General features: G+C 42.8%; 50 protein-coding genes (2 of these 50 only partly in view). 30 read left to right on the forward strand and 20 right to left on the reverse strand.

Annotated elements, in window-relative coordinates; all coding sequences use genetic code 11:
• The 5 genes from ACQG2Q_RS19860 to ACQG2Q_RS19880 form a co-directional block, all read right to left on the reverse strand.
• Positions 1-1,241: the 5' portion of an Ig-like domain-containing protein gene (locus ACQG2Q_RS19860; RefSeq protein ID WP_000694551.1), read on the reverse strand. 1,150 nt of this gene lie to the left of the window's left edge; only the first 1,241 of its 2,391 coding nucleotides appear in the window; the start codon lies at positions 1,239-1,241; the stop codon falls past the left edge of the window.
• 402 nt (positions 1,242-1,643) lie between these two features.
• Positions 1,644-1,895 (reverse strand): hypothetical protein, encoded by a 252-nt coding sequence (locus ACQG2Q_RS19865; protein ID WP_000115760.1) that lies wholly within the window; start codon positions 1,893-1,895, stop codon positions 1,644-1,646.
• A 32-nt stretch (positions 1,896-1,927) separates the two neighbouring features.
• A complete protein-coding gene (locus ACQG2Q_RS19870) occupies positions 1,928-2,116 on the reverse strand; it encodes a hypothetical protein (RefSeq protein WP_001107529.1) in 189 nt (62 codons plus the stop codon).
• 236 nt (positions 2,117-2,352) lie between these two features.
• Positions 2,353-2,784, reverse strand: a complete 432-nt coding sequence (locus ACQG2Q_RS19875; protein WP_001251242.1) for a hypothetical protein — start codon at positions 2,782-2,784, stop codon at positions 2,353-2,355.
• A 103-nt stretch (positions 2,785-2,887) separates the two neighbouring features.
• Positions 2,888-3,403, reverse strand: a complete 516-nt coding sequence (locus tag ACQG2Q_RS19880; protein ID WP_012695482.1) for a hypothetical protein — start codon at positions 3,401-3,403, stop codon at positions 2,888-2,890.
• Between the two features lie 331 nt (positions 3,404-3,734).
• Here ACQG2Q_RS19880 and ACQG2Q_RS19885 point away from each other — a divergent pair, with 331 nt between their 5' ends.
• The 5 genes from ACQG2Q_RS19885 to ACQG2Q_RS19905 all read left to right on the forward strand — a co-directional run bounded on the left by ACQG2Q_RS19885 (position 3,735) and on the right by ACQG2Q_RS19905 (position 9,214).
• Positions 3,735-4,499 (forward strand): hypothetical protein, encoded by a 765-nt coding sequence (locus ACQG2Q_RS19885; RefSeq protein WP_000277498.1) that lies wholly within the window; start codon positions 3,735-3,737, stop codon positions 4,497-4,499.
• Between the two features lie 80 nt (positions 4,500-4,579).
• Positions 4,580-5,341: a methyltransferase gene (locus ACQG2Q_RS19890; RefSeq protein WP_001167418.1), complete on the forward strand. Its 762-nt coding sequence runs from the start codon at positions 4,580-4,582 to the stop codon at positions 5,339-5,341.
• Between the two features lie 93 nt (positions 5,342-5,434).
• Positions 5,435-5,698 carry a hypothetical protein gene (locus ACQG2Q_RS19895; protein WP_000149862.1) on the forward strand — a complete coding sequence of 88 codons (264 nt, stop codon included), beginning with the start codon at positions 5,435-5,437 and terminating at the stop codon, positions 5,696-5,698.
• A 43-nt stretch (positions 5,699-5,741) separates the two neighbouring features.
• Complete coding sequence (locus ACQG2Q_RS19900) at positions 5,742-6,329, forward strand: hypothetical protein (protein WP_000491820.1); 588 nt, start codon at positions 5,742-5,744, stop codon at positions 6,327-6,329.
• Between the two features lie 464 nt (positions 6,330-6,793).
• Positions 6,794-9,214: an Ig-like domain-containing protein gene (locus tag ACQG2Q_RS19905; protein ID WP_000681217.1), complete on the forward strand. Its 2,421-nt coding sequence runs from the start codon at positions 6,794-6,796 to the stop codon at positions 9,212-9,214.
• A gap of 2,077 nt (positions 9,215-11,291) precedes the next feature.
• Here the strand turns inward: ACQG2Q_RS19905 and repHI2 are convergent.
• Both repHI2 and ACQG2Q_RS19915 read right to left on the reverse strand, forming a co-directional pair.
• Entirely contained in the window at positions 11,292-12,380 is a 1,089-nt protein-coding gene (repHI2, locus tag ACQG2Q_RS19910) for an IncHI-type plasmid replication initiator protein RepHI2 (protein ID WP_000159528.1), read from the reverse strand.
• Positions 12,381-13,487: 1,107 nt separating this feature from the next.
• Positions 13,488-15,944: an Ig-like domain-containing protein gene (locus ACQG2Q_RS19915; RefSeq protein ID WP_001232713.1), complete on the reverse strand. Its 2,457-nt coding sequence runs from the start codon at positions 15,942-15,944 to the stop codon at positions 13,488-13,490.
• A 372-nt stretch (positions 15,945-16,316) separates the two neighbouring features.
• On the opposite strand from ACQG2Q_RS19915, the gene ACQG2Q_RS19920 reads away from it, so the two are divergent.
• Positions 16,317-16,943, forward strand: coding sequence for a hypothetical protein (locus ACQG2Q_RS19920; RefSeq protein ID WP_000966518.1), 627 nt, complete (start codon positions 16,317-16,319; stop codon positions 16,941-16,943).
• Positions 16,944-17,000: 57 nt separating this feature from the next.
• Here the strand turns inward: ACQG2Q_RS19920 and ACQG2Q_RS19925 are convergent, their stop codons facing one another.
• The 5 genes from ACQG2Q_RS19925 to ACQG2Q_RS19945 form a co-directional block, all read right to left on the reverse strand.
• Positions 17,001-17,282 (reverse strand): hypothetical protein, encoded by a 282-nt coding sequence (locus tag ACQG2Q_RS19925; RefSeq protein ID WP_000535423.1) that lies wholly within the window; start codon positions 17,280-17,282, stop codon positions 17,001-17,003.
• Complete coding sequence (locus tag ACQG2Q_RS19930) at positions 17,269-17,712, reverse strand: hypothetical protein (RefSeq protein ID WP_001805248.1); 444 nt, start codon at positions 17,710-17,712, stop codon at positions 17,269-17,271. Before ACQG2Q_RS19930 ends, ACQG2Q_RS19925 begins: the two co-directional genes overlap by 14 nt.
• Positions 17,713-17,772: 60 nt before the next feature.
• Positions 17,773-17,949, reverse strand: coding sequence for a hypothetical protein (locus ACQG2Q_RS19935; protein WP_000070862.1), 177 nt, complete (start codon positions 17,947-17,949; stop codon positions 17,773-17,775).
• Positions 17,946-19,637, reverse strand: a complete 1,692-nt coding sequence (locus tag ACQG2Q_RS19940) for a DUF4942 domain-containing protein (protein WP_000096325.1) — start codon at positions 19,635-19,637, stop codon at positions 17,946-17,948. Before ACQG2Q_RS19940 ends, ACQG2Q_RS19935 begins: the two co-directional genes overlap by 4 nt.
• A gap of 247 nt (positions 19,638-19,884) precedes the next feature.
• Complete coding sequence (locus ACQG2Q_RS19945) at positions 19,885-21,048, reverse strand: hypothetical protein (protein ID WP_000114860.1); 1,164 nt, start codon at positions 21,046-21,048, stop codon at positions 19,885-19,887.
• Between the two features lie 369 nt (positions 21,049-21,417).
• Between ACQG2Q_RS19945 and ACQG2Q_RS19950 the strand changes: the two genes are divergently transcribed.
• Positions 21,418-22,230, forward strand: coding sequence for a DNA adenine methylase (locus ACQG2Q_RS19950; protein ID WP_001121574.1), 813 nt, complete (start codon positions 21,418-21,420; stop codon positions 22,228-22,230).
• An 8-nt stretch (positions 22,231-22,238) separates the two neighbouring features.
• Here the strand turns inward: ACQG2Q_RS19950 and ACQG2Q_RS19955 are convergent, their stop codons facing one another.
• The 4 genes from ACQG2Q_RS19955 to ACQG2Q_RS19970 form a co-directional block, all read right to left on the reverse strand.
• Positions 22,239-23,093: a hypothetical protein gene (locus ACQG2Q_RS19955; RefSeq protein ID WP_000970401.1), complete on the reverse strand. Its 855-nt coding sequence runs from the start codon at positions 23,091-23,093 to the stop codon at positions 22,239-22,241.
• A 234-nt stretch (positions 23,094-23,327) separates the two neighbouring features.
• Positions 23,328-24,044 (reverse strand): zinc finger-like domain-containing protein, encoded by a 717-nt coding sequence (locus ACQG2Q_RS19960; protein ID WP_000838219.1) that lies wholly within the window; start codon positions 24,042-24,044, stop codon positions 23,328-23,330.
• On the reverse strand, positions 24,041-24,241 hold the full coding sequence (locus ACQG2Q_RS19965) for a hypothetical protein (RefSeq protein ID WP_000594930.1): 201 nt from the start codon (positions 24,239-24,241) through the stop codon (positions 24,041-24,043). The genes ACQG2Q_RS19960 and ACQG2Q_RS19965 overlap by 4 nt, the downstream gene beginning before the upstream one ends.
• A gap of 19 nt (positions 24,242-24,260) precedes the next feature.
• Complete coding sequence (locus ACQG2Q_RS19970) at positions 24,261-25,313, reverse strand: hypothetical protein (protein WP_001065778.1); 1,053 nt, start codon at positions 25,311-25,313, stop codon at positions 24,261-24,263.
• Positions 25,314-25,789: 476 nt separating this feature from the next.
• On the opposite strand from ACQG2Q_RS19970, the gene ACQG2Q_RS19975 reads away from it, so the two are divergent.
• From ACQG2Q_RS19975 to ACQG2Q_RS20040, 14 genes are all read left to right on the forward strand, one after another.
• A complete protein-coding gene (locus ACQG2Q_RS19975; RefSeq protein ID WP_000594611.1) occupies positions 25,790-26,665 on the forward strand; it encodes a RepB family plasmid replication initiator protein in 876 nt (291 codons plus the stop codon).
• Between the two features lie 1,148 nt (positions 26,666-27,813).
• Positions 27,814-28,167, forward strand: a complete 354-nt coding sequence (locus ACQG2Q_RS19980; protein ID WP_000423602.1) for a hypothetical protein — start codon at positions 27,814-27,816, stop codon at positions 28,165-28,167.
• Positions 28,168-28,184: 17 nt separating this feature from the next.
• Positions 28,185-28,535 (forward strand): type IV conjugative transfer system protein TraL, encoded by a 351-nt coding sequence (locus tag ACQG2Q_RS19985; protein ID WP_001447770.1) that lies wholly within the window; start codon positions 28,185-28,187, stop codon positions 28,533-28,535.
• 11 nt (positions 28,536-28,546) lie between these two features.
• A complete protein-coding gene (locus ACQG2Q_RS19990; RefSeq protein ID WP_000783153.1) occupies positions 28,547-29,335 on the forward strand; it encodes a TraE/TraK family type IV conjugative transfer system protein in 789 nt (262 codons plus the stop codon).
• Entirely contained in the window at positions 29,335-30,606 is a 1,272-nt protein-coding gene (locus ACQG2Q_RS19995; RefSeq protein ID WP_000592092.1) for a TraK domain-containing protein, read from the forward strand. Before ACQG2Q_RS19990 ends, ACQG2Q_RS19995 begins: the two co-directional genes overlap by 1 nt.
• 1 nt (position 30,607) lies before the next feature.
• Complete coding sequence (htdO, locus tag ACQG2Q_RS20000; RefSeq protein WP_000521242.1) at positions 30,608-31,069, forward strand: plasmid transfer protein HtdO; 462 nt, start codon at positions 30,608-30,610, stop codon at positions 31,067-31,069.
• Positions 31,059-32,414, forward strand: coding sequence for an IncHI-type conjugal transfer protein TrhB (gene trhB, locus ACQG2Q_RS20005; RefSeq protein ID WP_000351841.1), 1,356 nt, complete (start codon positions 31,059-31,061; stop codon positions 32,412-32,414). Before htdO ends, trhB begins: the two co-directional genes overlap by 11 nt.
• Before the next feature lie 7 nt (positions 32,415-32,421).
• Positions 32,422-32,904, forward strand: a complete 483-nt coding sequence (locus tag ACQG2Q_RS20010; RefSeq protein WP_000377632.1) for a hypothetical protein — start codon at positions 32,422-32,424, stop codon at positions 32,902-32,904.
• Positions 32,905-33,022: 118 nt separating this feature from the next.
• Positions 33,023-33,775 carry a protein-disulfide isomerase HtdT gene (htdT, locus tag ACQG2Q_RS20015; protein WP_182911723.1) on the forward strand — a complete coding sequence of 251 codons (753 nt, stop codon included), beginning with the start codon at positions 33,023-33,025 and terminating at the stop codon, positions 33,773-33,775.
• 9 nt (positions 33,776-33,784) lie between these two features.
• Positions 33,785-34,735, forward strand: coding sequence for an IncHI-type conjugal transfer lipoprotein TrhV (trhV, locus tag ACQG2Q_RS20020; RefSeq protein ID WP_001022588.1), 951 nt, complete (start codon positions 33,785-33,787; stop codon positions 34,733-34,735).
• Between the two features lie 8 nt (positions 34,736-34,743).
• Positions 34,744-37,425 carry a TraC family protein gene (locus ACQG2Q_RS20025; protein ID WP_000387412.1) on the forward strand — a complete coding sequence of 894 codons (2,682 nt, stop codon included), beginning with the start codon at positions 34,744-34,746 and terminating at the stop codon, positions 37,423-37,425.
• Positions 37,426-39,973: 2,548 nt separating this feature from the next.
• Entirely contained in the window at positions 39,974-40,135 is a 162-nt protein-coding gene (locus ACQG2Q_RS20030) for a hypothetical protein (RefSeq protein WP_001371949.1), read from the forward strand.
• A gap of 1,128 nt (positions 40,136-41,263) precedes the next feature.
• Positions 41,264-42,517 carry a ParA family protein gene (locus ACQG2Q_RS20035; protein ID WP_001050364.1) on the forward strand — a complete coding sequence of 418 codons (1,254 nt, stop codon included), beginning with the start codon at positions 41,264-41,266 and terminating at the stop codon, positions 42,515-42,517.
• Complete coding sequence (locus ACQG2Q_RS20040) at positions 42,514-43,518, forward strand: ParB family protein (RefSeq protein WP_031942295.1); 1,005 nt, start codon at positions 42,514-42,516, stop codon at positions 43,516-43,518. The genes ACQG2Q_RS20035 and ACQG2Q_RS20040 overlap by 4 nt, the downstream gene beginning before the upstream one ends.
• Positions 43,519-43,579: 61 nt before the next feature.
• Here ACQG2Q_RS20040 and ACQG2Q_RS20045 read toward each other — a convergent pair whose 3' ends face one another.
• From ACQG2Q_RS20045 to ACQG2Q_RS20060, 4 genes are read right to left on the reverse strand one after another with little or no spacing between them, the layout of a single operon-like run.
• Positions 43,580-43,969 (reverse strand): hypothetical protein, encoded by a 390-nt coding sequence (locus ACQG2Q_RS20045; RefSeq protein WP_000815011.1) that lies wholly within the window; start codon positions 43,967-43,969, stop codon positions 43,580-43,582.
• A complete protein-coding gene (locus tag ACQG2Q_RS20050; protein ID WP_000598517.1) occupies positions 43,966-44,487 on the reverse strand; it encodes a hypothetical protein in 522 nt (173 codons plus the stop codon). Before ACQG2Q_RS20050 ends, ACQG2Q_RS20045 begins: the two co-directional genes overlap by 4 nt.
• Positions 44,480-45,316 (reverse strand): hypothetical protein, encoded by an 837-nt coding sequence (locus ACQG2Q_RS20055; protein WP_000700976.1) that lies wholly within the window; start codon positions 45,314-45,316, stop codon positions 44,480-44,482. Before ACQG2Q_RS20055 ends, ACQG2Q_RS20050 begins: the two co-directional genes overlap by 8 nt.
• Positions 45,313-46,260 (reverse strand): metallophosphoesterase, encoded by a 948-nt coding sequence (locus ACQG2Q_RS20060; RefSeq protein ID WP_000718595.1) that lies wholly within the window; start codon positions 46,258-46,260, stop codon positions 45,313-45,315. Before ACQG2Q_RS20060 ends, ACQG2Q_RS20055 begins: the two co-directional genes overlap by 4 nt.
• 363 nt (positions 46,261-46,623) lie before the next feature.
• On the opposite strand from ACQG2Q_RS20060, the gene parM reads away from it, so the two are divergent.
• The 9 genes from parM to ACQG2Q_RS20105 form a co-directional block, all read left to right on the forward strand.
• Positions 46,624-47,661 carry a plasmid segregation protein ParM domain-containing protein gene (gene parM / locus ACQG2Q_RS20065; protein ID WP_000818954.1) on the forward strand — a complete coding sequence of 346 codons (1,038 nt, stop codon included), beginning with the start codon at positions 46,624-46,626 and terminating at the stop codon, positions 47,659-47,661.
• An 11-nt stretch (positions 47,662-47,672) separates the two neighbouring features.
• Complete coding sequence (locus ACQG2Q_RS20070; protein ID WP_031942296.1) at positions 47,673-48,185, forward strand: hypothetical protein; 513 nt, start codon at positions 47,673-47,675, stop codon at positions 48,183-48,185.
• 21 nt (positions 48,186-48,206) lie between these two features.
• Positions 48,207-49,175: an IS5-like element IS903B family transposase gene (locus ACQG2Q_RS20075; RefSeq protein WP_031942297.1), complete on the forward strand. Its 969-nt coding sequence runs from the start codon at positions 48,207-48,209 to the stop codon at positions 49,173-49,175.
• Between the two features lie 604 nt (positions 49,176-49,779).
• Complete coding sequence (gene hdtA, locus ACQG2Q_RS20080; protein ID WP_000952689.1) at positions 49,780-50,232, forward strand: H transfer determinant A; 453 nt, start codon at positions 49,780-49,782, stop codon at positions 50,230-50,232.
• Entirely contained in the window at positions 50,222-50,647 is a 426-nt protein-coding gene (locus ACQG2Q_RS20085; RefSeq protein ID WP_000836981.1) for a hypothetical protein, read from the forward strand. The genes hdtA and ACQG2Q_RS20085 overlap by 11 nt, the downstream gene beginning before the upstream one ends.
• Before the next feature lie 8 nt (positions 50,648-50,655).
• Positions 50,656-51,210, forward strand: a complete 555-nt coding sequence (locus ACQG2Q_RS20090) for a plasmid transfer protein (RefSeq protein ID WP_000235773.1) — start codon at positions 50,656-50,658, stop codon at positions 51,208-51,210.
• Positions 51,211-51,329: 119 nt separating this feature from the next.
• Positions 51,330-55,634, forward strand: coding sequence for an IncHI-type conjugal transfer protein RSP (gene rsp, locus ACQG2Q_RS20095; RefSeq protein WP_001232109.1), 4,305 nt, complete (start codon positions 51,330-51,332; stop codon positions 55,632-55,634).
• 277 nt (positions 55,635-55,911) lie between these two features.
• Complete coding sequence (gene trhF / locus ACQG2Q_RS20100) at positions 55,912-56,424, forward strand: IncHI-type conjugal transfer protein TrhF (protein ID WP_001286760.1); 513 nt, start codon at positions 55,912-55,914, stop codon at positions 56,422-56,424.
• On the forward strand, positions 56,411-57,671 hold the 5' portion of the coding sequence (locus ACQG2Q_RS20105) for a TrbC family F-type conjugative pilus assembly protein (RefSeq protein WP_001256132.1). 251 nt of this gene lie beyond the right edge of the window; only the first 1,261 of its 1,512 coding nucleotides appear in the window; its start codon is at positions 56,411-56,413; its stop codon lies off the right edge, out of view. The genes trhF and ACQG2Q_RS20105 overlap by 14 nt, the downstream gene beginning before the upstream one ends.

A 57,671-nucleotide genomic window follows, 5' to 3' on the forward strand; every position in this document is an offset into this window, starting at 1 on the left:
GTTCTGAACTTTTGCACGTATGGTCGGGGTTCTGCGGTTACCTTTATGCGGCTAATGGTGGCGGTTTTAACGCTGATTGAGGCCTGAGTTAACCACTCACTGGTATCACTCCGGTACATCTCTTTAGCCACTATCTTCGGGGCTATTTCCATCGCCGGGGCTGGAGTGAAGTTGAGGGAGTTATGATGAATTCGTCTTACTCCTCCCGCCAGAGTCTGAAATTCATGATAAGTATCCCCCACATTTGGATATATGTATTTGAAAGTATAGATATTATAAGTGCTATCGGACGTCTGGAAATTCGAGTCCGCCCAGCCATATTTGGAACCGTTAACAGCAGTAAAGTCACTTTTCTTCCTTAATACCCGTACGGAAATAGGGTTCTGGAAGACGGTCATGCCAGACTGATAGGAGACCCATGATCCGGTAGTGGCGTCCTGCACCTGGATGATATCGTCAGGCTTAACCCGATCAATTACGCTTCGGCGGCTTAGTTCGCTCCTGTTTCCCGCTTTGTCATAAAGGTAGATCCCCACTTTATATTCAGAGCGGTTTTCCGGTGCCAGGGCATTGCTGCTTGCGTCGGCGACTTGAACGGTTACGCTACCTTCCACTGTATTAATTTCCGCTGGCTTTTTACGCTCCACTCCAGCGGCATCGGTTATGAAATATTCAGCATTAGCAAGCCCGGAACCTTTATCACTCAGTCCATTAAAGACCAGTGCCTGGACGCTGGCGTACTGCATACCGGCTGGTACTGAAGTGAAGATCGCTTCGCTGCCAAAGTTCCACCCATTTCTCGTATAACTTATGGTACCCGTTGCCGGAGGCGTTCGGTCAATTGCAAGCGGGTAATCCTGCCGGGAGACCTCCTTCCCTTGCAAGTCGGTAATCACCTCTCTGAGGGTGAAGCTATCTTCTCCCATCGCTGGTACGGTCAGAGTCTTGCCGTAATAATCAAAGCCTGTCGAAGATGTGGTACGGTCATCAACGGTAACCAGGCTGCTTTTCGTGCTCCAGATGAGGCTCCCGTCACTTTTCAGCAGACTGAGCGTAATATAACGGTCCAGACCGGAAATAACGGCAACGTCAAAGCTCGTTACCGGATTAATCCATACGGATGCAGGCGATACGGTCTTTTTAACGTTCAGGGTATCTTTAAAGCTGAATTCTGCGATTTCAGCGGAAGCTCCTGCGCTGAAACCTGCAAATGCAATAAGCAGGGCTAGTTTGATTTTCATGGGTTGTCTCCTGATCAGGTTCCCCATGATACTTTTTCAGTGTTCGTGATCTTTTCGGGAAAATAGCTATTTTTGATGTTTTTCTTTTCTGCCCGGCGGGACTTTTTTTGTTTACGTGAATGCAACAAAACCAGAAAAGTTACTTTTTGATAGGGTAAAATTAGGTTTCCCTAATTTCCAGAAGCAAGCGAAAGCAGAACTAGCTTAATAGCCATTAAGAACGCCATACCTATTGATAAATAACGCTCCTTACATTTAATGATTTGAGCATTTAAAAATGAATTAGCGAAAGAATTTTGGTTTGCTTTTTATTGCATGAGTAAAACAGTATTAATAATCCGGAGCCATTAGAACGTACTCTAAAGACTCCGGTATACAGATATCTTGCCAGTAAAAATGGCCTTACTCCTCATCATCCCCCAGCGCTTTTTTGATGGCGCGGCGGCGGGCTGCATCACCTACACGATATCCGACTGAATATACGTCATTCAACCGGCGCAGAATAAGATTTATTTCCTCATCCTGAATGTAGGCAGGTAAACACAGAACCACGTCGCCATCTTCATCATAGACTCGAACAACTTCCTTCTGCCCATCTCGCTCGCGAATAATCTGGACATGCTGAACCCTGGTGTATTCTGGGTTTACGCTCATTTTAAGTATCTCTCTGTAATTGTTGTTACCAGTTAGCTATAAGCCGGATAATTCTGGTATTCAGTGTTCTGCACAGCAATCGCCTGCTCGTGGATCATTGACACTGCCAGGCGGGCTTTAACTCGCTTGCTGGTGAGAAAACGCTTCACTTCTTTAAGTTCGCTGCCAGCCGACAGCATATTGAAGACATGCTGTTTGAGACTGTTGTTATTTTTGGCCACTTGTTTCTCCATCATCTTTGTACATGGTTATTTCAGGCTGGCCTGCCAGATCACACACGTTATCCATATGCTTTTGGACCCAGTCTGTTAGACCCAGACCTTCGGCCTTTGCCTGATTGACGTAACGCAGTTTACGTTCAGGGGTAACCCGCATCTGTAGTTGTGCCGTCGCTGGAACCGCCTCTTTCAGGGCGTTAAGGCCCCTCTGATCACGGGCCTGAATTGATGGTTTACCGCTAGGCATCTGATGTATCGCTCTCCCGGCGAGCGGTGGACAGCTCTATTTCTTTTGCGATAGCTTTATCTATGGCATCCAGCTGCATGGCAAACTTGATTTCAAGCGAACAGCGTAATGCCTTCAGGGCGCGTTCTTTGGTGCTGTATTGTGGTATGCCGTTCTGGCTACCATTCATGCCTCGCATGCGGCGGGAGGTTGCATCGACAACCTCTCCCTCTTCCCGTGTGCCGTGAACCGTAGTTCCGCTCCATGTCGGATAAACAGTGCCAGTGGCGGTGTTGAAGCTCCAGCCGTTTTGGTATTCCCCCGAGACCTCTGGTACGGGCATATCGCGTTCAACGCCATAGTCAGACCAGCGTAAAGCGCGGTTTATTCTGGCCTGTGCCACCAGCTCATCATACGCGGCTTGTTCTTTTTTATTCATCGCCATTTAGGGCAATCTCCTTAGAGGGGAATTAGGTGTTATATCGGTACGTAAGTGCTTTTCAGGCCTAATCTCTGACAAGGCCTGATGTGCCAGACTGCCGTTGCATTCACCGTTTTATGGCGGTTGACAGAGCCTCATTAAGAGCCGCAATTAGCTCAGGCGAAGTCGGCTCCAGATTTTTGGAAGCGTTCAGCAGCTCCTGAAGTGAAGAGATTTCCTTTGGCTCCACCTGGTTTGTTTCAGGTGCCGTTTTTTGCACTTCATCCAGTGTACGCTGTGCACCGTTATCCAGCACCAGCACCCCCCCGGCACGAATTTCTGAAATGGTGCGCAACGTATACATCAATTTATCCCAGACACGGCTACCAACCTCGAACCCGGAATCAGCTACTTTTTCTTCATTATGCTTTTGAAAAATTTCTTCTAACCAAGTGGTGAAGCGCTTTCCAAAAGTATTGGCGGCTAAAGAAGTGCAGGAATAAACCTGTTCGACCTGTTTTGTTCCATTTTTATCAGTGAATGTAATGAGACCGATTCGGCCACTGTTAACAGTGTAAAAGCGAGGTTGAAAGCCAGCTTTGAGAAGGTTTTCAATAGCTGAAAAAAAATCTTTTTTGAGCATCGGTTTCAAAATGGTTTTCCTTTTATGCCCGGTGCCGCCGGGGCGGTGGCGTTAAATATACGCCATGTAAGTAAATTAATTTATACCCATTTGATTGTCAATACAAACAAAAAAACAAACCATGTTTATTATTTTATCAACGATGCTATTTTAAAGTCCGTCTAAAATAAAAAACCAAAAAGTTAAATTTGAAGCCGTCCTTCCTAAATTCATTTCTTGCGCATATTAGCACCCTGCTTTAAGTAAATAATTTTTGAAAAAGTTGTCTGGAGGTTATTAGCTCGTGCATCTGGATTGGTAATATAAAGCCAACACAGAAAAGGAAAACAAAATGTATAAATTAGTATCTCCTCGTGAACTGACTGAGATTATTACCGGTTTACTGCTTAAACCTGAACTCCTTGGTGAGCTGGACTCACCAGAAAAGCATCGGATGTTTATGGCAGATTTAGGCCGCGTGGTGGCCGAACATTGTGGAGGTCTGGTAAACAGCGTCGTCTTGCCAGGAACAGAAGTTACAGTGTCGGATGGGTTACCGCTTAATGGCCAGCCGGTACGTTATCTCGGAATCAAAGAGAACATCCCTCACCTCCTTGTAGAGCCTGATGCTTCCTTACCTTCGCTCGCTAAAAACGTCTGGATGTATGCAGATCCTGAAGGCTGGAAAGAACATTTTGGAGCTGAGGAAGACTGCCTTACTCCTGAAATGATGCAGCTGTTCCGTAAAGGTATCCAGGCTCTTCAGAAAGAGCATGACACCCCTGAAATTAGCCTCACACTTCAGGACTGGCGCCTGGAGGAGGAAACACTGCCAGAAGAGGACAGTCAGGCCTATCAGGTCAGCGTTACCGGCCAACATAACATCCACTGTGAAGTTGTTAACAAGGAAGGTAACCCCTGTTTTGGTGTCATGTTCGAAATCGATCAGGGTGTGCCTGCCTTACACATCAACACCGGCGGGGATATGTTGCTCCACATTCATTGCGCCCATAACGGACTCGTTCTGACCCCTGATGCAAGCGGTCAGCGATTTGATAAGGCTCCCGTTGACCGCTTCTCTTATAACAGCCCATCCCTGCTGTTGTCTGCCGACTAACCAAGGCCAAATCTGAATTGTCCCGTTTAAGTAACCAACCCGCTGCCGCCAGGCGGGTAAATCCTCTTAATGGAGTTTTAATGCAAATCTCAACTGAAGTTCTGAACGTCTTATCTCGCTGCCGTGCTGAAGGGAACTTTCTTTTCCTGGCCGACCAGCTCGACCGCAGCATTTATGTTAAGACAAACAAAGTGCTCGAAGCCGCCGGTGGCAAATGGAACCGAAAAGAGCAGGCACATATTTTTACGGCGGATGCAGCTGAGCGTATCGAGCAAATCATTCTGACAGGTTCGGTTGACATCCCACGAGATCTGTTCAATTTCTTCCCTACACCTGAGAATTTAGTCACAGATATGGTTCTACGCGCTGAACCAGCTGCCGGGGAGCGTGTACTGGAGCCAGAGTTTGGTGATGGCCGCATTCTGAAAGCCTTAAAACTGGCGGCTCCGGATGCATTGATTACCGGGATCGAATTGAACGATGAGCGATTCCTTGCAGTGAAGAACGATAGTGTCCTTAGCACAGGAGTCGAGCTGGTGCATACCGACTTTCTTGGGTACCAGCCCGATGAAACTTTTGATGTTATCGTTATGAATCCACCATTCCTTAAACGCTCTGACGTTAAACAAGTCATGCATGCCATCGCAATGCTCGCTAAGCGAGGTCGCTTACAGGCCATTCTGTCAGCTGGGGTATTGTTCCGGGAAGACACACTGACAAAAGCGCTCAGGGAGCGAGTCAAACAACTTGGCGGACAAATTTCGCCTCTTCCGGATGATACATTTAGGGAGTCCGGAACAAAGGTCAAAACAGCCCGCCTTGAAATTGATCTTCGCCGCTAACTGACAAGCAACCGGAAAGAAATCTTAATACGAGTAGCCGGTTAAAGTTACCTGACCGGCTTAACTGACTAAATCAATAAAGAGTGAACAGAAATGACGCATACTGCCGTTTCTCAGGCTAATAGTGCTTTGCAGCTACCCACGGTGGAGCATGTCTACGCTCTTCTGAAAGCAAATTGTAAACCTGACCGCTTTGACGGGCGTGACGGACCCGTGTGGGGCCAGGAATACTCGTGGAATCTGGCAAAAGATCGCTTACAGGATCTGGAGAAATACGGTAAGGCATATGTCTCCCGTCATGAAGACCGTATGGGGGAAGGATTTAGTTTTGGTCCTGACCTGTTAATTATTCGCTAACGCTCCTAATGCCTGATGATATGGTAAGCACAACTGGAAAAATATGTTTTCAAAGCCTATGACCACTTTCACACCAGAACGTATTGAACAAATTTTGGAATTTGCCGAGGGTAGTAACCCAAGCGAAGCAATGAGTCTCAGAGCTGACGAAGTTGCTGTACTGGCACGTATTGGAAAGGCAGTTATGTCGATTGCGCCTGTTTATCAGTGCGAGTTTTGCCACCATGACGCAACCGGGCAACTTCAGTGGCACTGGGAAGATGTGAACAAAGCTTTTTATGATAAATACGATCCAGACAGACGCGGAAGACGTCGAATCCTCTATACCGCCCCGCCGATGCCTTTAGTTTCGGCTGACCTGCTTAACATGGCTTCATCTGCTATTGAAGACTTGCTCACTAACAAAGACAGAAGTGGTGCGGGAATGTGGAATGACATTCCAGAACAGCTACGACGCGCAGCAGAACTGGTAATGGATAATAGCCGGGCCGCTGAAACAGAAGCGATGCTGATGCGTCTTTATGTAGAATGTGACACAGGTGAGCGCAGGGGCAACGGCACTCAATCTGGCGTAGCAATGCCTTCTTGGCAAACCGTTGAAGAGGCACGTGTGTTGCTAGGGGTGAAATGATGCAGTTCTCGCCAGGGCAGTTTGTAATTCACAACAAGAAGCGCCTTGCGGAACGAAGGTAGACGTACTGACTGAGGTTCACTCCCCTCTCGACTGGTGGCGTAATGCCGCCAGGTTTTGATTCATATATGCCGTCCGTTAACGCATTTATATCTGACATACCTAATTTATCCTGATTCTTTTTTACACAAAGTAAAAGCATCACTTAATGCGATATGTGGATGCCGATAGTTTCAGGCTAATGTTATAAGTTTTGCAATCGTTGCCAGTTTGGACACCACAGAAATGTCAGATGTAATTCCAAAAAGAAAGATTTCCGTCCTGAACGCACAATAAGGTTTGTCGAAAGGCAAATTATAGATTTGTAATTTCGAGCACCATATGGAGAAGTTTTTTATACTTTTACGAACATAGTGACCTTTAGGAAAAGCTTAAAATAACACCAAACCTAAAGGGGAATAAGAATGAAACATCTCGCTTTTATTACTGCTGTAGCCGGACTCGGTATGTCTGTTCAGGCCCCAGCTCAGATATATGAATCGGCCTTTAAAGACACGAACGGTATTGAGATCCACGCCCCGTCTTCTCGTCTTATGCTTAATCCGGCATCACCGGTAACTTTGACACTTATTTCAGGTCTTGATCGTTTCGTTAATGTCAAAGTCACGAAAGACACTGGAACTGTCATTCTTAATACTACGACTACACGGACGGGTGTATCAGACCGACTAACAGCTGCTGACGGTAGTGAGTTCTACGGCAAAAAAGTAACTTTGCCTGCTTTGGGTGAAGGCAAATTTGTCGTTCAGATAAACGTGTTAGATCTCAATCAGAAGCCTGTAGCGACCTATAACTATAACTGGCTAATTGATGTCACCCCTCCAGCGGCAAATGCTCTTACCGCTAATACTGGTTCTGGCTCTACCGCTGGTGACGTGTGGAAGCTTGGATTAGAGGCAACGGGGCAGTATGACTTCACCTCTTCGGGCGTAAGTGATGCAAATGGTATTGATAAGGGCCTAATATATATTTACAGGCAGGACGGTAGCCTCTACAGCACTACACAGATGCAGTATGACGTATCCGGCCAAAAGATGTACCACACTTACTCTAAGAATTCAGTTAAGGGAACCGGAATACCAGACAGCAACCTGGATGAAGACTTTACTGCAAAAGTTGTTATCTTCGATAACGCAGGTAATAGCCGAACGCTGCCAACTCAAAAATTTCGCTACGACAACACGCTGGGTGAGATGACACTGTGGGCCGTTCATGATCCAAATACGTCTTCCAGCGTCGTACCCGGGGTTTCTAATTATCCGGCTTACAAAGCCGGTATGGTCGTTAACGAAAACCCTATTCGATTAGTCTACCGGATCCCAAAATCTAACTACCGTGCTTATTCAGAAGGTGGGCTTCAGTTCATCAATCAATATTCCGCCCCCAAAGAGATAGCTGTAGACAGCACTTATGCTTATGTTGAAATGACTCTTCCCTATGGCTCAATTAATGGGGATATGGCTCGTATGGCGAACTTTGGCCAGTGGGGAGGGTATTATCCGTCATACAGCCTCGTTCTAAACCCATCTGCAAACCAAACGCCTGCATTTGCGGGTACCTGGGTAGATTTCCTCGATGATAAGGGGAACTGGGTTAAGTGGAAGGATTTTGAGAGTGTGGCTTCATCACGACTGCCAATTAAAATTTCCCGACTTCGTTTTAACGTTGAAGCCCGGCCCTTTGCACAAGAGATCGGCGGTAAGGCGACCTGCACCATTCCGGCAGGAAAAACCTCGTGTGAAGCGCCTGAGACGTTTGATATGGCCTTGGGTACCCAGGGCTACAATAGGATCCTTTACTTCGTTCGCAGCATCAGCAATCCCATTTTGCGGTCTGAGCAATGGATTATGACACGCTGGAACAATAAACAACTGCCGGTAATAAACTCGATATCATATGACGAGACTAACAAGCAGCTGGATGTACTGGCGTCACTTGAAGGCGATGGTAACTGGTTCGACTCGGTCTCATTGAGGGAATTTTATCTTTCCGATAAGAACACCGGTACCCGGATGTCACCCACAGGCGTAATCAAATCTCGTATCTCAGGTAACTACACGATTGCTTATGATTTATCCCGTCAGTCTGAAGGAAAATACAACGTTGAGGTCAACATCAGGGACTTCTTCCAGAACCAGACCAATAAAACTTTCGGAGAAATTGCTCTGGATAACACTCCTCCGACAGTGGCCATAACATTCGACGGAAAGCCGGTAAAAGACGATACGGTAGTGTACGGCCTGGAGAACCTCAGGATCGCTCTGGCAGATAATCTGACAACCCCGAGGATAACCCGTCTTCAGCTCGTAGGTGGCCCCACAGCTGATAACGTTGAGCTTACGTGGTCACCGGCAGGCAAAGATACATACATGCCTGAGTATCCGAGGCTGTTCCCAAATTTCGAACCATCTGAAAATTATTCAATTAGCGTAACAGTTGCCGATAGTCAGTCGAATACCAAAACCTATACTCAGAAGTTCAGTTATCTACCGAATAACCTTGTGCAGTTACATAATCTACGCACATTATCGGTCAGTTCGCCTCTCAAAACGACAGATGGCGTACCCCTTGCGTACCTGTCCACTAACGTTCTGCGTAAGACAAATGGAGAAATTGCTAAAGGGGTCCAGAACGCAACGCTGACTGTGCGGAAGGATGCAGCCTTCGGTATTAAATTTAACGGGGCACAGGCGGCTCCAGGTGAGTCAGTTGAGGTGCAAATAGATATGGGCCAGGGGGATAATCTTCTGTTACCCGTTTATCCTTCCGAAAATGGGAAAGTTGGCACCTCAGAATTCATGATTCAGATCGACGAGTTGAAGTAACTACCCGGAGCCGACAGTAAAACTGACGGCTTCAATTTTACTGCCCTCCTTGACTCCGATCAGCCAGTACGTCTTCAGAGATTCGCAAGGAAGAACCGAAAGAAAAGTTACTTTAATCGTACGTTTCCAGCGATGCTTTTAAAAGACAATGCACACTCGTTGATTACGACAATGGGAGTGAGTGTCGAAACCCTTGAGTAAGGATACCCGGTAAATATACAGCCCCGGGGATCCTCTTCCTTCAACCGGGGATGACAACGGTAGTGAGTCCGGCAACTCACTCCCGTTGTCACTTCTCTGACATATCGTCATACGAGCTTACTCAAGTGCATCCACAAAGATGGGATCGTTTTGAATCTAAACTGGTACTGGTTAGCCAGTCACTTGCATCTATTCCCCCGTCGATACTTAAGTGACAATTGTAGTGATCTGCAATACTGGTGTCTCAGAAACACTGACGACGGTAGAGACTCAATACCCTAACCCCTGACAACAGGAGTGAGCTTAGAGGTGTTACGCTGCTGTCACTTAATGCTTGGGAATTGCCTGACTCACAACCATTGTCATCCGGAGCTACTGATTAACGTTGAACCGCTGGACTTTAATGACAGTGGTAGTGATGGATAGGCTCATTTCCATTGTCGTCATTTTATCGGACAAGCCTCTTCGTCCTACAGGTTTAAGCTGACAATGGTAGTGATTGGATGATCTCACTACTGTTGTCACTCAGTTCTTTGAGCGGACCCTTCCCTCGGTTGGTCGGCATTAACAACGGTAGTGACTCGATTGGCTCACTGCCATTGTCATCGTGTAAATGACGTACCTTATCAGCTCAGCTGAAAGCAATGACAACGGAAGTGACTCTAATTGCTCACTGCCATTGTCGTCGTGTCTATTGAGAGCCTTATCAGTGCACCTGAAAAGCAATGACAACGGTAGTGATTCTAATGGCTCACTACCGTTGTCACCGTGTGTATTGAGAGGATGGTCCACTTAACTGGACGTCTATGACAATGGTAGTGACTTTAATAGCTCACTACCATTGTCGGCGTGTGAATTGAGAGGATGATCAGCTCAGCTGTACGGCCATGACAATAGTAATGACTTAATGAGCTCACTACCGTTGTCACCCTGTTAATTAAGAGGCTCATCTGCTCTTCTGGAAGGCTATGACAACGGAAGTGACTTGCTGGGCTCAGTGCCATTGTCGCCGTATGAATTGAGAGGATCATCCGCTCTTCTGGATGGCAATGACAACGGTAATGACTTAATAGGCTCACTACCGTTGTCATCCTGTAAGTTAAGAGGTTGATCTGCTCAACGGGACGACTATGACAACGGTAGTGACTTGCTGGGCTCACTACCATTGTCACCCTGTGAATTGAGAGGTAGATCCGCTTAACCAGACGTCCATGACAACGGTAGTGACTTTCTGGGCTCAATACCGTTGTCACCCTGTGATTTAAGAGGTTGACCCGCTCTACTGGACGGCCATGACAACGGTAGTCACTTTCTGGGCTCACTACCGTTGTCGCCACATAGAATGAGAGGAGCATCAGCTCAGCTGAACGGCAATGACTACAGTAATGAGCTGGATGAAGCATAACCATTGACATCTGGCCCAACCGGAAGCCGTATTCGCCAATCCAATCGAGATTCACAATGGCCGTGACTCGCCGCATTAAGTTCCGGTGTCCTCCCAAAGCTGAACGCACACTCGGAGGACAATGACAATGCCAGTAAGGTACACATCATTACCATTGTCACTATAGCTACCAGAGAAGCCGGGATTTGAATGTCGATGGTAGTGAGTGGGTCAACTCACTGCCATTGTCACCCCGTTACGATATTTTCCGTTGGATGTACTGGCCAATGAAGTAAAGCGTAGAAACCGGGTGTTAACAGGTGACTCAGGAGAAAGCGTTGAATTCGCAATCTCGATCTACATAGGGTGGTAGAGAACAATGACAACGGTAATGACTTTTGACTCATTACCGTTGACGTGAAAGAGCGGGCTGGGACTAACGAAAATCGAAGAAGTAATTTAGCACCCGGAGCCTGAACCGCCGGGTTAACTTTAGCTGGCGTTGCTGTTCTTTTTCTGGCTTCGAAGACTACGAATATAGCGCAGTTCTTCAGCGGTTAAATCATGGACGGTAAGAACATCATCGCCGTCTATCGGGTCAGCTGGTGGGCATAACTCACCTTCTAAAACAGAAGACCCTGAGTTCTCTTCTTCATCTTCAACCACTTCTAAAGGAGGCTGAGTATTGTTCAAATTCAGATCGGGATCCCGCTTATGAATCTGGAAGTATACTTTTCCGTCTTTCTTAATTTCGGTGTACTGGAGGTATCCTATCGATGCCAACTCTTCAAGAGCCTTTCTCACGGTAGCATTCTGACTATTTGCTCGTGTTTTGAGGTTCAGACGATTTTTCAGCCGAGTAAGGGATATCGGTATAGGATTTGGCGGTAATGACTCTATGAACGTATAGAGAGCCTGGGCGCTTTCCTTCTTGGCCAACTCCTTAATTGCCTTCAGCTGCATCAAAACCTTATGATCGTATTGATAGAGCTCGAAAATCTTAGGATCAACCTGAAGGACAACCTGATCTGATTCCGGGTCTAACAGGGCAGACTGTACCAGATGCGTTGTATAGACTTTGGACGAGTTATTACTGGTGAACGACAAGGTAACGGATGCTAACCTGCGTAAGGAGGCGTCTATACGTTTTCTGGACGCTGTAGATGAGCGATAATTTTCAGGCGTACATAGCTTGAGGAATTCAGTGAATTTTAAGCTTATCGTGTCATTGTTAATCGGATGATTGGCATAGGTTCGAATGATGCCCATCCACGTCTTAAAATCTACTGACATATCAAGACGCTCACCGACAATTGAAATATTGGTGAACCCCTCGCTCTCCATTAAAGAGAGCGTCTGTAACTCTTTCGTTGCGTCAAAGCCAACCGTTTTATATTCCCGATTTTGACGCCCCACACTCTTTGGTGATGGGACGAACAGCCCGAGCCGCATCAAAGCAATAGACTGCACCGTACGGTTGCTGTTAGGACGCAAAATGATGTCTTTACCTGATTCTTTCTCTCTAACAGAGAAAGCCCTGGTGACCAGGTCCTGCTGCTCAGTATCTTTCTCTTTAGTCATAATAAGTTATCACTGAATGTGTAAACAGATTGGTGAATAGTAAGCCCCAGCGAACTCTATGTCACTGGATGGATCATTGTGATGATCCATATCTGTGCATAAGTTCTACCTAAAAAAACGACTCCACTCATTAAAACTTGGCAAAAACTCTTTGCATACAATGACCTGCAACTCTTATCAACAACGGATCAGATCAAGTTAAAAAGATCTAATGAAAAGTCACTACTATTGTCGCTCTGATCACTACTGATGTCAAAAAACTCATTACCAACGTTATAATAATCACTACCAATGTCAAAATAATCACTACTGTTGTCACTGATCACGTCTCAGGCCTTGTGCCGTCTGGCCTGGAGGCAGCGGGGATCTCTTTTGATCTATCAGGAACACTAAGGTACTAATTATTGGAACTACCTTGTGGAAAATGGGGATAAATAAATGCTTAGTTCTTATACAGGTCTCAACTTGCCTCCCTGATAAAAACTGTCGTCAAAGCTAAATCACAGCCACAGGCATTTTCGGTGGATAAATTTTTGAGAAATAGAAGCATACATGCAGACTCGTGTCGCAAGTAATTGAAAGTAATAATTTATTTAAATAATGCGAGTCACCTTACCTTACAGTGGAAGTTTAAGTCTAACCTCACTACCATTGTCACTTAAAATCATTACCAACGTCGAAATAGTCTCTACCATTGTCTTTTAAGTCACTCCCGTTGTCACTTATGTCGCTACTGTTGTCAGTGACAATGCTCCAGCCCAGTAACCATGCGGCCTACAGCGTACCGGGATCTTCTTTGTACTCTCTGGCACCTTTGGGATCATTTATTGGATCTACATGAGGGATAAAATCTTTTGACGATTTCGTAGTGCAGTTATACCAGCGACTTAGCAAGACAAAAGCTGCAATTTAGTGACGAGTTACTAGTCTGCCCAACAAGAGCAATGCAGAGAAGATATGTGGTGAAATGACCATGGTAGTGAGTCTAATCACTACCATGGTCCGCAGTAAGCGTTACTTACGCAATGAACGTCGGACTGATTTGCAACAACATGGGCTACGGCGCATCAGAAGACGGCCGTTGTGCTTCAGCAAAACAGCCCTGCTTTATTTTAATTCTTCAATGTTAATCATGAACTCAGATCTGCCTGTAAGGCCGGATACAGCAGGGAAAATAGGAAAGCTACGGCTGTCCCCGAGCCCCAAATCCAGTTGAAGCTCTTTGCTTTCACCTGGCATCGCAGAAACACCATTTACAGTCACGCCGAATGCAGCGTCCTTACGGACAGTAAGCACTGCGTCCTGAAGCCCTGTAGCGATTGAACCATCCTTTTTACGCAGCTGGCTGGCATACAGAACAGCCAGAGGAGTATTGTCAGATGTTTTGAGAGAAGCATTGACAGCTAAGGTTTTCAGATTCTCTAGCCTGACGAGATTGTTTGGAAGGTAGTTAAATTCGACTGAGCTTTCTTTAACGTTGTTCATCTCATCTTTGGCCTGAACTGTGAGAGTGTATGTTTCGCCTTCATTAAGAGACGGAAAGATCTTGGGATAATTAGGTGCATACAGGTTGTTTCCCAGATTCACCCAAGACAATTCCACCGCATCAGAAACAGGGCCACCGCGAAGAGTCATACGGCTTAAGGATGGTTTAGTTAGAGCATCGGTGAGCTGTATACGGACGTTCTCCAGCCCATATACTGTTACGTTTTTGCTGATCGGTTTTCCTTCGTAGCTAATACTTACAGATGGTGCTGTATTATCAACGACAACAGTTTGATAAGGGAGGTTACCGGTATTGTTGAATGTATCTTGGGCATTAATTACCACGTTATAACTGCCTTCTGGTACCTCTTTCATGTTGAACTCATACGTGTAGTTCCCAGACGCCATATTTCTACCTGTTTGTTTGCCGGTTACGCTTATTTCTGCGTTGTTACGGTTTTTATCTGACAACCAAACTCGATTTACATAAACATGGTCGAAATATGAACCATCTCCAGGTTGATTCACGTAAACCTGGAGAATGTTGGTGGTTTCAATGTAATCAAATCCAGTGACGGAGGGACCCAGTGTATGCCAGGCTATATTCTCCCATATAGGGGCAAAGAAGGTTGCTTCGGTGGTTGACCTTACTTCATAGCCACTATGAAGATAGCCGGTAGTGCCATTTATAATATCCTGGGGCAAAGAGACGGTACAGGTTGTTGAGCCAGCTGGAATACTGCATGTTGCTCCGCCAGTGATTTTTTGATCATATGGCCTAGCCTGTACATTGAACCGGATATTAGTAAGTTTTATAGGCATATCAGATGCCTTGAACAGGTTCCAGTTTACGCTGTTGAACCATGTTCCATCAGCCTTTTGTCGTTCTATGGGTGAACTTCCCCAAGCCGGACTCTTTACAGAGGCAGGATCCCAGTTGAGCCAGCTGGCATACTGACCAAGATCTCCTCCAGACCATTGATATGTATTCACAGGTCTATAGTAGTTTCCATCTAAGGCACCCTGTGGCAGCTTAACTTCCACGTAGACATAGGTGGCATCTTCGGAAAGGACCTGTACTCCGCCATAGTTATTGGTAATGCTCATGCCACCATTTCGATATGGCTTCCAGTTAGTTCTTGGGATACGTATAACCAACTTGTAGGGGTTTTCCAGCACTGTAAGGCCTCGTTTAAACGGGACGTATCCCGAAGAAATGCCGGGTACAACACTGGTGCTTACACGTGAGTCATGAACTGCAAATGGCGTAAATTCTCCCATTTGATCGTCATATAAAAACCGCTGGGGAGGAATGTTAAGCGTATTTCCTGCCAGGTCCGTAACGATGAAATTGAAGGTGAATTCTTCATCAAGATCACTTGAGGGCATGCCAGCCTGGGTGTTCATATCTTTAATCCACGGATAGAACGCACGTTTATTGGCTGTGTCATAACTCAGGTTATTGTCGGAGACCACAGAACCATTACTTCGTTTAATGACAAGACGGATCTTGGCAATTCCACTAGCATCCTCAATACCGTCTGCAAATATAGAAAACTGGCCACTACCGCCTCGGCCCAACTCCCAAAGTGGCCCAGAAAGTACCATGTCGTAACCTGCGTTTTGACTCGGATAAATACTCTTATAGCGTGGAGGAGTTGTATCAACGATGAAATGATAAGTAGATGTGCTCACTACAGTCTGGCGAATATCCAGAGTTTCATTGACTACAGTAAAGGTCCCTTCTCCGAGCGCCGGTAGAACCATATCCTTTCCATAGTATTCTGTTCCATCGGCAGCAACGATACGATCTGCAACGCTCGTTTTGGTCGAGACGGAGGAATACATAACCTTTTTATCGCTGTCTCGTGTGACCGTCACTCGCTCGTACCGATCAAGACCCGATATCAAGTTCAGAGTCAAAACACCAGCGGGATTAAGATATGTTTGTGTTGCAGGCTTAATATTCCGAACAGCCTTATTGGTATCTGTAAATGAGTAGCTAAATACCTGAGCATGTGCCGAAGATACAGTAGCAAGGGCAGTTGCAACCATGCAGCCAATTAGAGTTTTACGCATATGATGCTCCGGGAATAGGTTATAGCCTTATTCTACGGATTCAGCCTACAAGGTCCGGTCGGATAAAGTGATAATTTGCCTGTTAAAAGAGACATCAAGTGAGAAAGCAACCAACGTACAGAATGCAAAATGGCGGCAGTGCATCTGGATGACGCAAAAGTAACTTTTTGTACCCACTTTTTTGGATTTTAGCCTTCAAAATGAGTATTCAACCAATCATAAAAGTAACTTTTGATAGACGCTGCTCCTTTATGTTTGCCAATTGTGCTGATATGTTTTTAAATTCAAGGAAGCGAGATTTTAAAAGCATCTGTTGAGTCAAATTTATGTAAAATAACAGGGTAACCATCACTTCTAGGTTGAGGAAACCCAATGTTATACATGCTCTTATGCTGTTTTCTGATGCTCAACAGTACATTCGTTATGTTCAGAGCAATGTCTGCAATAAGTAAAGGATCCGCTAAAGAAAACCGGTCTGAAATATCGCTGATAGTCCTAGCAACACTTGGAATTGCATCACCATTCATTGTCGCAATGATTACTATTAATGAAAGTATGACATCTAAAACAGTAACAGATTTTTCTTTGGGTGCTCAGTGGTCCGGAATGGTTTCAGCGGTAGCGCTAATGGGGTTATATGCTCGACGCGTTTGGAAAGAGAAGAAGTCCTTATTTACTGGCGCTTTCCTGGCCTCTTCCTTAATGGCCTTTATTTTTACTGACAGCCTTGTTTTCGTATCCCAGAAGGACACCGGCGTTCTGGCTACTTTCGTACTCGATAAAAACGCTGGAGATATTGATTGTAGTCGCCCGGCTATGATTGTCCATTACAGTAAAGGTGTTCCAACGGACTGGCGTTGCCCAACCAGTATCATGTTGATGGCGTATTCTTCATATCCTTTTTTACCTTGGCCTGAGTATAGCCATGGTACCAGCCAGTCTCTTACGGTTGTTATTGATACATTTATGGAAAACGCTGTTAATCTCAGTCAAAAATAATAAATAAACCTCTCTAGTGAGAGGTTTTATAAACCTGAGCCACCAATCTAATTAACTCTATATTTTTGTTTTAGCTTTTTTAAAGGTAGACTTACCGAATAAAACAGCAATTATAGAGCAAAGGCCTGGCGTTAGGACAAAAGCTAATAATGCACTGCCAAAACTTGTCATTTCAGGCACCACGAACCAGCTGATAGGCCACGTCAGGGCAGGTAAATTTAGCGGATCATAAAGCGCATGTAGAGCGCTTAACACACAGTAAAGTGCTAAAAAGCAAACTAGATAAACAACGATCCACATTTTAATTTGCTCAGCAATTTCAAATTTAGGACTGCCCATGCTTTACCTCAGTGGCTGAATATTGATGGTTAATATCTTTAATCACCCGTAAGCACTTAGTGCATACCTTAGTTCGATTTGTCTGCTTGTCCAGAGTGTATTTAACTTCAAGTTGACCTCCAGCATTAAGCAAAGTGAGCATCTCATCTTCTAACACGCTTCGGTAAATGGTCTTGTCCGAGAGTGTGCCCGGTAACGAGTACTCAACATAATTGTTTGAAACTCTTACCGATTTAGGGATTTTACCACTGAGCTGGATTTCATTCGTTGAAGGCATTACAGTTACTTTAATCACAGTTGCCGGTGACCAGAAATCCTGATAACGCACTTTATGAATTTTATCAGCTCTAAGGCCTAACCACACATTTCCGGCGATAAGAACAATAAGCAATCCATAAACTGATCGTCGAATGTTACGCCTTTTAATCACAATGTCCCCCATCCCTCAAATATCATTCTAAATAACTGCACCAGGATATCATGAGCGTAATTAAAAGAATTCTTCATAACCGGGGTTTTCAGTTGAGTTTGCGGACTCTTTACTTTGCGGTTTCTCGCCCTCTATTTGAGTATCCCTGACAGGTTTGGATTTACCCATGCTCCTCTGAAAGGTATCCATAACAAACTCAATATCTTCTTCTGGCAGGCTGGTGGGTTGGTTGCTCATAGGACTTCCTCTTGTTGAATACGTTCGGCGTACAGGATGCGAACCGAAACGGTCGTGTTTTCAAACTCGTTCTCAAAAACGTCCATCCATTCCGTCCGGAATTCTTCCCCCAGAAGGTTATCGAGCCCCTGAAGAGATAATGGAAGAACGGCTGCTAGAGATCCCCCGGCTGCGAGATGAGATGCAGCTGCCTGGAGATGCAGCCTGGCCCGGTTATCGGCAAAAGGTGGGTTCATCACGACATAATCAAACTTCTTCTGTTGATTAGACTTAGACCATGTGAGGAAGTCAGCTTCTGTCGTATCGTATCCCTTAGCCCGGGAGATAAGGCAATTCAAAGTATCAAGCTCGATGCCAGTAACGATCACACCGGCAGGGAATGATTTAAGCAAATCCGCATGGCCAATATTAGGCTCCAGGAGGGTATCCCCTTCCCCTGCACCGAGCAGGGAATATACATATTCGCTGATTCGGCAAGATGAAGGGTAAAACTGATGCGATACAATATCAGGCATCTCCCCTATCTGGCCGATGTAACGAATAACCTCACACGGATCATAGGAAAATGTCACATCGTATTTTGTTACTGTTGCCCCTAAGAACCGAAGGGTGTCAGCGGCAACACTCGAAGATTTGCGTTCGGCGAGAGACCCTAAAGATGTCCAGCAACTCCATTTATTGTCCCCGTCATTTTTAAACATTAGTTCAGAAAGCTGCATCCGGGTATCAAAGTCGATGCACTGCTTAAGTACAGGGAATGCCTCCAAAGATTTCTTGCTATGAGCCATGCGGTCGGCAGGTAATGCCAGCGGTACGATAGCTGATAAAATATTGTTAAGCCGCTCGGCGATATCAGGGTGGACGTCAATATGCATTGATCCATTTTTGTAAACCCTGAAACGAATACTGTTGCCATCGATGCAGATCCATTTTCTGAACCCCTCATGTTCGACCAACGCCTCAACCAATGATTTGGTGTTATGGATCGCCTTCACCTGTTCGCCACGGAAGAATGCGCATATAACGCGGAGCTCGCTCAGTGGTGAAATGCCAGACTCTTTAAAATCCACCCTTAATTTCTGCCAGGGGTATTTAGACGGCTCGCAAACTCCGGTAGTGATCATGCGGGTGGAGAACCCAAAAGCTTTGTTTGTCTTATGACTGCGGCTCAGAGACTGGAAGACGTCGTAAACCCTTTCTTTAATAAATTGATTGCGGTCATTAAGCAAAGCAACGACTGTGCCTACTACAGCGTCAGCTGTGAAATCAGGGATCACCTGAGGCGGCATAATATAGCGGTCGGCCGTAAACTGCTTATCCCATTCGTTACGTTTGGCATCCGACATGATAGGCAAAACATCAGTGAGTGCCATAACGCGTTTCCAGTATTCAGATCTCAGAGCGTTTTCCGCGAACAAGGCATCCGCTTCAGAGATACTGTGGTTGTAGCCTGAGAGATAAGAATAAAGTTTCTGGTGATTGTGGGTTTTGAACTGGACAGCCATGTGTTTCAACAAGCAGAGTTCATCATTATAGGACTCAACAAGATCCGCGATAATGCCGAGCTCTTTGCGCATATCTGGAAGAAATGTTTCAGAAGAGCTAACCACCAGGCTATGAGAGGTTGTTAAAGCCAGTACGCTGTGACCTGCATTATCGGGTTTAGCTTCAGAATCAAGAGATGACATTTTACCGGTCCTTTAGAAAAAACTTTTACCAGGATAGCAACGTCGCTCTGTAACCTAATAGGTTCAGTGACACGAAAAAGTTTTTTATGTCTCTGAATAAAACTTAAAGATGTCAACTCATAGAAAGAAGCAAAAAAAAAGCCCCGCATAAACGGGGCAAGAACGATACATGGAGGTTTAAAAAAGGCGGGCAAAAAGCCTGAATCCTTAATGACTCTGACAAAACCAACACTTTGCCAAAAGTAAATTATTCTGCGTCCGGCTGTGGGTCAGTATCCTGATCGGTCTCTTCCCCTGCCTTCTTAGCATTTTTTTTACGTGGGTATTTTGGCTTCTCACCATTAAGTTTTGCCTGACGATTCTCCGCACGGCGAAGCTGCTTGTTCTCTGATTCTGTGATCTCTTTTGAAAGATTTCTCAGCATCTCCAGAGTACTGCGGTTCAACGTAATGTTGATTTCTTCGTCAGCACTTGAATCTGTCATCTCCGGCAATTCAATATCCCCCAGTTTCTGTAATAAGCTGGTGGTGATGAGTTTGACGCCTTCTACGGCTTTTGTGGCAATAACCGGCGGAATCCGTGCTGGCTTGAAGTCTGAAGGTCTGACTCGTACCTGACCATGTTGGGTTTTTTTCACCGTGATGCCATTCGCATCGGCCTGCTCAAGTTCCGCGATCATCTTCTTGATACGTGAAATTGCTTCTGTTTCACCGAGCTCATCGATCAGTGAAAGCACGTTAACATACGAAATAGCGTCAGCATGAATCCATTTCTTGATAACAACAGAACAGGTTGTCAGGCGGATAAGAGAACTGATGGTCGTCGGGCTTTTATTTTCACGTTGAGCAATTCGTTCGAGTGACCAGCCAGCAAGAGAATGTAGGCGACGATAGGACTCGCCAAGCGCAACAGGAGAAAGCGCAAGACCACGGTTACCATCAATGGTCGCGAGCTCACAGCCAATTTCATCTTCTTTAATCTCAACGCAAAGGATTGTGATGTCATGATCTTCATCACATGCCATCATTGCGGCTTTTAAACGGCAGTGCCCCTGGCGAACAAAAGGTACCCCATCAATGACACGTACTCGGATAGGGTCTACATAGTCACCTCGAATGTAGGCATTCTTGATGTTGTAGATGTGTTCTTCAACCTCAGGGAGCTTATAGTAATCGTCACCCATTCCCATTTCGCGGGAGTTGAAGCCTGGCGTGACCTGAATTACTGAAGGGTGGATAGCCCATGCTTTCTGGTCACTTACTTCAGTACAAAGTTCAGGGTTTGCATCACGGAACTGTTTAAGCCCAGTGACGTAACGACCTGTGCCAGTAACTACTGAAAAGGCAACATGGGCCGTTTTAAAGACCTTGTCATTAGCTTGCTGTGTAGGTTCTGTCAGTAAAACACTCATAGGGGCTCCGTTACATTTTTCTGCTTACTTTCTGCGTAGCGGGGATACTACCGAAAAAAAAATCCATAATTTTTCGCAAAAAAGGTACTTTTTGAGCCTATTCTGATTTTTCACAAAAAAAGAGGGCTCCCCATTTCTTGTGATGGCATCAAAATCGCTTCATAAACAAAGACATAAATCCAAAACATAAAGTTCAGGTATCAGTGAGGAAAAATCTTATAAATCCGCAATGCTGAAAGTCAAAACTGTGCGTCTTAAACAACTTTTTTTTGCTCCCTAAGTTATTAGTTAAAGCCCGTGGTTAGGTACGATACCAGCACCTAAATTTCTCTCTCAGGTATAGACACTTTGACTCGACATCTCAGACACATGCCGATAATCAAATGGGCTGGTGGAAAAACGAAACTGATGCCTTTCATCAGCCATCACTACCCACACGATCATAGTTGCCGGTGGGTAGAACCCTTTATAGGCGGTGGTGCCGTTTTTCTGAACATGTTTGCACAAAATGCATTGCTTGCAGATAGCAATCCAGACTTGATCAACCTATACAGGACTATTCAAAGACAGAAAACTAACTTTATAAATCAGGTCCAAAACCTAGCGGATAAAACCTTTGTCGAAAAGGACTACTATGAGATGAGGGACCGTTTCAACAAAACCTGTATTTCTGGTCAACCGCTTCAAAGAGCGGCTTTGTTTTACTCCCTGAATCGCCTGGGCTATAACGGTATGTGCCGCTATAACTCAGAAAGAATCTATTCAGTGCCCTGGGGGAAACATACAGAACTGAAGCTTGACTTCAATAAAATAGACTACCTTTCATTTCGTCTTTCAGGTATTGAACTGATCACCGCTGGTTTTGAGGAGACTCTGGCCGCAACCGGCGAAGGAGATCAGATTTATTGTGATCCGCCATATGACAAAACAAGCAAAACTAGTTTTGTCAGTTACGATGGTAAACCGTTCAGCCAAAGCGACCACGTGCTGTTAGCAAATATGCTCGTTGACGCTCACAGAAAAGGCGCTGCTGTTGCGATATCAAATAGCCTGACACCATTCACTTTGGGCCTCTATGAAGAGCGTGGATTCGTCATACACAGACTCAGCGCTTACCGATCCGTAGGAAGTAAGCCAAATACACGGAAAACGGAAACAGAAATACTGGCCGTGCTGAAATAGAGTTAATTCTAATCAACGGGGCTAATCCATTCCTGAAAAGTTAATACCTCAGGGTGAGTTCGTTGAACATAAGGTATAAACTGAAGCTCTTCTATTCTCCGGTCGCCCCTCTTTCCTTCGCAAATAAATGAAATGAGTCCTTGCTGAGAAAGCCCAGTAAGGACGCTCATAAGTCTTATATTTAGAGTTTTAAGCTGTAAGTCGTTATTAATGTCCTCCACTTTATGAGAGCTCTGGCCTGAACGTTTAAGATACTCGTAAACCATGAAATTCGAATTTCGTCGTTTTAACAATTTTTCGGTTATGCATTCCTGAATGAAACCGCCAAGAGCATCTAAAAGCGGACTGAGAACTACCGGGAAAGTTAATGTGTAACTTTGAGAAGTTTTAGACAAAGTAAATGAATTTAGAAAGCTAAAGTTAAGTCTCTTTTTTGAATATGGAGCGTAAGCGACAAGAGTAGTTGACATAACAGTAAGTAAAGCTTCAAGATGTTCCACTGTTATTAATGTGGTTTTATCTGTATTTCTTAGATTATGGAAATCAATAAACGCTACTCTTGAACGGCTAAGCCAATCTTGTACTTTAATGTCGATAGAAAATTGCGATATATGATTTGAACATTCATTTTGGTTGATAGGGCATGCAGACGAAAGATGGTTATGGATTATCATGCATAGCACAAAAAAAGGAAATCGGCAGGCTGTGGGGCATTGAAAACCGGTTAAAGAAAGCTTAGACGTTTCATATGCGCTTACCGGAAAAGTAACTTTTCTTAACGTTGGCTTTGACGATGTTCTTGCATTTTTACAAATGAAACCGAGACCCAGATCATTGTGCATTTTAAAGTCCATCTCCATCATCACCTTTTAGCCTTAACTGTATGGTATTGGTATACAAAAAATTAAAAATTATAATTAATAAGATTATCATTTTTTTACTATTGAAAAGGTTGTGATAGAGGGGAATTTAAATGTAAAAGATTTATACTCGCAGATCTTTATGAGGGATAAAACCCATTGCGTAAGCAACAATATTACGTGAGTGAGTCCTAACGACAGTTTAAGTCTTGGCTCTATATTTAAGCAGTAAAACATTTAACTGTCTTGGAGTTTACTTAACTTAAAAACTGTTATTGCAGCATAATTTTTCGAATCAAAATCATAGAATTTTCTGACTTTTCCAGTCAAATGATAACGTTCACCCAATAAAATGTGATCCTGTTTATCGGCCGTTAAAGCGATCCCGTCATTTCTAACTTTACCAGTAAATGTAAAAAAATAACTCCCTTTACTTTTTGCGTACGCGGCCCTGACTTCAGTAAATGTTAGTTCAATGCTTATGACCTGGCCGATATTGTAGCTATGTTTTAAAATTTCTTGTTCATTTTCCGGAGTTTCAGACAACATCACATCAAAGGTTGTAAAGAAACAATCCAGCTGGCGTTCTGTCAAAAAACGGTTATTGTCTAGTTGCGCCAATATACTATTAGAAAACTTAGTGTTAGCCTTTTTTGCTTTCTCAATAAGTACGTGGTTTCTGGATTTCCATGCTTCGAGTGTTGGGTTAACACGCAGTTCCGGAATGTTATCGAGAAAGGTAATTGGCTCTAGTACCACTAATTTTTCAATAATGGGTCCAACTGTTTGCACCCCATGACACTTTTCACATACATCAGCCCCTTTGTGGCCTGTGCCCGCACATTCGTTACATTCTCTTTCGATAGGTGCATAATAATTTCCATCTCCGTTAAGGGATACATTCACTGAGGCTGGTACCATATGACCATCAAGAGTAAAGAAAAGAGATTTCATTTTCGAAACACCTCCAAACGTGCCTCTACGATTGCTACAGCTTCTTTCACAGTTTTTTCATAGTGGTCATGCCCTTCAGGAAATTGGTCAAAACGTTTACCGTGTTCTAACTCTTCCATGTTGCGTTTAAGGACTTCATGAGTTAGAAGCAAATCATTATAATTATCGATAAGAGTCAGCTTTATAGGTTTAATCACTCAACTAATCCTCGGGTTTTTATTCCTTAAGGAGATCTCGAATTTCCAGAAGCTCTTCTAATTTTGGTTTAGAAAGAATGATTGCTGTATTTTCGTCGTTAAGTAAAGACAATAAAATATTTAGCTTTTCATCATTCAAGATTATTTGAACACCATCATCAGAAAATATTACATTTTTACTATCAACATTTTTGAACAAGTGTGCACTATCTCTACCAAATTTTAGTTCTGTTTGAGTATTCGTTATAGATTCCGTATGTGTACTTTCCACAAGCTCAAGAAATTCAGATTTTAGCCGTTCTGTTTTCTTATGCGAGAGGCGCTTAATACCCAAAGTCTTACGTGTGACTGCCGAATTTTTCTTTTCTGGTCCGCCTTTATTTAAGGTGTCTGGTCCTGCTCCAGCTGCATTGTGTTCAGGTATGCCTACAATTTTGCTCGTTGTAGTCTCAATATTCTTAACGCCAGGTAAGAAACCTTCTATATGTTTTAAAACCATTTTGTGATCGTTGGAATATTTTAACATTATTTCAATGGCGAGCGTTTTTTTGATTAGATTTAGGCTAATCAAACGTTGAAGCTCTAATGGCATATCAAGGATTTTTAGCATATTACGAATTGCGGTAGTTGATCGTTGATATCGCATTGCTAGTTCTTCAACCGAATACCCGAGACTAACAGCATGAGCTAATGCATGAGCTTGCCCAACCGGATTTAGCCCATTGCTTCTGTTACCATCGAGGTTCTCAAGGTATTCTTCAATTTCGTTTTTATAATCGATTAAGATAACAGATAATTTTGGAATATTAGCACCTTCAGAAATTGCTAATTTTAAGCCATGAAAACGAGTATGACCTTGACGAACTAAATATTTACCTTTTCTTTTTACGACCTTGATCATATCAACCTGCCTTCCTTCCTTAAAGGCTTGTTTGATTGACACAATCATCGATTTGACAGGTTCTTGTTCGTAACACAAATCTCCGATTACCGCCTCTCGGGGATTAAATCCCTTTTCAATTTCAACTAGATTAGTATCCACTTCAATGACTGTATGTTTGCTGTTGTTCATATCTTCCTCCTGTTTACTACATGATACATGAACCTCAAATTTGCCAAATAGGGCTGATACATCTAAAAGGTAAACTCAAAAAATTTGCTTAATAAAATTAAAATAAAAACTGTCTTGAATAAAACAATGATAGTAAACCCACTTTCATTTCCGTTTGCGATCTGTAGATATTGATAAAGGAGCGCTATTCCTTGTTTTATATGGACTTATCATTGTTTTCAACAGGTTAGATCAATTCTTTAGATCACTAAAGATCAATAGAGTTCAAGTAAAGATCACGGCATCTTTAACTCATTGATTATAGTAACTTTATGAAAGGATCCGGCATTCGGATGCATGCGAAAAGCATTTGAATGAATAAGGAAGGCATTTACTGGAATGCTTATGGCATTTAGGTAAATGCGTAAAAAGCATTTGCAAGAATATGTTATAAACAGTTTGCCAAATGAAAATCTTATCACCGACGAGTTAAGTTAATGATTAAAAACAACGAGTTAATCCATCCTTTTGACGTAACCAGTAATGAATCAGGTAAGACTTATCAACTGACGCCTAACTCGTCCAAGTCGGTTCAGCCCGTGGCCCTGCTGAGATTGAGTGTATTTACCCCTGTCGGCACAAAAGAAAACCGCGACCGAAACTTTGAAGTTGATGCCTCTGATGAGCTTTCGTGTATGGAAATTGCAAGATCGGAGGGTTATGACGACATCAAGATAACTGGTGTCAAACTATCTATGTCTACCGACTTTAAGTGCTGGCTCGGGATCATCATGGCTTTCAGTAAATATGGTTTTACTTCCGAGAAGATTAGCCTGACTTTTAACGAGTTTGCGAAGATGTGTGGTATCAGTTCAACAAACATCAACAAACGAACTCGTGCGCGCTTTAAAGAGTCATTAATGAACCTTGCATCGGTAGTGCTTGCCTTCTCAGACTCTCGTAGTGGTCGGTTCACAGTAACGCATCTGGTGCAGAAGGCTATGATTGATCCAAAAAGCGATACTGTTGAGCTGGTTGGGGATCCTTCTATGTGGGAACTGTATCGTTACGACCATAAGACATTGTTAAGCCTTCAGGTTCTATACATTTTGGCTAAAAAAGAAGCTGCGCAATCTCTCTATATTTATTTTGAAGCAATGCCAGCTGGTACGTTGTTCGTTAATATGAAACGGTTGAGGGAAAGGTTGCTTCTTACAACCCCTATTCGTACGCAAAACCAGATAATTCGTAAAGCAATGCGGGAACTTGAATCTATCGGATATCTCGATTATCAAGAAGTTAAGAAAGGTCGCGACATACAATTTCAGATCTTCAAAAGAAGCCCTAAGCTGGCCCTTGCCAAACAAGGTTGAAAGCTATCTGGTATGCACTGGTTATAACCTGCTGAAAAATAAGTTATTTATCAGTGCTATGCTTAGTGCTTCTTTTACTACTGGTCTTACATCTCGGCTTAATGTGCAAAAAAGTAACTTTTCAAACGAACTCCTGACTATTCATCTGTATGCCTTTCTGACTCAAGCGTACATGCTAGCCCATTCATTAAATGCCGTTGAGCAAGATGGTTTCGTGCGCACTCTATTCACGTGAATGCCTTTTGTGGATTACGCCTCTTACATTCATACAAATGCTTTTGATGTCGGTATCCCAAAAATTCATTCATTGAAATGCTTTTGTTTGCCACTGTATCCCGAGCATAGCTATGCAGTGGTATAAAAAGGCATTTTGGTGAATGGCATTAGGTCGAATGACACACAGTTCAGCTTTGTTAAGAGCGAGAATGGTCCAAGACATCTATGACATTGGGCATCAGAAGGACTATGTGCTTGATATGAGATCAAAAAAATATCAGAAGCATCACAACTCCAATGGCATTCAAAGAAATGCCTTTGTTTTGTTAGTACACCAAACAACCCAAAATTCATGCAGTTATATCAAAGACTCATTCGCAAAAGGACTCAGCCAGAAAGCATTTGCTTAAATAGCATTGGCCAAAAGCATTCGAATGAATGATGTTCGTATGGACAAGACAAAGTCCCACTCACGCCCAGAGGTGTAAAAGGCATTTAGATGAATGACGCACCGGCCCGAGGATTGTATGTAGTTTCTCCAACTGATAGTTGCCGAACCAGGGAGCACAGTGATATGCGGCCTTCTCAGAATCAAGAGATAGATAATAAGGGAACAAAAAAGATTAGATATGAAGCTTAGTTACCTGCCCGATATCTAGTTAGAGCTTTTCAAACCATCAAAAGTGACTTTTATGCTTGAGGAGTCTCATCAGCTTCAGGATTGAGCTTAACGTAATCTTACCCCCTCCCCTCTTTCAAACTTTTACTAAGCGTTCACTGGTACCTTTCAAAGATTATGCTTTAGGCCCTTTGCTTAAAAATTCACCAATCGCTAAACGTTAAAAAAAGGGGGTTTATGCGAACGGAAGGATCGGAATAAAAAAGTATTATTCATTCGCGTTTACGTGAACTCAAATCTACACGGAGTAATTATGGAACTTTCTTTAAATATTGGCCTTAGTGAAAAGAAATCTAACACGGCTGCACTTTTTAAAACAAAAAGCGCAAAAGTGATTTTGTTTGTTCTGCTGACCGTGCTTTTTTGCGGTCTGGCATATGCGGGTTCAGATGATGGGGCACTGGGAGATATTTGGTCATACATGAGTGAAAGTATGACTGGAGCTCCGGGCAAAATTCTGGCAGCCGCGATGTTGATCTCAAGCGTATATTTCTCTGTCCTTAAGCCTAACCCGGGCCTGGCACTGGTTTCATTATTCATGATGCTGGTAATGGCCAACGGCGAGAAAATTATCAGCACCTTTATGGATGCTGGCGTACCGCTGTAATTTATTGTTAATCATGCATGAGGGGGTTCATCCCCCTCTCTGGATTTTTAATGAGTAAGCAGAACGACGTTCCTCAGCATACCTATAGATTCCCTTTCAGGATCAACATGCCTCTACTGATTTTGTTTTGGGATGCCAAAAAATTAGGGCTTGCATTCATTCTGGTTGCATTTGGGAATATCTTCGAATGCTTCGGGTTTTCTGTTGTAGCAGCGGTTGTGTATTGGATTGCGTATAACAAAGCAGCTGAGTCAGGAATAAGAGGATTGCTAAAACACAAACTCTGGTGGCTCGGTTTTTTGCCAGGTAAAGCAGTTTTTAGTAGCCGTTATTTCAACGATCCATTTATCAGAGATTTGTATTCTTGATGGAGCTATGAATGAAAATGCTAAGTGGCATTAACATCCCTTTTTTCAAAAAATCTAAAAAGGATGAAAACGGTGATCTTGAACAGTCATACGTAAAGAAAGATGAAAGTGCTAAGGGACGTTTTTTGGACATTAAAAAACGATTTAGCCCACAAGCTGAAGCGTCAGGTGCTGGAATTACATACAGCGCCCTGATTAATCGTGATACAAAACTTATCCGCATTAATACTGTTTCAATAGCCGTCATTGGGTTATTGGTTGCAAAGATTCTTTTTTTCACTGACCCAGTGACGATTGTTACCCCTCCAAACATGAATGAAGAGATCACGGTTGTTGGTAACAAAGCATCGGAATCTTATAAAACACAATGGGCTCTCTTTTTTAGTACCCTTTTAGGGAATATTAATCCAACTAATATTTCCTTTGTGACGGCCTATGTCCTCGATGCCCTTTCACCTGAACTACAGGCTAAAACGAGTGAGTCTTTACAGGAGCAGATAAATATCATGCAGGCTCGTGGTGTTGAGCAGACCTTTAAGCCTAATGATATTTACTTTGATCCAAAAAATGACATGGTCTATGTCTGGGGTACCAAAACGACTCGACTTGTAAATGTTCCGGACAAAACTGAATCATCGAAATGGACTTATGAATGGGTTCTCGGGATGAAAAATGGTCGCCCAAGAATTGCATATGTAAATCAATATTCCGGAACACCGAATATTAAAAAAATTACGATAAACGGCAAAGAGCAACTGGCAACGCTGGATAATCCGCCACCGTCTACAGGTAACAAGTGATGATTAAAAAAAAGGGCTTAGGCTTCAACGCAATTACAGCATTGATCATGCTCACGACTTCGAACTGCGTAATCGCTGAAGAATACCAATTGCCAGCAACAATTAATAACCCGGTTGTAATGCCAGTTGGTGCTGACGGATTTCAGAATGGAGCTGCAAAAGCCATTATTCCGGGTCAAGCTGGTTCTGAACAGTCAGGTGCACAAACAAACCTTAGTGAAGCCGGTAATGCGCAGGGACAAAAACCTACAACTGATCTCCCTACCGTGCAACTTTCCCCAGCCAGCAATGCTTCGCCTGCGGTAAGCGCTATTACTGGAGCATTATCAAATAATCCTAGTCTCCCCGGATTTGACGCACAGACCCGATCTGGTGCAATTGATAGCTATGGGAGACCAACAGGTACCTCTTCCCAGCAGAATGCAACCAATGCGACCGCCACGTCAAAAGCCGATGAACTTTATGTCGAAGCTCGTAACCGATATAAAGAAGTTCAGCGTGTAAATGTGCCGCCTGGTGGGAATGTGGTACTGCCAGTTTCACGAGGACTTCAAAACAGAATATCGACCAGCTTCAAGAATGCTTCTGTCAGTACTTCTACCCCTGCTGAAGAGGCAAGCATATTTGTTAATGGTGGCGATGTCTTTATTTCAACTAATACCGATAAACCAATCGGGATTATGTTGTCTGAAGATCAGGTACCTGAATCGACCTATAACCTGACCCTGGTACCGCTTGATGTTCCCGGTGCGATGATTTCAGTTACTACATCTTTAAGCCCATCTATGCAAGCCAAACGTGAAACCTCATTGGATAAGCAAAACTATGAGGAAATGTTGGCCCGCTCCCAGTCAGAAGAACTGGCTCCAACGGATCCAAAACAAGACGATCATAAACAAAGAATCATTGATTTATTGACTCCTGTGGCTCTTGGTGAGGTCCCTTCAGGATTCAGTTTACAACAGGACCGACTTTCTCGTATTCCTGCGCCAGAGCAGTCACCATGTAACTTTAATATGTATGCAAAGCTCGGTCAGAGACTGGTTGGCTCACGTGAACTTATTGATGTAATTCTTGTGAAAAACGATAAACCATACGGTCAAATCGTTGCTGATCAGCAGTGTATGGCAGAAGGCGTTATTGCAAGTGCTTTATTTGATAAAGCATACCTGCAACCGGGAGAAGAAACAGAGCTTTACATAGTCCGGGATAAATTGTTCAAGGAACGCGAGGCCCGGGTTACAACCAGACCAAGTCTAATCAGAAAATAATATGGGAAAAGTTACTTTGCCTGCTCTGCTTGGGGCCACCGTGATTGGTTTTGTCGTATTTGCTTTAACCAGCTTTTACTACAGGTCAGAATATATACCAAAAAGGAGTGTATTAATCGTTCCGGACGCACCCATTAGTATCGAAGATGGCAGTAACGCTTTTCCCGTTCAGACAGTAATAATGAACGATCCAACTCTTATTGATAAATTTGTAGGAGAGGGCAATATTAATGAGGAGAATGCTTTTGACTATCACAAAAGTAACGTTTTGGAACCTAATTACAAACATGAAATATCTAGAACGAGCCAGATAGATAAAGCTGAAATGAATCATCCATCTGTTCGTGAAAACTGGGCCAGAGCAGGTGAACCCTATATCGTTCCTCAGATGTCTGACAGCGAACGAAATCTAAAAATTAAACGATTCCAGAAACCTACAAGTGGAGCTAATCATGGACATTAAAAAGGCCTGGGAAAATAAGACCGTCAGACTTTCTGTTATTGGCGCTCTGCTGGTAGTGATTGTTTATATTATTAGCCAGTCTATTTTTTCCACACCAGTTAAGAAAGAAAAGAAAACACAGAAAAAAGACATGCAGACCAATTTGTTGTTAGATGATTCGCAAATGAACAAATTGAGTAATGAAGAAAGCCAGAAAGTATATAAAGAAATGGTTAAGCAAAACCGACTTGACCAAAATGCGGCGAAAGAGGACCGCGAAAAAGCAGAAAAAGCCCAACAGGAAACTAAAGCCCAAGTTGCAAGTTTAACTTCTCAACTTCAGCAGCTGTCTCAGCAAATTAATGATATGCAGACAAATCGAAACGGCAATCGTAACTTGGATGCTGGTAGTTCGCGTAAAACGATTAATGAGCAGGCACCGGCAGCTCCTTATCAGCTTAATGCTAATGCGCCGATTAATGGCGTAAACCCTAATTACGCTTCTATCACACCTACGCGTAATAGCCCAATGAGAACAATCACACAAAGTTCCATTAAGACTAATGGTACCGATGGTGTCATTCAGGTTATGCCCGTGTCTGAAAACAGAATCAAGGAAGGCAGAGAGGTCATTGCAGGAGATAAAGCGCCAACTCGGACTGTACGAGGTGATGGTACTGCGCCAGTTGATAGCAAAGCGCGGCATGCTGCCCGAAAAGATGAAATGTTTCTTCCGGCAACATCTATTATCACTGGTGTTCTGATTACCGGGCTTGAAGCGCCTACAAGCCTTTCTTCCAAATCAGAACCAATGCCAGTAACGATGCGTATTAAAAAAGATGTCATCATGCCCAATAATTTCACCATGGATTTGCGTGACTGTAACCTTCTGGGTTCAGCTGTTGGTGATCTGGCGTCACAGCGTGCTTACATACGTGCCACTTCTATCTCTTGTGTTAATTCAAAAGGGAAAGCTTTTGACGTAAAACTGGAAGCATATGCTGTAAGTGAAAATGACGGAAAAAATGGGATCCGAGGCACGCTTATCAGCCGAAATGGTAACGCAATTGCAGGAGCTGCATTTGCCGGTGGACTTTCTTCACTTGCCGGTAGCTTAAGTCCCAGTAAGGTATCTTCACTTAACATCGACCCTAATTCACAGGCTCAGTATCAGTCCCCTAATTTTGGTGCACTTGGGGCATTAGCCGGGGCTGGTGCAGCTCAAGGTGGTCTTAATCGACTCGTCGATTACTACACCGCAATTGCAGAACAACAGTGGCCAATCGTAGAAATTAGCCCTGGCCGAGCTATTACATTTGTCGTTCAGACCGGAACTACAATTCCAACGAATCTGACCAGTCGCTGAGGTTTAAATGGATAGTTTAGAAAAAAAAGAATCGCCTGAATCAGCTGGACCTGAAATCACTAAAAAAATGGTGCGAGAAAGGACAACAAAAAAAATTACCTTCGAAATTGATATTGAAAAAATATTGAAGTATTTATTTTTCTTCGCCTTTGCCGTATTGGTCATTATTTATGGTTATAAAGGCTTTATGAATGTTTACGATTACTTCAATAAACAATCCCAGCCTTCGTACAAGATTGCAGTGCTTGACATGCCTGAATTACGTAAGGAATTTTTCAAGCATCACGGAGGCCGTACTGCTGACAATGATAGATCTCAATTCGAAGAATATTTCAGAACATTAATGAAGATCTACCGTGACCGTGGCTATTTAATTATTGATGCAACGCTTGCCGTTACTGTACCGGATAGTGTTGAAATCGTCACTTATATGGAACTTGAAGATAGCTCTGAAGCGGTACAATCAAGTTCTTATAATGCAAAGAAGTAGAGGGCACCCAATAGTGAAAAAGTTACTTTTCCCTTTAATGGCGGCTTTCGCCATTATGGCGAATACGGTCACTTATGCTTCAGAGCAGGTCCTAACTAATAGTGATGCTGCTGCGTTAATGGCAAAGGCAAAGGAAGGTGGCGTTTCACCCAGTCAGATCTCGGGTGTGTTATCAAAAATGAAAGGATATAAACCTAAGGATGCCATATACATTCCTTCTGGTGGGCTATACCTCTTTCAGGACGAACGTTCGCAGCTAATGGCAGTAACGACCGATGGCCGATACTCCCTTACTGGGGGAAGCCTTGTTGATGTAATTAAACGTAAACCTGTTCTGACTGTAGAAGAAATCAGGAATTCCTATTTTATTAGTCTTGATGAGGCCCCCTTCCCTCTGGAAACTGTAGCGTCCATTCCTCTGGGAAATTCAAAGCTTAAAAGACAAGCAGCCATTTTCATAACACTTGATTGTGACGGTTGCATGGAACTTGTTAAGAAATTCTATGCAGATCGGGACAAGTATCGGATAGATATTGTTTTAGTTCCCTCACCCGGTGAGCCAAAAGAAGAGCTTAGAAGGCTCTGGTGTAGTAAAGAAAAAGGAAAAATAAACAACCTCGATATTCTTCGTTGGCTAATGGGAAGCAAATCCGACATTGAAAAAAGATTGCTCTCTCAAAAAGAAGCAGAAGAATGTCCGGCGGAACCTTTGGTAGCGTCATTGATGCTCGCAGGAATTTATAAATTGCAGGGTGTACCTTCAGTTGTCAGACAGGATGGTTTGGCTGGTAATGGCATTCCAAAAGATTTCGACTACTGGTTGAACCAAAGCGTTGAACCTCTCTTAAAAAATCCATTTGAGACAAATTAAGGCTAGTTTATGAACATCAAAAGATTGGTACTCAGTGCTCTGGTTGTAGGTACATCCTCATATCTTACGGGGTGCTCCATCGGTAGTTCCGAATCCGAATGTCCAGGCATTGAAAAGGGCGTTATCTGTAAAGGTCCTCGCGAAGTTATGGAGTTAACTAATAATCGAGATGATCTGTCTGCACTGGCGGGGGAAGAGTCGGAATCGGGAAAGGAGAAATCGGCTGTCAATGACAGCCGTTATCCAACTGAAATTAGCCCTCCAGGGGAAGTCAAATATCCACAGTCTACTACCCTTAAAAATCAGCCTGTGGCTTATTCAAAAACCGAAATTAAGCCAGTTGGTCAGTTACCTGTCATGTACGATAAAACTTTAAAAATGGGTGCCCCTACTTCATCCATTGGACCACGGCCTATTTCTGGTGTACCGGTTAATTCAAACGTAAGGATGACTAGCAGTTATAGCACTGCCTCTTCAACTGGTAACCCTTTCGTTCATCCGGCTGCGGAAGTCGTTAAACAAACAAGCTATCCGGTTTCTGCTGGAAATGCCCCACGCTACGTTGCACCTAATTCTGATATCAGCCCTGGTAAGGATATGTACTCTCTTTACAATGGCCAGCCCGTTAACCCGACTCTCAACCCTGGGCAGATCCAGCAATACCGTTCGCAAGGTTATAAACAAGCTGTAGTGGCTCCTGAACCACTTGCTGTTCTGCAACAGGGGAAAGTAATGAGAATTACTTTTGCACCTTATACCGATGATAACGATGCGCTTAATCTTCCCGGCTACGTTTATGTCAACGTAAAACCGCAAACATGGATTGCTGGCAAGAATTCGACCTCAAACCCAGCTCGCATAGTTCCTTTAGAAGTACAGGATGCGGCCCGGGAAAATATGCAGCAGCAACAAAAAGCAACTAAAGCTGTCTCTTCGAACGGCATTGTTAGACAACTGTAAGGTCAAATATGGAAGCTATCAATAATTACAATAGCGGTTTAAATCGCCATCAATTAGGTGGGTTTATCCCTGTTTACGATCAATTAGCAGGGACTCACTATTTTTTGATTGATGGCAACAGATTAGGGTTTATGTTTATCTGTAATCCATCCCCTGGAGTTTTTGATAATCAGCAAGATGTTCTTGCTGAAATGTTCAAAATGGATTTCCCTACAGATACTGTCTGTCAAATATCTCTGACTGCATTGCCAGACCTGACTTTACAGCTTAGTGCTTGGTCAGCTGTGCGAGGTGGGCGTATGACTGGGAACGATAAGCTTAAAGCAGATCTGCTTAATGGTTATCAGTTGGACTACTACGACAGAAGTATGCATAAGCCTTTAAAACCTGATCATGATAACCTTATGTTGAGGGATTTTCAGGTATGGATCTCGCTATCGATTCCTTTACAGTCTGCCCTTCCTACCGAGCTGGAACATTCGCGTATCGATTCACTTTACTCTGAACTTGTAAGTAAGTTAATTACGATTGGATTGCATCCGTTTAAGGTCGATGCAGAAAACTGGCTCTATTGTATAGATAAGGTCGTAAACCCCGGAAAGAACTCCCGGTGGGCTGAAGGTTTCATAGACGTTAACACTATGAAAAGGCTTAATGAACAAGTTAACGTTCCCGGCCGTAAGTATACAGTCACAGAAAATCATTTCTCATCAGTCACACAAAGTGACGACGAATCTGAGCATCGTTACTTCAAACAACTTTCCGTTGTAAAGTTTCCTGAATACGTCAATTTCGGTTGTATGTATGAGTTAGTAGTTAACTGGATGCATGGACGTAAGACAATTTTCAGCCCATTTATGATCACTCAGACTGTTCAGTTTGCCGATCCGCTCAAGTTGTCAAAAGAAAACGTCCGCTACAAAGCAATCACTAATAAACAGGCAAGTATACCTTCAGTTGTCACATTCTGCCCTCGCCTGCGGGATATGGATAATGACTATATGGCCGTAACTCGCGAGCTTGAGGATGGCGCAAAGCTTTTAAGAGGGTATCTTACTTTCACTGTTATGGGTAGTAATGCCAATTCTGTGCAGACAGCAGCTAACGATCTCAAATCCTTTTACCTCGAAAGCCGGGTCAAAGTAGCAGATGATTCCTTTATCGTTTTCCCGTCATTTATGTCATGTCTGCCAATGTGCAATGACCCAAAGACAATTTTCGACCTTGACCGTTCCGAAGTAGTGAGCAACACCGGAGCGGCTCATATGACACCGATCTTTGGGCCCTGGAAAGGTAATACAGATAGACCAGTACTGAGTTTAGTTTCTCGTGAAGGTCAACTCATGGGACTTGATATTTTCAAGACTTCTGCAAGCTATAACATGGTTATTGGTGCAACGTCAGGTGCAGGGAAGTCATTCTGGACAGCATATCTAATCAATAACTATCTTGGAGCTGGACCGCGATCTAATAACCTCGTTCATTATCGCTCAACATTTAAGCATTTTTTAGAAAACGAATACCCAGATGATGATCCTGACGGTGCTCAAGTATTTGTTGTGGACGTGGGCCGTTCTTACCAGGGGATTGCGGAACAATATACAAACAGTCAATTTATTGATTTCGGTAAAACCCCTGACTTCACCCTAAATCCCTTTGCCTTCCTAACTGACATCACTGTTAACGACGATGTATTTAACGAAGCACCTGAATTTACCGGTGAATCAACTTCAAACGATGCAGAAAAAGACAAAGTTGCTCAGACCATAATGGTTTTGAATCAGCTAAAAATTATGGCTTCAGAGAAAGGCCTTATCGATGATTATCAACAATCAGTGATGCTTCAGCTTATTGCAGAAGAGTACCAAGAATCCAGAAAATCAGGTCGGACCGGTTCAATAACCGGCTTTGCTCTGCGTTGCAAGAAGCATGAAGACAAACGTATAAAGGATATTGGGGAGCAACTCGGAGCATGGTGCGAAGGTGGAATTTATGGGCACCGGTTTACCGATACGTTGCCTCCAATCAACTTCGACAGCAGATTTATTGTTTTGGAACTGGAGGAGCTAAAAGGCACCCCCCACCTTCAGACAGTTGTATTAATGTCTATCATTCAGGCTGCTCAGCATGCAATGTTCATCAAAAAAGATGGGCGTCGTCGCTTGTTCATCCTTGATGAAGCATGGGAGTACATTCGTCCTGATAATTCATCAGGTGCCGGAAATCAATCAAACCAATTCTTCTCTTCCTTCCTCGAAGCGGCATGGCGTAGGTTCAGGAAAACAAACTGCGCTGGCATCTGTATCACACAGTCGTTTGAAGATTATTTTACTTCTTCTGTTGGCCGGGCCCTGACTGCTAACTCGCCTTGGAAGATAATCATGAAACAAGAAAAAGAAAGCATTGAAGCAATGAAGGCTAATAAATATTTTTCTACTTCAGATGCAGAATATGAACGTATGAAAAATATTCGTACAGTCAAAAAGGTGTTTTCAGAGATGTTAGTCAGGTTCGAAAACTTCCAAGAGATCTGTCGGTTATACGTAGACCGGAAAATGGAGCTTTGTTTTACTACGGATAGTGCTGACAGGAGTAAATTATGGGAAATTCAAAGCCGCGAGAATTGTAGCTATGGCGAGGCAATAGAAATTCTCTATGCTCAAGAAGTAGCAGCGGGTTTGGCCGCGTAGAGTAAATATCTTCAAGCAAAAATAATTAAACCAGATGTCTCATAAGAATCTGGTTTTTTATTGTATGCCTTAAGTAAACAAATGAGGTTGTGACTTAATGAGTTCATCACTGTGCTGCAAATTTTGGTTTTATAATTAATGTGGTGTAAAAACAGTGACATAAATACAAATCGCAGTTAGGTTGTGTACGCATTAAGTAAACAAAATTTATAACTTCAATACTGACATTATAAGATGAAAATCACGTAAATTACATTTTTGTTTACCAAAGGTAATCAAAGTAGCGCGGCATTATTAGTGAAAACAGATCACTGGTGTCATTTTGCATACAAAACTTAATATCCTTTAATCATTCTTCTAAAAGTTTATTATTAACGGTTTGGTTTCTGAAAATTTATCCAATTTGCTCACCGAAGACTTTTAACTTATTTAACCCCCTTTATCGCCAAACTGTGATTTTCTAATGTTAGTCTACAGTTCTAGGGCCCTTGCTCCCATGATGCGAATCCTGCCACCTAATAAAGATTAACGCCTCATTCCTGTATGCCGGTCTTACGACGCCAGTGCACGGACTATTTTTGGTCATCACAAGGACAGGCGGGAGATTTAATCAGGGCGTGGTGTTGCTGAGCAGCAGCTGCGGCACTGTAAGCCGAAGGCGGAATTAACTCCTTTATCACCATCTGGGGACGTCATTATGGGTAGCCCTTTTAACTTGCTCAGGACCATTAAGCTAAAATTCCGGATAGCGATTGACGTAAGATTTAGGCTAAGCAGGTAAAGTGATCCCCGCTCCCGGGGTGACAACTTTATACAAAAGGCCGAGCGGAAGATTGTCCTTAGGGAATATTTCTTTAACACAGCACGGGCACTTACTCACGCTGCCGGATTTAACCCCCTTAATCGCCAAACTGGGGTTCTGTCCTCATGCTGGCCTTCAGTTCTGGGCGGGGTTGCTATCACTTGCTCCCTAATGCGAGATGTACCTGCTGATACAGATTAACGTCATATTCCTGCGTGCCGGTCTGCCGACACCAGTGCACGGGCTTTTTTCGGTCATCACATTACCGGGCAGGAGATTTTATCAGGACGTGGTGTGACTGAGCAGCAGCTGGGGCACTGTCATCCGCTTGCAGATTTAACCCCCTTAATCGCCAAACTGGCGTTCAGTCCTGATAGTGTCCTTCCGTCCTGGGCAGGGTTGCTAACACTGGCTCCCTTAATACGAAATGCGCCTGCTGATAAAGATTAAAGTCACATCACTGCATACCGGTTTGCCGACTCCGGTGCATGGCCTTTTCCGATAATCACAAGGACGGACGGGTGATTATATCTGTGCATAGTATGTCTGAGCAGCATCAGAAGGCACTGTCAGCCACTGGCAGATTTAACCCCCTTAATCGCCAAACTGGCGTTCAGTCCTGATAGTGTCCTTCCGTCCTGGGCAGGGTTGCTAACACTTGCTCCCTTAATACGAAATGCGCCTGCTGATAAAGATTAAAGTCACATCACTGCATACCGGTCTGCCGACTCCGGTGCATGGCCTTTTCCGATAATCACAAGGACGGACGGGTGATTATATCTGTGCATAGTATGTCTGAGCAGCATCAGAAGGCACTGTCAGCCGCTGGCAGATTTAACCCCCTTAATCGCCAAACTGGGATCAGTCCTGATAGTGTCCTTCCGTCCTGGAGAGGGTTGCTAACACTTGTTCCCATGATACGAAATGCGCCAGCTGATACAGATTAACGTCTCATTGCCCATGCCGGTCTGCCGACACCGGTGCATGGCCTTTTCCGATATTCGCAAGCACAGATGCTTGATTTTTTCAGGGTGTAATATACCTGAGCAGCATCTGAAGGCACTTTCAGTCGCTGTCAGATTTAACACCCTTAATCGCCAATCTGGGATTTTATGATGTTAACCTCCAGTTCAAGACCCTTGCTCCCATGATGCGAACCTTGCCACCTGATAAAGATTTACGCCTCATTCCTGTATGCAGGTCTTACGACTCTAGTGCACGGACAATTTTCGGTCATAACAAGACCTGGCGGAAGATTTAATCAGGCGTGGTGTGACTGAGCAGAAGCTGGGGCAATGTCAGCCGCTGGCAGAAAAAACCCTTATTCGCCATCTCAAACCGTCATTATGGGTAGTCCTTTTAACTTTCTCAGGACCATTAAGCTTAAACTCCGTTTAGAGAATGACGTAAGATTTAGGCTAAGCAGGTTAAGTGATCCCTCTCCCGGGTTGAACACTATATTCATCGTACGAGCGGAAGATTGTCCTTCGGGAAATATTTCTTAAACACCGCTCGGGATCTTATTGCCACTGGCGGATTTAACCCCCTTAATCGCCATACTGGGGTTCTGTCCTGATGCTGGCCTTCAGTTCTGGGCTTGGGTTGCTATCGCTTGCTCCCATAATGCGAAATGTGCCTCCTGATACAGATTAACGTCATATTCCTGCGTGCCGGTCTGCCGACACCAGTGCACGGGCTTTTTTCGGTCATCACATTTCCGGGCAGGAGATTCTATCAGGGCGTGGTGTGACTGAGCAGCAACTGGGGCACTGTCAGCAGCTTGCAGATTTAACACCCTTAATCGCCAAACTGGGATTCTGTTCTGATGTTGACCTTCCGTTCTGGGCGGGCTTTGGTTTACTAACACTTACTTCCATAATACGAAATGTGCTTGATGATGCAGATTAAATTCACATTACTGCATACCGGTCTGCCGACACCGGTGCATGGGCGATTTCCGACGATCTCAAGAACATATGGGAGATTATATCAGGGAGAGTAGTATGCCTGAGCAGCATCTGAAGGCACTGTCAGCCGCTGTGAGATTTAACCCCCTTAATCGCCAAACTGGGGTTCTGTCCTCATGCTGGCCTTCAGTTCCGGGCTGGGTTGCTATCACTTGCTCACATAATGCGAAATGTACCTGCTGATACAGATTAACGTCATATTCCTATATGCCGGTCTGCCGACATCAGTGCTTGGGCTATTTTCGGTCAAAACAAGACCTGGCGAGAGATTTAATCAAGCGTGGTGTGACTGAGCAGCAGCTGGGGGCACTGTCATCCGCTTGCAAATTTAACCCCCTTAATCGCCAAACTTGGGTTCAGTCCTGATGTTGGCATTCCGTTCTGGGCGGCGTTGCTATCACTTGCTCCCATTATGCGAAAAGTGCCTGCTGATACAGATTAACGTCATATTCATGCATGCCGGTCTGCCGACACCAGTGCACGGGTTTTTTTCGGTCATTACAATACCGGGCAGGGGATTAAATCAGGGCGTGGTGTGACTGAGCAGCAGCTGGGACACTGTCAGCCGCTGGCAGATTTAACCCCCTTAATCTCCACACTGGGGTTGCCTCCTTAAGTTGGGTTTCATTTCGGGGTGAGGTTGCTAACTCTGCTCCCATAATTCGTAGTGTGCCTCCTCAAGAGATTAACACCTCATATCTTTAGACTGGACTGACGACAACGGTTCACAGTTAGGAAACGTATATCAGCACACCGGTGAGATAGATTTTAGGGTCTAAGCAAGAAATAGGGTAGGCGTGAAGATTCATTAATGGAGCTCTTAACTTCAAAGCGTAGAGAAGGAGACAAGAATCGTGGTTTAAACAGGTTGTGCATTAGGTATGGACTAGAGAGTCTGAGCTCACATCTGCAAGTTAAGCTCACAAAAAATCATAAAAAAGTAAACAAACATTAGCTTAAGATTGAAACTAAGGATAGAATTGTACGCATAACAAGGAAATGGACGCATTATACGTAAAGTTTACATATATGCGTAAAAGTCGGTTTTCAGTGCAAAAAGGTCATAACCATGAATTTACTTGAAAAGATCGCCCTCGTTGGTCAGCGCATGAAAAGCGAGCAGATTTCTCTAAAGGAATCTCTGATGGCTTCATCAAGAGTATCTGTTTCTGATGATAGTGTTGATGGTGTTGATAGACTGATCTATAACCACTGTTTGAATAAAAAAAATCTCTCTGATTTTTTTGGGAAGTCACGAGTAACGTTCAATAAAATACTTTCGGACTTAGAAGAAAAAGAACTTGTTGGTGCACCTATTTATCAAAACAAAAATCATCTTTACACCCGCTGGGATGTTCAAAAAATAATGGATGCCCTGGGTTATCCCAAGTACCGCGATCATTACTTTAGCAGAGCTATTGTTACTCAGAATCATAAAGGCGGTACAGGGAAAAGCACTACATCTGTAGCTTTAGCAGTAGCAGCTGCTTTAGATCTACAACTCAATGCACGTGTATTAATGATCGAATGGGACCCACAAGGTTCGATTGGAAGCAGCATGATTCAAAGTGTCTCAGAAGATGATGTCTTCCTTACAGCAATTGATGCAATCCTTGGAATTTATGAAGAAAATTCTGAGTATAAAAAATATTTAGATTCAGGATTCTCTGAAGAAGAAATCATCACTAATATGCCTTTTTCAACGCATCTGCCAAACTTGGACGTAATAACGGCTTTTCCGACAGATGCTCGTTTTAAAGATAAATACTGGCAATGTTCTAGAGAAGAACGTACGTCTTTGTTACTACGTTTCAAGGAAGTTATCTTACCGGTACTGAAGCAGAACTATGATTTGATTATTATAGACACTCCACCTGAAGATTCACCTTTGATCTGGGCTGCTGACGAAGCGGCCGATGGGATTCTTGTCGCAGTGTCACCACGTGAATATGATTACGCCTCTACTACAGACTTCATGCTTACAATAAGTGAAAGGTTTAAACAATCACCAAGTAAGGGCGACAATTTAAAATGGTTCAAAGTTCTTGCTGTCAATGTAGATGACAAAAGTCCATATGAAAGAATAGTTTTGGATAAATTAATCAGAACTGTTCAGGACCTTTTGATGTCCGCTAACATAAAAAATTCTGAAGCATTTAAGGCAGCTGCTTCCAAAGGGCGTACAGTGCTTGATATCAAAAAATCAGAGGAACTTTGTTCCGCAAAGCAGCTTGATGTCGCAGAAGAATCTGTATTACAGGTATATCAGCAATTTATAAATGAAATAAAAAGTTTTTCAGCTAAGCAAGGAGTTAACGCATGAGCGATGAGCAACATATCGGGAATGATAAATCTCGATATTTAAACGCACCAAAGCGGACAGAAGTCGGTCACCGTTCAGGTCTTGCGGGTTTGAAAACAGCACCTCGCATAAAAAAGTTATTCACTCTTCATAAGGGCCGGAGACTTGAAGCGGAACATGTGATTGTTCCAGCCCAGAGAGTGGAGAAGGAGACCTTAGTCCATCCAGCGAACCCACGAAATCAAGAAGCCCTTACAGATTATTCTGTTAGAGATATTCTTAAGCAGATTGAAGAAAGAGGGGTCGATACCGAAGGGATCGCTGTAAAAAGAGATGGGGTTTATTTATTAATAGAAGGAAGTCGCAGACGTTTCTGCTGTATAAAGGCAGAAAAGGATCTCCCCCTGTGGGTTCTTCCGGATGAACTAACCGAAGATGATATAAATTCAATTATATCCGCAGCACAAACATCTCGAAAATTTTCATATAGAGAAGTTGGGTTTCAATTTATCAAAAAAATGGAAGAAAAAGGATTTTCTACTAATGAAGAACTCGCAGCATATCTTGGGATTAGTCATGTATCGGTAGCCAAAAGAATCCAGGCGGCCCGTATTGACGAAACATTGATCTCTTTATTCCCGGATTATGAAGGAATCCCGAACTCCTATTATAGTCGCTTGTCTCGTTTACAGAAATATGTGCAAAAAAATCTATTTCCTTTAGATGAAGTAATAGATAATGTTAAAGAGGAAACAAAAGATTTAGACATTGGAGATCTCCAGGTTGCTCAAAAAGTTGTAATGGAAAAAATCACACAATCTGTGGAAAGTGTTTGTGAAAAAACTTATTCCACAAAATGGGAAACAAGTGATCTTATTACTTTTGATAACAAAGATAAGTATGCAAGAATCAGTAAAAACAATACTGGTAGAAAAATTCGCTTTGAATTCAATAGGATAAATGCGGGTTTTATTAAGGAACTAGAGGAGTTCATAAAAGAAAAATTAAAAGTACCAGAATAAATATTGAACTGCATCTTTATGATGCAGTTCATATGATTTATATTTTTAATTTCTTGTTATATTAATATGGGGTGTGCGCAGGTTCTGACATATAAGGTCTTAGTTCTATATGAACAGAAGCGCCATTCCCATCATTTACTACGTTTAAAGGTGCTTTTCCCGGCAATGACATAGTTGCAACGTCAGGTCCAGAAACAGCAAAATTATTTTCTGCTGAAGGCATTACTGTAAAAATCTTTATAGCAACATTTTCATGTCTAAATAATGAAATCCCAAAAGTAGAACCAGCTTCGGTATTGCTCACGTCCACAACCACAGGGGTTTTTCCTAGATATTCATTAGTTAGTATGTTTTTTACTAATGCCCCTTCCGGGACAGTATAGATACGGTATGGATATGCTAAAGCCGTGTGACAAAAACATATTAAAATAACAATTAATGTTTGTTTCATAGATTATCCTCATTCAAAAATAAAAGATATAACTCTTGAAAATCGTGGTTAGTAATTAGGTCCGCTTTTCCGGGAAAATCGTAACTAACAGAAAATAAAAGCGAAAGCGAATCTTTTCCTTTTGCTTTGGGAGAGATTCTGCTAAAAGCACGGTTAATAAACATAAGTTGATCTTCATTGTTGAAGCAAAGTCCAAGCATTCCAACCGTAGGAACTACGAATGTGCTTACGCTGCCTGGGGGCAAAAGTTGCTTACTACGGGCATTGTAAGCACAACGACTACCACCTAGCGTTAGGCCTGAAAGCTCAATAAAACTTCTGGTTCCATTCTTGGCGACAAGCCAAACATCAGTTCCTGAACTTTCGACACGTAAAGTAACTTTTCCGTCAGTAAAGGCCTCACTTTTATTGTATAGAATAGGGTCAAAACCAACTGTCGGGAGTTCTTCGATTTTACTTTCTACTGACTGACAACCAGTCAGTAATGCAAACAATAAAAGTGTGATAACTTTAATCATCCCGCTTCCTTAGATTGTTTTTGGCGCTCGTTATAAAAGATAATGATTCACCGGGGTAGAGAATTGTTTCTTTCGTCCAATAACCATAACCACCGAGGATATTTTTTCTTTTCTCAATATAAACGGGTTCAGAAAATACTAAATGTTGATATTTAGGAAGAGATAAGATTTCATATTTTCCTTGTCCAACTAAGAGGTAATTCTTCTCTTTAGGATTGATGGTTACTGGATTACCAACACTTTGAGGTATGTTAAGTTTTTTTATATTTAGGTCAGAATAGTCAGGAACGGACACTTGATCATTAGACGTATTTCCGGGAAGAGTAAACCCTTTACCCTGATCCGGTCCAAAGATGGCAATTATATCTTTGTTGTTTCTTGTGATCGAAACGATAGCCTGAAGGGGCGTATTAGCAAGGTCATTTATAAACGATATAGTTAGACTTGATTTTGGCTCGACCCAAACAATGCTTTTTCCGGATGTGCCTTCGCTTAATGCAATTTTTTCATTTAGTAAGATTTTATTTTTGGCAATGATATTATACTCAAGTTTTGGTATCACAATAAAAAGTGATTCTTTATTTGAAACATTCATGATTTCTAAGAAATTGGTTTTGGTCATGCTGGTCTTTAGAACAGGCCTATATTTACCATTTATAAACCACCTTCCGTTTATAAGCTCCGCTTTAGCAGATATAAGTGAATCACTTTTCTGTGCGGCAGAAGAAAAAGCATCTTTTCTATGCTCTTTCTCTTGATGTGGTGCAGCTGCTGCGTGAAGATGCAAAAGTAATGTTGAAATTGAGATAATCTTCCAATTTATCTTCATCTTGTTACCTCAATGTTGTTTTCAATCGAATCGAGTTCTAAAGGATAGGTTTTAAGTGAATAAAACTTGTTTGTTGTTTGTATTAGCTGATGACACAATAAAACTGGATTGTTCTTCATGATTATTTCTACTAATGTAAGTGCTGGTGAGTCAGTTTGCGGTATACCCGGAGCAACTATTACCTGGTCTTCTAATTTTGACATATAGAGTGATCCAGTATTTATATGCAAACAATTACCGATCAGTACTGGAAGATTGTTTTGAGTACGACCATGGGCTTTTCGAATGCTGTTTACAGGATTCCTACCTAGGACCATAAGGTTGACGTCATTTATCATCATTGGTATTACGGCATGGTCCATACCGAATAGAAACTGGCTCTGAAAAATATTCACATTGGCATAGTTGAATGCTTGAAGCGCATTATAAGTATCAGTGAATGATGTGCGGATAGGGGCGTAATCAGAAGGGCAAACCCCAATTTTTATATCGCCTTTTAGTAAAATCTGCATCATCGTACCAAGCTGGGTATTAAGAAGTTTTTTTACCTCTTCCTCTAAATAGTAACGATTCACAGCTTTATGCCACTTTCCGCCCATTACACACCATCTCTCATTGAGGTATGTGCTGGGGTAAAATGTTCTCCGGTCTTTGTTTAATGGTAACAATTTTTTTAACATTTCTTCTCCGGCTCCGGCAGCTGAGAAATGCCTCACAAAACGTCCATCGAAAAAGCCACTGTTTATCGCCTTCATCAATTCTATGGGTTCCGGCCCATAGTCAAACAAATTTCCAGTAGAGAAAATTACTATCTCTTCTTCTGGCTTTGTAACTGATTGGATCAAGTTGCACAGCGCAGAGTAATGTCCATGAGGATCTGCCAGAAAGAAAATCCTTCCGGAGAAGTTTGTAAGGTCTATAGTTTGGACGTGCTCAGCTGCCATAAATTCCTCTACGTATGTTTACATCGATGATACGGTATTTCGAACTATGATTTTTTTACAAAAAGGCGTCATTTTGGATTCTAAGCCTAAGGACCTTTGTTACTTACAGGTAAAGGCCCCAGTCCTGGCTCTCAAACAGTTCATACTTAGGATGCAAAGTAACTTTCTGATTATAATTGGCTCCTTTATAAACATGGTTAATACATGAATACAGGAAATTTAACGGTAAGGTATTTAAAATGGAAGGATGCTGAAATAACATAGACTTACGTATTTTTTTAATAGTGTTAATGTTGATAATAGGTCACCATTAATGTATAAAGTTAATATCTAATATGGTCCTATTAATAAAAGAGAGTTTTTATGGCTGAACTATTAAAATCTGAAAGTCCTGTTTCACCATCAGTGCAGGATATCACTGAAGCTTTAAAAATCGTTGTCGATGATGGAAGTAAAGCTGCAAAACTGGTTTGTCTTAATGAAAGAAACGAATTAGTTCCCTTGCTTACACAAAATAGTTTTGTTCCAGATTTCCGTGTTCGCCATGAGGGTCTCAATCCTTTTAACTATCTTATTGATGGGCTGGAAAGGTTTTCGCATCACAGCGAATCTAGTAACTCACTGGAATCGACTGATGTATCTCACCAATACGATGAAATTAGCCGGTTAAATGTTCACCATGCACTTCATGCTTCTGGTTTAGTTCCTCAGGATGTTCACCTCTTTGTTACTTTACCACTTAGCCAGTTCTATACTGCTTTAGGGGAAACGAATATTGAAAATATTCAGAGAAAAAAAGATAATCTGATGAAACCAGTAGAGCGTTATCTTGACGGTAAACGCTATTCTTTTAACGTTTTGTCTGTGACTGTTTTCCCTGAATCTTTACCAGCTGTGACCCGGGCAGATGAAATTGAGGATATTGCTTCATTTGAATCAAGTTTGGTAATTGATCTTGGTGGTACTACTCTTGATGTTGCAAGTATTACTGGGCAATTAGAACAGATTTCGAAAGTAAAAGGTTTTGACCGTATTGGTTGTTCTATTGTTTACGATGAGATCAGCAGGTATCTTGAATCTGAGAAACTGAATACGAGTAATGCTTACATTCATCATCTTGTTGATAATCGTCATGATAAATCAGCTTTGAAGGTTGCAGAGGACAAGCGTGACGGTGTTTTTGATGCGGTAAACTCTGCGGTACAGAAGTTGCAAAGTAAAGTAATCAGAGCGGTTACACAAGTCGAAGAGAGGCCTCATAATGTTTTCCTTGTTGGGGGAGGTTCATATCTCATCGAAACAGCTATTCGTAAACATTTTGAAACGGCTAAAGTTATCATGGTAGACAATCCGCAGTTCGCATTATCTTTGGCAATTGCTGATACTATTTATTCAGAATAATGAGCTAGAACATGGCTAAATACCCTATCTCAAATAAGGCAGATAACGACCGGATTCAGATCCGGTCTTTCTGGATATCCGAAAGAAAAGCACCCTATGTTTATAGTTTCTTGAAAAAAACAGAACTTTGTCATAGGGGTGACCAACTGGATTTAATTAGGTCGGCTATTAGTACCGGGTTGGTATTAAATAATTTATTTCCTGACTTGGCAAATTTTATAAATGGTTTAAACGAAAGATTAACACTTGCAGATCTTAATAGGTTTCTGAATGATGGAAATACTATAGATACTGAACCTAAGCCTCCTATTAATGTATTGCTAGAGAATGTCTTAGATCAAAAGTTTATGGAGTATTTAACACCTCTACAATTAGATAATTCAAAGCAGGATTCTGTTTCTGTAAAAGAAACCTTCCTTGTACAAAAGGAACATGCCTGCTTTGGTGTGAAGATTGAAAATGAGGGAAGCGATACCTCTATACCATCTGAAAGCCCACTTTCTTCAGGTGCATGGCTTTGTTGAATAAATCGAACTTTTGCTGAGTTGAAGGATCAGATCACGCATCTTCCCGACAACGCAGACCGTTCCGTGGCAAAGCAAAAGTTCAAAATCACCAACTGGCCCACCTACAATAAAGCCCTCATCAACCGTGGCTCCATAACTTTCTGGCTGGATGATGAAGCTATTCAGGCCTGGTATGAGTCAGCAACACCTTCTTCACGAGGCAGACCTCAGCGCTATTCTGACCTTGCCATCACGACTGTGCTGGTCATTAAACGCGTATTCAGGCTGACCCTGCGCGCTGCGCAGGGCTTTATTGATTCCATTTTTTCTCTGATGAACGTTCCGCTACGCTGCCCGGATTACAGCTGTGTCAGCAGGCGGGCAAAGTCGGTTAATGTCAGTTTCAAAACGTCCACCCGGGGTGAAATCGCACACCTGGTAATTGATTCCACCGGGCTGAAGGTCTTCGGTGAAGGCGAGTGGAAAGTCAAAAAGCATGGCCAGGAACGCCGCCGTATCTGGCGTAAGCTGCATCTCGCCGTTGACAGTAAAACACATGAAATCATCTGCGCTGACCTGTCGCTGAACAATGTTACGGACTCAGAGGCCTTCCCCGGGTTAATCCGGCAAACCCACCGGAAAATCAGGTCAGCCGCCGCCGATGGCGCTTACGATACCCGGCTATGTCACGATGAACTGCGGCGTAAGAAAATCAGCGCGCTTATCCCTCCCCGAAAAGGTGCGGGTTACTGGCCCGGTGAATATGCAGACCGTAACCGTGCAGTGGCTAATCAGCGAATGACCGGGAGTAATGCGCGGTGGAAATGGACAACAGATTACAACCGTCGCTCGATAGCGGAAACGGCGATGTACCGGGTAAAACAGCTGTTCGGGGGTTCACTGACGCTGCGTGACTACGATGGTCAGGTTGCGGAGGCTATGGCCCTGGTACGAGCGCTGAACAAAATGACGAAAGCAGGTATGCCTGAAAGCGTGCGTATTGCCTGAAAACACAACCCGCTACGGGGGAGACTTACCCGAAATCTGATTTATTCAACAAAGCCCAGGTGCATCCAAAATTTCAAAAGAAAAGTCCATTTCCTCTGTGGTGCCAGTGCTAGAAAAAGTATCGGATGAAAATCAAACCGCCTCCATAAGCATAAAATCTAAAGCTAAGGCAAACAAGCGACTAGCGACTTTGGCAAGATAGGTGAGAGACAGTACAATCGACTTCTGAGTTCAACTTGTCTTACCAGGAAAGCCAGCATACTTGCTGGCCTTTTTTTTGTTATAATAAACTCAGGCTTCAGCTGAATCTGTAAAATTACTGTTAATGAAACGGTATTTTAGGTTAATTTGGATGCTGTTACAGGAAGTGCGGATTTTTCCTAAATTTGTAAAAAACCTAAGAATTATCTTAATAAATCTGGTACTTAATTATTATTTTACGTAAAAAGTCTTTGTGGTTTAATGGTTATGTAAGGATTTTTTGATACCCTTATACCCGATGGACCTAAGGTCACTGACAACGATGTTCATGTAGAATCTTCGTTTCTGTAATCCCTTTTGTCCTTGTCCCAAATGATTGATTATTATAATAAAGGCTGATCGAATGCTATCTCGCAACTCACTAATACATGGTTTACGCCGAGACCAGTTAATCGGAGTTCTGACTATTTCAGAGTTTCCGGTAGTTATGGTAGAAAGCCACTTCATTCAGTCTGAGGTTATGGGAATAAAACCCGTAATTTTTAATATTGATGAGCTTCTTGTTTCTATATCCCCAATTTCCTCTCTTAAGTTCGATTGGGAGTGGGCCCCAGTTGATACAATACTCATTGAAGTTATCATTCCACCTGTAGAGTCAGACCTTGTAAGTGCAGAAAATGACTTCCTCCGTGATTCTGGTATTGGCCATATCCAGTGCGAGCCTGGCGGAGCATCAATACGACGTACAGTTACCTTCGTTGGTGGAATAACCGCTGATAACTTACTGTATCAGTTGAGGCTTATGTGCGTAAGCGCGTTAAAACTTTTAGGAGAGGAACTGGGGGATGAAGTCTAAGATTAGATATGTTTTATCTGGTTTTGTTGTGTTATGTGCATTTGCTGGAGTTTATAAAATCCTAAACAATGTTCCGGTTAAACCTGACCTTTTGGACTTCACTGGAAACACATTTAAAAAGACATCACTCTTCCTGCCATGTGATAAAAGCTCGCCTTCTTTAAACATTAAAATTGCTGATAACGAGAAAATCGTGATCAACGGCATCGCTTCAAAAGTAACTTTTGTTGAAAAGGCTGACCCCGTCAAAAGCCCTGGTTTTTGTGATGATCTTGATCTAAACAATTCTCGCCTTGTACATACGGCATCTTACAGCCTGGTGATTTCTGAAACCAAAACAGGATTTACACTATCAAATTTCAAGCATCTTGCCGATGATGAATCATTAGGCGGTATGTGGTTTTATCAAAAGTGACTTTTTATATGGCAACTTCAGACTTCGCTCTTAAAAACCATAATGTTAAAGCATTTGGTCAGGATGCAGCCCTTGTCATTGAGATGAACAATGAAGATGTTAGCTCATCAAAACCTTCACCTTTTTCAAATGAGATTGATAATTATTATCTTACATTGCACGTCGCTCCAAGGAACGCAAAAAAAGATTATGACTGGGGCTCAAACCGTTCTGTACTTCTAAAATTGTCGACGAATGAAGTTATGCAGATGGCATCTGTATTTCTTAGAATCATGCATACTTTAAAGATTGATAAGAGGAAAACCTCACATCATGGCCACGTCGTATACAAAAATATAAGCGTTACCCCAAACGAGAGGGGCGGTTTGTTGTTATCCGCAGGGATAGTTCCAGTCGATAAAGATGGCTTAAAACCCTTCATGCACATGGTCCCCGTCTCACAAATGGATTGCGTTAAAATTGGCCTCTACATACTTGGATATCTTGCTCAAAAAACGCCCTGGGTAAGCTCCGAGTCTATAATTACCGCGCTTCGCTTATCTGAAGCCAAGAATTCAAAATAGCGCATTAACATACGGAATATACGGAAAAATACAGGTTTTTTTAAATGTTATACGAACGGATATTTCTGTTTTTCATCGTAAAGTGAGTTTAATTTTGCTCAGAAAAACAGGTATTCGTCATGAGAAAATCAGGTTTAGGTTTAGCCCTGTTGTTTTCTTTAATTGCTCCGATTAAAGCGGTCTATGCTGAAGCGATTATGATTTCAGGAAAGCTACAGGCTGATTTGCCAGCCGTATCCTTTGACCCGGGGCCGGGCGACTTTGTTGCATACGTTAATTCTAACACTATCACTGCCTCAGGTGCAGGCACAGCCTGTAATGTAACGGTTGATGATCGAGCGACTTCCTCTGTTGATAACCTCGTTTGTTTTTTTGAGTGGTTACCCAATACCTTGGGATTAACTTCTAACGGCTTCACTCTTTCAGGCGTTCCCAACACCACCGGTGATTTAAAACTACCTTACAAGATTTCTTACTTCTCTGGTTCTGAACGGAAAAAAGTTGAAATAGTAAAAGGTGAATATTCAATCAAAAGTGTGGCACCGGTAAAACCAACTATCACCGGTCTTAAATCATCCCTGAACGGATTAGTCTATGACGGCTTTTCTTTCAAATCGTATTTAAAGGATGAAGCGATCAAAGATATCGCTGTTTCTGTTGAACCCCGCAATTATATTCAATACATCTCAATAGGTTCAGGCTCCGCCTGTGAAGTACCTATTGGCGGAACTTCCTGTACCATTGAAGTTGGAAGCATTAAGGCCAGTGATACAGATGAACTTTTGGGTTCACGTGATATCACAATTACAGCAAACTCTAAGAATAATTATTTCGCACCTCCTGAATCCAAAAAGCTTGTTGTTAACTGGGATTATCGGCCTCCTGTAGTAGACCATACACTTTGGAATTTTACCGATGAGGCTAAAACAATCAAAGTAGGTGGCCAGGACATCTATACCGGAGCCAAAACCGTTGCTGTGGCCGTTAAGGTACCCCAGCAAGAAACAGAAGGTGAATGGTGGCTCCCAACAGCTATGTCGCTCACTATGACTCCGGATGGCGTGTTTAAGCCGACGACTAAAGTGACTTTAGATGATGGCACTGAGATTGATTTCAAACAGTCCTGGGCAACCCCTTTACGTAGAACTTTACAGCCGGTAAGTGGACCTCAAAAAGTCGGTGATGAGTACCTCTATATCTTTGACTTAACGGATCTTATAAACGGGTCCTACGCAGCGACTTTTACAGTAGAAAATACGAGCAAAAACTCTTCTACGTACACTGAGCCTGAAAGCAAACTGATGCTGTCTGATAACCCAACGCTTATGGTTCTCAAAGATGGGCAGGTATTAACTAAACGAGCACCCGTATACTTCCTGAACGAGATTATCGTTGCAGCTTTCCAGGGGCAGGCTGGGGTTGCTGACATAAAATCAGTAACAATAGACAACAAAGTAGTTTCGTTAACACCTACAAATTATAAAGGTATTTACTACCTGCCGGTTGGAGACGATTTAGCAGTTAATTCGGATCACGAGATTACTGTGGTGGCTGAAAACCTTTATGGAAAAAACGTAAATTTCAGTACCGTGTTCACTTATCAACCTACTGGATTCACTCTTAAGAATCTGGAAAAAAACGTAACTCTTTACTCGCGCGTACGTCAGTATACGGACCTGCTTAGTCAAACAGCTGGTGATAAATGCACTCTGTTTACCACAGAGGAAAATGCGAATGCTTACCTCGCCTGGTATGGGGAAAAATCAGATGTTACAGCATGCTACCCTCAGTGGAACAATGTCCCTGATGGGTTGGAGTTCTATTTTAAAGGACGTACCCCGGGTCTAACTGGATTCTTTAATAAAACAGGTGAGAATCTGCTCGACTATCAAGTCTATATGATTAACGGGAAGGGCTCTAAAGCGGTTTCCGCAAGGAATCGCCGTACTCTGACCACACAATTACCATACAACCCGATCATCTCTTACAAAAAGAATAAAGTCATAGCAGGCATCAATCCGAACACTGCTCTGGCTTATACGACCGGGGGGGAGGCCGCTCGAATATTAGCGAAGGTGGTACCAGCTGACGTTACGATGATCGTCTCTCAAAACGGCTCTGAGGCTGTCAAAACGTCATTTAAAAATCGTTCCTCAAACAACGATGCAACGACCTTTGTACAAAGGGTCAAGGTTGCTGCTGCACCATTGTGGACAAAGAACGTCTTTGACATAGCTGTAGAATACTCAAAGGATCCAGAATTAAGAACTACAGACACCCTCAACGTATATACGGTGCCTGATTTCAATATTCGAGCATCGATGGAAGTGGATGACAAAAAAACAGCCACATCTCTTGAAGTGCCCTTAAAGGTAACAGTGGGGCGTTATAACAACTCCACACGTAAAAGTGCATTTGACCGTAAAACAATGGGAGAATGGGACGTCACGATATACTCTCAAAAAAGTGTATACGGCAAAGATCCAGAAACAGGCCGTTATAAAACTACATACGAAAGAACTGCGCTGACTGAAGCATTGCCGGTCAATGATGCGGGCATTGTCGAAACCAAGATTAAAATTGAAAATATGGATCTGGGTAATATGCGTCTGGTTGGTGTGGCTAAGGTCAGATCGCCATTCTCTGATTTTGAAATGAAACGTGAGACCAGTGCTGTAGGCATTCGAATCTATAAAGGTGAGGAACTGGAGGGTAACCTGTCGAAAAGCCTTATTATCGGAAGGATCCCACTTAGTACTCTGGTAAGCTTCAAATCTGCCAGTACGGCTAACTCTGATGCACTCGCCCCCACCGAATGGCAGCAGTCCTCTGATAATGGTCAAACCTGGACCATGCTTTCCGACATGACCGGAAAGAGAAGTGTAAGTATCAAAAAGACAGAAGTAGGAAAGTGGCTTTATAGGGCAAAAATGACTAATAAATTCACATCCAAGATTTCCTACACAGATGCCTTAACGGTAGTTACCTACAAGCAGCCTAAGCTCAGTATAGATGTTACAGACATTCTTCAGGGCTCAGATATACCTGTAACCCTGCTTGATAACGATGAACCTATACCAGCAGGCACCGCTGAGGTTCTCTGGTCAGAGGATAAAGTCAACTGGGTGCAGGGAGATACAACTTACACTGTGGCTTCAGCTGATACCCTACCGTCTACGATTTATGCCCGGATGCGTTACCTTGATTCCGATGAACTGGCAGAGGAGTCTTCATGGAAGGAAACGTCTGCTCGGTTGGCAGCCGCAAAACCCAAGCGCCTTTCTGTCTCGGTAACGGGGGTTTCAAAGGTAGAGGTTGGTCAAAAAGTTACTTTGGAAGGTAAGTTCACGAACCCTAACAGTAAGTACCAGAATGGTAATAACGTAGTTGAAGAATGGAAAACACCGGATGGCCAGACATTTAAGGGCTCTTCACTGTCTGTTACCCTTACTGAGCAAATGTTGGATAAACAGGGATATGCTGCTTTTGAATACAGTGCATGGTTAGCGGACAATAAGGAGAATACGGTTTCTACCCGTAGAGTTTCTGTCAAATCGTGGGTTTATAAATTTCCCGAGATGAAAATAAGCTCCAAACTTAAATACGACATGGCACCGACCACCCTACGCGTTGCGTTGAGCGGTATTAAGGATGGAGACTATCCTGGTGTTACTTATTCCCGTGAATGGATCTACGACAAAGAGAATCTGGTAATCACTAAAGATGAAGGTGACACCAAAGAATTTACAATTGAAAATCCTGGCAAATATACATTGATGGTTGTTTTCAAAGATAACCGAAACAATGAACAGCGTATCGAAAATACCTTTGTTGTCGATGAACAAACGCCAATGAACGTTGAGATGACACCCAAGTTCTCTAACAAATATATGAGAGCTCCACTCGATGTAACCTTAAGGTCAAACATCAAGCTATCTCATTCGGCGGACTCGATAGATACGGTCACATACAAGGTGAACGGTGAAGTAATACCCAGCGGCAAAAATTATTGGGCTCAACTGATCTCGGGTTTAAAAGAAAAGAAATACGAGATTACAATTGATGTTGTTAGTAAACTTGGACAGAGAGGTTCAGCATCTGTTGAGTTTGATGTCGTTAAAAACGCAGTGCCTAATTGTACATTGAGCTACACGGAAACCAACCTAAGCTGGAGCTTTACCAATAAATGTGATGATACTGATGGAAAAATGGTTAGATATGAATGGTTCATCAACGGCGAATTAAGGAACGTTTTCGGTAGTACGGCTACACTTTCTAAAAACCTTAACCGTGGTAAGCAGGACATAAAAGTAATTGCTTATGATGATAGTGGAGACTTTGCAACACAGCACGTGACAGTTTTCGGACCGGCTGAAGAGGCAAGTAAGTCTGAAAACACTGTATCAATACCAAGCAGTGAGTAGTTAATTTTTAAATATAAAGCCGGGACATTATGTCCCGGCTTTTTTATACCCAATAATTGGACCTTTGAAAAATTAATGTCGGAAAGTAACTTTGCTCCAAAGGCATCTTTCATGGCCGCTAACAAAGCTGCGTATACATGCTGAGGAATTAACATTCTTATAGGTGAATATTAGGTTAGTTTGCAGACTTCCGAGCGTTGAAAAACATGGATAATAGTTACTTGGATAGAGGTGCATCTGCCTAGTAAAAATATTCTTCAGTGCCAGTGAGAAAAATATGAGCGACTACATACCTAAAAAGAGAGGGCTGCTTATACTGGATTGGTATGTCCCCCTTAATATTTTATTGCTGATTCTCGTTATGTGTGTCTTTTTCACCCGTTATACATTTGGATACGGTTTATTGAATGGGTGCCTGCCTGCTGATTTTTATATGATTGATCATTCGGATAAAAGTATTAAAACTGGTGAACTCATAGCATTTAACATGCCGAAATCGGTACGTTTTATCCCAGAAAATGAACGAGTCATAAAAATTGTTGCCGGTGTGGGCGGTGACAAACTTAAAGTAACAATGGATGGGGTTTATAACGGGGACAAATTTTTTGAAGCTAATGCACGTCGTATTTCGAAGAAATACAATATTCCGTCCATTTTGATTGAAAAAGAATTGATAATTCCTGAAGGCGAAGTTTTCCTAATTGGGCAAACCGATCACTCATGGGATTCCCGTTTTTGGGGAACAGTAAAGCTGAATTCAGTAATTGGGAAAACATATGCGATCTTTTAATGTAAATAAAAAATATTTACCAATACTTCCTGGACTTGCGTTATGTGCAGTTTTAAGTAATACAAATGCAAGCACTGAGTATCAACATGATGCTGACCTAATCGCTCAGCAAGCAAAAGGGCTTGGGGCACAGGCTAAAGGTGCACAGCAGCCAGATGGGGCTCTTAGCCTTGATGCTACGCTAAAATCACCAGATGTGCAGAAGTACATAGCGCAAGCTGAAGCACTCCAAAAAAACCAGGACCTGAGCAAGCAAATAAACCGTGGTTACGTCCCCGGTATGAATGCGGATAGTGTTCAAGCAGTTATAGACCATACCCAGGCTATCAGGGCCCAAAGTAATAACTCTGAAGCTGTCAACGATATAATTAGAAGACGTGATGAAATTCAAGAAAACGCCAGCCTTAATGAAGCGGCTCTGAAAGCTGTGGAAAATAAGCCGGAAGTCATGCGAGGACAATCTAAAAATATCGAAAAATTGTTTGGTTCCTCGGGCATCACAGCTGCTGACTTCGAAAGAAAAATGGATAGCACACGTGAAGAAGCACTATCAACTGAAAATGGAATAACGATCTTTGCTTCATTTAGCTTGCCGGATTATGTACTGGAAGACCTTCTACGTACGGCCTCAGAGCATAAAGCTCGTGTAGTTTTCAATGGTCTAAAGAAAGGAACTACTCGGCTACCAGAGACACAGGCAGCAATAAACCAAATGATTGTCAAAGGAAAATTTGAATCTCCTTTGATTACAATTGATCCTGATAGCTTCAGTCAGTATCAAGTAACTCAAGTACCGACAATTATTTCTAGGGAGCAAGCTCGTTTTGCAAAAATGGTAGGCTCCTTCAACGTTGAGTTTTTTCAGCGAGAACTTGCTAAAAAACCCGATCAGGATATTTTCCCGGTTGCTGGTACCACTTATCCCGTTGAAGAAAAGAGCATCATTAAAGAACTGGAAGAACGTGCACAAAAATATGACTGGGAAGGTGCAAAAAAAAGGGCCGTTTCTGACACATGGAAAAATCAATGGATGGTCGACCTCCCTCCTGCCCAGGAACACAAAGAATTTTTAATTGACCCTACAGTGAGGGTCACTCAGGACGTAAAAGATAAGCAGGGCCGTGTAATAGCTTCCGCCGGTGAGTTGATTAATCCACTTTCGAGATTTCCTCAAAACCTGACGATGATAATTTTCGATCCACTCAATCCGGGCCAGCTGGTATGGGCTGAGCAGCAGTATCGACAAC

Source organism: Enterobacter cloacae complex sp. 370H10 (assembly GCF_050031535.1).
Lineage (GTDB): Bacteria > Pseudomonadota > Gammaproteobacteria > Enterobacterales > Enterobacteriaceae > Enterobacter > Enterobacter intestinihominis.

Coding starts and splice junctions, on each gene's coding strand:
- ACQG2Q_RS19915 (WP_001232713.1), bottom strand. CDS start 15,944: ATGCGTAAAACTCTAATTGGCTGCATGGTTGCAACTGCCCTTGCTACT.
- ACQG2Q_RS20025 (WP_000387412.1), top strand. CDS start 34,744: ATGGAAGCTATCAATAATTACAATAGCGGTTTAAATCGCCATCAATTA.
- ACQG2Q_RS20040 (WP_031942295.1), top strand. CDS start 42,514: ATGAGCGATGAGCAACATATCGGGAATGATAAATCTCGATATTTAAAC.
- trhF (WP_001286760.1), top strand. CDS start 55,912: ATGAGCGACTACATACCTAAAAAGAGAGGGCTGCTTATACTGGATTGG.
- ACQG2Q_RS20050 (WP_000598517.1), bottom strand. CDS start 44,487: ATGATTAAAGTTATCACACTTTTATTGTTTGCATTACTGACTGGTTGT.
- ACQG2Q_RS20035 (WP_001050364.1), top strand. CDS start 41,264: ATGAATTTACTTGAAAAGATCGCCCTCGTTGGTCAGCGCATGAAAAGC.
- ACQG2Q_RS19945 (WP_000114860.1), bottom strand. CDS start 21,048: ATGAGTGTTTTACTGACAGAACCTACACAGCAAGCTAATGACAAGGTC.
- ACQG2Q_RS19970 (WP_001065778.1), bottom strand. CDS start 25,313: ATGAACAACAGCAAACATACAGTCATTGAAGTGGATACTAATCTAGTT.
- ACQG2Q_RS19900 (WP_000491820.1), top strand. CDS start 5,742: ATGTTTTCAAAGCCTATGACCACTTTCACACCAGAACGTATTGAACAA.
- ACQG2Q_RS20045 (WP_000815011.1), bottom strand. CDS start 43,969: ATGAAACAAACATTAATTGTTATTTTAATATGTTTTTGTCACACGGCT.
- ACQG2Q_RS19925 (WP_000535423.1), bottom strand. CDS start 17,282: ATGGGCAGTCCTAAATTTGAAATTGCTGAGCAAATTAAAATGTGGATC.
- ACQG2Q_RS19885 (WP_000277498.1), top strand. CDS start 3,735: ATGTATAAATTAGTATCTCCTCGTGAACTGACTGAGATTATTACCGGT.
- ACQG2Q_RS19975 (WP_000594611.1), top strand. CDS start 25,790: ATGATTAAAAACAACGAGTTAATCCATCCTTTTGACGTAACCAGTAAT.
- ACQG2Q_RS19895 (WP_000149862.1), top strand. CDS start 5,435: ATGACGCATACTGCCGTTTCTCAGGCTAATAGTGCTTTGCAGCTACCC.
- ACQG2Q_RS19920 (WP_000966518.1), top strand. CDS start 16,317: ATGTTATACATGCTCTTATGCTGTTTTCTGATGCTCAACAGTACATTC.
- repHI2 (WP_000159528.1), bottom strand. CDS start 12,380: ATGACTAAAGAGAAAGATACTGAGCAGCAGGACCTGGTCACCAGGGCT.
- ACQG2Q_RS19905 (WP_000681217.1), top strand. CDS start 6,794: ATGAAACATCTCGCTTTTATTACTGCTGTAGCCGGACTCGGTATGTCT.
- trhV (WP_001022588.1), top strand. CDS start 33,785: ATGAACATCAAAAGATTGGTACTCAGTGCTCTGGTTGTAGGTACATCC.
- parM (WP_000818954.1), top strand. CDS start 46,624: ATGGCTGAACTATTAAAATCTGAAAGTCCTGTTTCACCATCAGTGCAG.
- ACQG2Q_RS19980 (WP_000423602.1), top strand. CDS start 27,814: ATGGAACTTTCTTTAAATATTGGCCTTAGTGAAAAGAAATCTAACACG.
- ACQG2Q_RS19935 (WP_000070862.1), bottom strand. CDS start 17,949: ATGAGCAACCAACCCACCAGCCTGCCAGAAGAAGATATTGAGTTTGTT.
- ACQG2Q_RS20085 (WP_000836981.1), top strand. CDS start 50,222: ATGAAGTCTAAGATTAGATATGTTTTATCTGGTTTTGTTGTGTTATGT.
- htdO (WP_000521242.1), top strand. CDS start 30,608: ATGGGAAAAGTTACTTTGCCTGCTCTGCTTGGGGCCACCGTGATTGGT.
- ACQG2Q_RS19940 (WP_000096325.1), bottom strand. CDS start 19,637: ATGTCATCTCTTGATTCTGAAGCTAAACCCGATAATGCAGGTCACAGC.
- ACQG2Q_RS19960 (WP_000838219.1), bottom strand. CDS start 24,044: ATGAAATCTCTTTTCTTTACTCTTGATGGTCATATGGTACCAGCCTCA.
- rsp (WP_001232109.1), top strand. CDS start 51,330: ATGAGAAAATCAGGTTTAGGTTTAGCCCTGTTGTTTTCTTTAATTGCT.
- ACQG2Q_RS19865 (WP_000115760.1), bottom strand. CDS start 1,895: ATGAGCGTAAACCCAGAATACACCAGGGTTCAGCATGTCCAGATTATT.
- ACQG2Q_RS20010 (WP_000377632.1), top strand. CDS start 32,422: ATGGATAGTTTAGAAAAAAAAGAATCGCCTGAATCAGCTGGACCTGAA.
- ACQG2Q_RS19950 (WP_001121574.1), top strand. CDS start 21,418: ATGCCGATAATCAAATGGGCTGGTGGAAAAACGAAACTGATGCCTTTC.
- ACQG2Q_RS19890 (WP_001167418.1), top strand. CDS start 4,580: ATGCAAATCTCAACTGAAGTTCTGAACGTCTTATCTCGCTGCCGTGCT.
- trhB (WP_000351841.1), top strand. CDS start 31,059: ATGGACATTAAAAAGGCCTGGGAAAATAAGACCGTCAGACTTTCTGTT.
- ACQG2Q_RS19875 (WP_001251242.1), bottom strand. CDS start 2,784: ATGGCGATGAATAAAAAAGAACAAGCCGCGTATGATGAGCTGGTGGCA.
- ACQG2Q_RS20090 (WP_000235773.1), top strand. CDS start 50,656: ATGGCAACTTCAGACTTCGCTCTTAAAAACCATAATGTTAAAGCATTT.
- htdT (WP_182911723.1), top strand. CDS start 33,023: ATGGCAAAGGCAAAGGAAGGTGGCGTTTCACCCAGTCAGATCTCGGGT.
- hdtA (WP_000952689.1), top strand. CDS start 49,780: ATGCTATCTCGCAACTCACTAATACATGGTTTACGCCGAGACCAGTTA.
- ACQG2Q_RS20060 (WP_000718595.1), bottom strand. CDS start 46,260: ATGGCAGCTGAGCACGTCCAAACTATAGACCTTACAAACTTCTCCGGA.
- ACQG2Q_RS19990 (WP_000783153.1), top strand. CDS start 28,547: ATGAAAATGCTAAGTGGCATTAACATCCCTTTTTTCAAAAAATCTAAA.
- ACQG2Q_RS19955 (WP_000970401.1), bottom strand. CDS start 23,093: ATGATGGAGATGGACTTTAAAATGCACAATGATCTGGGTCTCGGTTTC.
- ACQG2Q_RS20070 (WP_031942296.1), top strand. CDS start 47,673: ATGGCTAAATACCCTATCTCAAATAAGGCAGATAACGACCGGATTCAG.
- ACQG2Q_RS19985 (WP_001447770.1), top strand. CDS start 28,185: ATGAGGGGGTTCATCCCCCTCTCTGGATTTTTAATGAGTAAGCAGAAC.
- ACQG2Q_RS19880 (WP_012695482.1), bottom strand. CDS start 3,403: ATGCTCAAAAAAGATTTTTTTTCAGCTATTGAAAACCTTCTCAAAGCT.
- ACQG2Q_RS19995 (WP_000592092.1), top strand. CDS start 29,335: ATGATTAAAAAAAAGGGCTTAGGCTTCAACGCAATTACAGCATTGATC.
- ACQG2Q_RS20055 (WP_000700976.1), bottom strand. CDS start 45,316: ATGAAGATAAATTGGAAGATTATCTCAATTTCAACATTACTTTTGCAT.